42 protein-coding genes and 2 pseudogenes are annotated in these 57,671 nt (G+C 41.8%); 18 read left to right on the forward strand and 26 right to left on the reverse strand.

Features of this window, described 5'->3' with window-relative positions; translation table 11 throughout:
* Positions 1-319: 319 nt before the first annotated feature.
* The 3 genes and pseudogenes from V7K15_RS21855 to V7K15_RS21865 form a co-directional block, all read left to right on the forward strand.
* Positions 320-436 (forward strand): annotated as a pseudogene (locus V7K15_RS21855) (peptidase C15); the annotation flags it as partial.
* Positions 437-476: 40 nt separating this feature from the next.
* On the forward strand, positions 477-1,865 hold the full coding sequence (locus tag V7K15_RS21860; protein WP_334908699.1) for a DUF3370 domain-containing protein: 1,389 nt from the start codon (positions 477-479) through the stop codon (positions 1,863-1,865).
* Positions 1,866-2,036: 171 nt separating this feature from the next.
* On the forward strand, positions 2,037-2,474 hold the full coding sequence (locus tag V7K15_RS21865; protein ID WP_334908701.1) for a response regulator: 438 nt from the start codon (positions 2,037-2,039) through the stop codon (positions 2,472-2,474).
* A 157-nt stretch (positions 2,475-2,631) separates the two neighbouring features.
* On the opposite strand, the gene V7K15_RS21870 is transcribed toward V7K15_RS21865, so the two are convergent.
* Complete coding sequence (locus tag V7K15_RS21870; protein WP_334908703.1) at positions 2,632-3,960, reverse strand: hypothetical protein; 1,329 nt, start codon at positions 3,958-3,960, stop codon at positions 2,632-2,634.
* A gap of 153 nt (positions 3,961-4,113) precedes the next feature.
* Here V7K15_RS21870 and V7K15_RS21875 point away from each other — a divergent pair, with 153 nt between their 5' ends.
* Entirely contained in the window at positions 4,114-4,686 is a 573-nt protein-coding gene (locus V7K15_RS21875; protein WP_334908705.1) for a Uma2 family endonuclease, read from the forward strand.
* Between the two features lie 163 nt (positions 4,687-4,849).
* Here V7K15_RS21875 and V7K15_RS21880 read toward each other — a convergent pair whose 3' ends face one another.
* From V7K15_RS21880 to rpoB, 3 genes are all read right to left on the reverse strand, one after another.
* Positions 4,850-8,923 (reverse strand): DNA-directed RNA polymerase subunit beta'', encoded by a 4,074-nt coding sequence (locus tag V7K15_RS21880; RefSeq protein WP_334908707.1) that lies wholly within the window; start codon positions 8,921-8,923, stop codon positions 4,850-4,852.
* Positions 8,924-9,021: 98 nt separating this feature from the next.
* Entirely contained in the window at positions 9,022-10,899 is a 1,878-nt protein-coding gene (locus tag V7K15_RS21885; protein WP_334908709.1) for a DNA-directed RNA polymerase subunit gamma, read from the reverse strand.
* 149 nt (positions 10,900-11,048) lie between these two features.
* On the reverse strand, positions 11,049-14,348 hold the full coding sequence (gene rpoB, locus V7K15_RS21890) for a DNA-directed RNA polymerase subunit beta (RefSeq protein WP_334908711.1): 3,300 nt from the start codon (positions 14,346-14,348) through the stop codon (positions 11,049-11,051).
* A gap of 473 nt (positions 14,349-14,821) precedes the next feature.
* On the opposite strand from rpoB, the gene V7K15_RS21895 reads away from it, so the two are divergent.
* A complete protein-coding gene (locus V7K15_RS21895) occupies positions 14,822-14,977 on the forward strand; it encodes a hypothetical protein (RefSeq protein ID WP_334908713.1) in 156 nt (51 codons plus the stop codon).
* 110 nt (positions 14,978-15,087) lie between these two features.
* Here the strand turns inward: V7K15_RS21895 and V7K15_RS21900 are convergent, their stop codons facing one another.
* Both V7K15_RS21900 and rpsT read right to left on the reverse strand, forming a co-directional pair.
* Positions 15,088-15,885 (reverse strand): TatD family hydrolase, encoded by a 798-nt coding sequence (locus V7K15_RS21900; protein ID WP_334908715.1) that lies wholly within the window; start codon positions 15,883-15,885, stop codon positions 15,088-15,090.
* A gap of 235 nt (positions 15,886-16,120) precedes the next feature.
* Complete coding sequence (gene rpsT, locus V7K15_RS21905) at positions 16,121-16,420, reverse strand: 30S ribosomal protein S20 (RefSeq protein ID WP_334908717.1); 300 nt, start codon at positions 16,418-16,420, stop codon at positions 16,121-16,123.
* A gap of 723 nt (positions 16,421-17,143) precedes the next feature.
* Here rpsT and hisD point away from each other — a divergent pair.
* Positions 17,144-18,445, forward strand: a complete 1,302-nt coding sequence (gene hisD / locus V7K15_RS21910; protein WP_334908719.1) for a histidinol dehydrogenase — start codon at positions 17,144-17,146, stop codon at positions 18,443-18,445.
* A gap of 536 nt (positions 18,446-18,981) precedes the next feature.
* Positions 18,982-19,407 (forward strand): universal stress protein, encoded by a 426-nt coding sequence (locus tag V7K15_RS21915; RefSeq protein WP_334908721.1) that lies wholly within the window; start codon positions 18,982-18,984, stop codon positions 19,405-19,407.
* Between the two features lie 361 nt (positions 19,408-19,768).
* Here V7K15_RS21915 and V7K15_RS21920 read toward each other — a convergent pair whose 3' ends face one another.
* The 5 genes from V7K15_RS21920 to V7K15_RS21940 all read right to left on the reverse strand — a co-directional run bounded on the left by V7K15_RS21920 (position 19,769) and on the right by V7K15_RS21940 (position 25,342).
* Positions 19,769-20,032: a hypothetical protein gene (locus V7K15_RS21920; protein WP_334908723.1), complete on the reverse strand. Its 264-nt coding sequence runs from the start codon at positions 20,030-20,032 to the stop codon at positions 19,769-19,771.
* 821 nt (positions 20,033-20,853) lie between these two features.
* Positions 20,854-21,114: a cysteine peptidase family C39 domain-containing protein gene (locus tag V7K15_RS21925; RefSeq protein WP_334908780.1), complete on the reverse strand. Its 261-nt coding sequence runs from the start codon at positions 21,112-21,114 to the stop codon at positions 20,854-20,856.
* A gap of 960 nt (positions 21,115-22,074) precedes the next feature.
* Positions 22,075-22,365 (reverse strand): hypothetical protein, encoded by a 291-nt coding sequence (locus V7K15_RS21930; RefSeq protein WP_334908725.1) that lies wholly within the window; start codon positions 22,363-22,365, stop codon positions 22,075-22,077.
* A 1,484-nt stretch (positions 22,366-23,849) separates the two neighbouring features.
* Positions 23,850-24,086, reverse strand: a complete 237-nt coding sequence (locus V7K15_RS21935) for a hypothetical protein (protein ID WP_334908727.1) — start codon at positions 24,084-24,086, stop codon at positions 23,850-23,852.
* 1,034 nt (positions 24,087-25,120) lie between these two features.
* Complete coding sequence (locus tag V7K15_RS21940) at positions 25,121-25,342, reverse strand: hypothetical protein (protein WP_334908729.1); 222 nt, start codon at positions 25,340-25,342, stop codon at positions 25,121-25,123.
* Positions 25,343-26,353: 1,011 nt separating this feature from the next.
* On the opposite strand from V7K15_RS21940, the gene V7K15_RS21945 reads away from it, so the two are divergent.
* Positions 26,354-26,968 (forward strand): hypothetical protein, encoded by a 615-nt coding sequence (locus tag V7K15_RS21945; RefSeq protein WP_334908731.1) that lies wholly within the window; start codon positions 26,354-26,356, stop codon positions 26,966-26,968.
* A gap of 328 nt (positions 26,969-27,296) precedes the next feature.
* On the opposite strand, the gene V7K15_RS21950 is transcribed toward V7K15_RS21945, so the two are convergent.
* Positions 27,297-27,683: a hypothetical protein gene (locus tag V7K15_RS21950; RefSeq protein WP_334908733.1), complete on the reverse strand. Its 387-nt coding sequence runs from the start codon at positions 27,681-27,683 to the stop codon at positions 27,297-27,299.
* 140 nt (positions 27,684-27,823) lie between these two features.
* On the opposite strand from V7K15_RS21950, the gene hslO reads away from it, so the two are divergent.
* Positions 27,824-28,729, forward strand: coding sequence for an Hsp33 family molecular chaperone HslO (gene hslO / locus V7K15_RS21955; RefSeq protein WP_334908735.1), 906 nt, complete (start codon positions 27,824-27,826; stop codon positions 28,727-28,729).
* Between the two features lie 154 nt (positions 28,730-28,883).
* Positions 28,884-30,974: a chromosome segregation ATPase gene (locus tag V7K15_RS21960; protein WP_334908737.1), complete on the forward strand. Its 2,091-nt coding sequence runs from the start codon at positions 28,884-28,886 to the stop codon at positions 30,972-30,974.
* A 150-nt stretch (positions 30,975-31,124) separates the two neighbouring features.
* Here V7K15_RS21960 and V7K15_RS21965 read toward each other — a convergent pair whose 3' ends face one another.
* Positions 31,125-32,003, reverse strand: coding sequence for an NAD(P)-dependent oxidoreductase (locus tag V7K15_RS21965; RefSeq protein ID WP_334908739.1), 879 nt, complete (start codon positions 32,001-32,003; stop codon positions 31,125-31,127).
* Positions 32,004-32,376: 373 nt separating this feature from the next.
* Positions 32,377-33,609 (reverse strand): class I SAM-dependent methyltransferase, encoded by a 1,233-nt coding sequence (locus V7K15_RS21970; RefSeq protein WP_334908741.1) that lies wholly within the window; start codon positions 33,607-33,609, stop codon positions 32,377-32,379.
* 12 nt (positions 33,610-33,621) lie between these two features.
* Here V7K15_RS21970 and V7K15_RS21975 point away from each other — a divergent pair, with 12 nt between their 5' ends.
* Positions 33,622-33,807, forward strand: coding sequence for a hypothetical protein (locus tag V7K15_RS21975; protein ID WP_334908743.1), 186 nt, complete (start codon positions 33,622-33,624; stop codon positions 33,805-33,807).
* A gap of 406 nt (positions 33,808-34,213) precedes the next feature.
* On the opposite strand, the gene V7K15_RS21980 is transcribed toward V7K15_RS21975, so the two are convergent.
* The 6 genes from V7K15_RS21980 to V7K15_RS22005 all read right to left on the reverse strand — a co-directional run bounded on the left by V7K15_RS21980 (position 34,214) and on the right by V7K15_RS22005 (position 44,656).
* On the reverse strand, positions 34,214-34,603 hold the full coding sequence (locus tag V7K15_RS21980) for a VOC family protein (RefSeq protein ID WP_334908745.1): 390 nt from the start codon (positions 34,601-34,603) through the stop codon (positions 34,214-34,216).
* A gap of 141 nt (positions 34,604-34,744) precedes the next feature.
* On the reverse strand, positions 34,745-35,287 hold the full coding sequence (locus V7K15_RS21985; protein ID WP_442949709.1) for a GAF domain-containing protein: 543 nt from the start codon (positions 35,285-35,287) through the stop codon (positions 34,745-34,747).
* A gap of 204 nt (positions 35,288-35,491) precedes the next feature.
* Positions 35,492-39,082, reverse strand: coding sequence for an Eco57I restriction-modification methylase domain-containing protein (locus V7K15_RS21990; protein WP_334908747.1), 3,591 nt, complete (start codon positions 39,080-39,082; stop codon positions 35,492-35,494).
* A gap of 269 nt (positions 39,083-39,351) precedes the next feature.
* Positions 39,352-39,573 carry a hypothetical protein gene (locus V7K15_RS21995; RefSeq protein WP_334908749.1) on the reverse strand — a complete coding sequence of 74 codons (222 nt, stop codon included), beginning with the start codon at positions 39,571-39,573 and terminating at the stop codon, positions 39,352-39,354.
* Between the two features lie 219 nt (positions 39,574-39,792).
* Positions 39,793-43,248, reverse strand: coding sequence for a helicase-related protein (locus V7K15_RS22000; protein ID WP_334908751.1), 3,456 nt, complete (start codon positions 43,246-43,248; stop codon positions 39,793-39,795).
* Between the two features lie 223 nt (positions 43,249-43,471).
* On the reverse strand, positions 43,472-44,656 hold the full coding sequence (locus V7K15_RS22005; RefSeq protein WP_334908753.1) for an NAD(P)H-quinone oxidoreductase subunit H: 1,185 nt from the start codon (positions 44,654-44,656) through the stop codon (positions 43,472-43,474).
* Between the two features lie 232 nt (positions 44,657-44,888).
* Between V7K15_RS22005 and rsmH the strand changes: the two genes are divergently transcribed.
* The 5 genes from rsmH to V7K15_RS22030 all read left to right on the forward strand — a co-directional run bounded on the left by rsmH (position 44,889) and on the right by V7K15_RS22030 (position 47,759).
* Positions 44,889-45,776: a 16S rRNA (cytosine(1402)-N(4))-methyltransferase RsmH gene (gene rsmH / locus V7K15_RS22010; RefSeq protein WP_334908756.1), complete on the forward strand. Its 888-nt coding sequence runs from the start codon at positions 44,889-44,891 to the stop codon at positions 45,774-45,776.
* Between the two features lie 119 nt (positions 45,777-45,895).
* The gene (locus V7K15_RS22015) at positions 45,896-46,549 is read left to right on the forward strand and encodes a MotA/TolQ/ExbB proton channel family protein (protein ID WP_334908758.1); all 654 of its coding nucleotides are present in this window, start codon (positions 45,896-45,898) and stop codon (positions 46,547-46,549) included.
* Positions 46,550-46,695: 146 nt separating this feature from the next.
* Positions 46,696-46,902 (forward strand): glycogen debranching protein, encoded by a 207-nt coding sequence (locus tag V7K15_RS22020; RefSeq protein ID WP_334908760.1) that lies wholly within the window; start codon positions 46,696-46,698, stop codon positions 46,900-46,902.
* A gap of 72 nt (positions 46,903-46,974) precedes the next feature.
* On the forward strand, positions 46,975-47,169 hold the full coding sequence (locus tag V7K15_RS22025; protein WP_334908762.1) for a hypothetical protein: 195 nt from the start codon (positions 46,975-46,977) through the stop codon (positions 47,167-47,169).
* Positions 47,170-47,201: 32 nt separating this feature from the next.
* Positions 47,202-47,759: a methylmalonic aciduria and homocystinuria type D protein gene (locus V7K15_RS22030; protein ID WP_334908764.1), complete on the forward strand. Its 558-nt coding sequence runs from the start codon at positions 47,202-47,204 to the stop codon at positions 47,757-47,759.
* A gap of 112 nt (positions 47,760-47,871) precedes the next feature.
* Here the strand turns inward: V7K15_RS22030 and V7K15_RS22035 are convergent.
* From V7K15_RS22035 to V7K15_RS22060, 6 genes and pseudogenes are all read right to left on the reverse strand, one after another.
* Positions 47,872-48,150 (reverse strand): annotated as a pseudogene (locus tag V7K15_RS22035) (LysR family substrate-binding domain-containing protein); the annotation flags it as partial.
* Positions 48,151-48,200: 50 nt separating this feature from the next.
* Positions 48,201-49,160, reverse strand: coding sequence for a leucine-rich repeat domain-containing protein (locus V7K15_RS22040; RefSeq protein ID WP_334908767.1), 960 nt, complete (start codon positions 49,158-49,160; stop codon positions 48,201-48,203).
* 170 nt (positions 49,161-49,330) lie between these two features.
* A complete protein-coding gene (locus V7K15_RS22045; RefSeq protein ID WP_334908769.1) occupies positions 49,331-50,377 on the reverse strand; it encodes a D-alanine--D-alanine ligase family protein in 1,047 nt (348 codons plus the stop codon).
* A gap of 53 nt (positions 50,378-50,430) precedes the next feature.
* Positions 50,431-51,822, reverse strand: a complete 1,392-nt coding sequence (locus V7K15_RS22050) for an ATP-grasp domain-containing protein (RefSeq protein ID WP_334908771.1) — start codon at positions 51,820-51,822, stop codon at positions 50,431-50,433.
* Between the two features lie 254 nt (positions 51,823-52,076).
* Positions 52,077-52,913 carry an O-methyltransferase gene (locus tag V7K15_RS22055; RefSeq protein ID WP_334908772.1) on the reverse strand — a complete coding sequence of 279 codons (837 nt, stop codon included), beginning with the start codon at positions 52,911-52,913 and terminating at the stop codon, positions 52,077-52,079.
* On the reverse strand, positions 52,913-54,145 hold the full coding sequence (locus tag V7K15_RS22060; RefSeq protein WP_334908773.1) for a sedoheptulose 7-phosphate cyclase: 1,233 nt from the start codon (positions 54,143-54,145) through the stop codon (positions 52,913-52,915). The genes V7K15_RS22055 and V7K15_RS22060 overlap by 1 nt, the downstream gene beginning before the upstream one ends.
* 924 nt (positions 54,146-55,069) lie before the next feature.
* Between V7K15_RS22060 and V7K15_RS22065 the strand changes: the two genes are divergently transcribed.
* Positions 55,070-56,515, forward strand: a complete 1,446-nt coding sequence (locus tag V7K15_RS22065) for an MFS transporter (RefSeq protein ID WP_334908775.1) — start codon at positions 55,070-55,072, stop codon at positions 56,513-56,515.
* Between the two features lie 291 nt (positions 56,516-56,806).
* Positions 56,807-57,598: a phytanoyl-CoA dioxygenase family protein gene (locus V7K15_RS22070; RefSeq protein ID WP_334908777.1), complete on the forward strand. Its 792-nt coding sequence runs from the start codon at positions 56,807-56,809 to the stop codon at positions 57,596-57,598.
* Positions 57,599-57,671: the final 73 nt, after the last annotated feature.

The following is a 57,671-nucleotide window of genomic DNA, read 5'->3' on the forward strand; positions in this document are numbered from 1 at the left end:
AAATGTTTTTAACCTGCGGAGGCAGGTAAAGTCTCGTGTAGCCAAGCCAGTGCGTTGGGCGGCTTTGCCGACTTGAAGCACCTGGCGTGCGACTGAAAGTCGCCCGGTGAGTAATAAATTAGACTTTTCAAACAACCTCTCAGCTCGACTTTATCCAAAATTAATAACTTGGATCTCTTGTATCGGCAAAACCCTAGCTTTTTGGCAAAAACTTTTTCCATATCACTGATTTTAGGTGAAAACTAAAAAGTAAAACTACGGTCATACAAAGCTTTCAGCGTCAGCTTAAGCGTTGCCAAAAAATGGATAAAGTCGAGCTCAGAGCCAACTCACGGCGCGTTATATCTTTGTTCACGTTCCGGTTCTTAATCAAGAAAATTTGAGCGGAATACTTGCATATTTCGTATTAATTATTAACAAACTGGCACTTTCATAAATTTGTCGGCGTCTGTATGGTAAAGAAAATATTTAAATTTATGTTGCCATTGTTACTAAATTTTCTGCTTGGCCAAACAACTCCTGCCACACTACCACCTGAAGAAGTGGTGCAACCACAAGAAGTGCGTCCTTTACCAGGCCAATTGGATACAGTGCCAACATTTAACAGTAATAGTCCAGAGTTGGTATTGAAAGAAGGGATTTTACTCTCCACTTTTCCACCAGATGGTAAAAAAGTGCCAAGGGCACATTTGAATTTTCCCTTTCGGGGACGATTTGATATTTTTGCCCACCACATTACTAAGGCGGAACCACCAGAAAATTTGCGTAGGCGTAGCCCGTCGGAGACATCGCTCTATCTGGGGATAATTTTGCATAACCCTGGTTCTGAAGCAGTGAAAGTAAATATTTGGCAGGCGGCGAGTTATTTGAGTCAACCGGATGCACCATTTATTCAGTTACCATCTTTTAGTCAAAATCTTTTAGGTACAGTTTTTGCAGGTCCTGGCGATCGCGTCATGTCTGATGTGCTTAGGGGAGTGCGACAAAAGATTTTCCCTGCCCAAATTGAGATTCCACCAGGGCAAAGTCGGATGTTATTAAATTTGCCGATTCCTGTCCAGGGATTGACACCACCCTTAAATGGTCGGTCTACGTTAATGCGACTGTGGAGTAATGGCACTGTTTATGCAGCTAGCCTAGCCATGTTTGCACGGGTAAATCCCGATGGCAGTGAGCGATCGCCTACTTTAGAAGAGTGGCAGAATTTACTAGATAATGGTGATTTGGCTGGGCCACGGGATAAAGCGCCCACTCCCCTAGAGCAAACTGGCAAACCTATAACTTATGGGCGTGTTGCTGGAGTGGCTGGTGGTTCACTATGGAGAGCCTTATTAGTAGATAATCCTCAAGTAAGGTATCTAACTATTCCCCAGCCTGGTCAAGTGTTTTCCTACGCTCTGAGTACCCTGCATGGCGGTACATTAGGAACTGGTCAAATTCAAAGTGCGCCTATGCTGGTGCGCTATCCTGACACGGCATATCGCGCTCATGGCAATTATGGAATTCAATATAATCTGAAGTTGCCGCTATACAACAATACTCAAAGTCCTCAAAGTATTACTGTATCCATACAAACGCCACTCAAAGAGGAGCAGTTGGGAAAACCGGGGTTACGCTTTTTGAGTACACCAGCCCCTCAAGTATTCTTCCGAGGAACGGTGCGGGTACGTTACAAAGATGACCAAGGTCAGCCAAAAACAGAGTTTGTGCATTTAGTGCAAAGGAGAGGTCAACCAGGGGAACCGTTAGTTTTATTAAAGATGAAACCAGGCGATCGCTCCTTAGTAGAAGTAGACTTTCTCTATCCCCCAGATGCTACACCACCGCAAGTATTAACAGTGTCAACTCAAGCTGAATCTCGGTAATGAGTCATGGGTAATGGGTAATAGCTTTTCTCCAATTACCTGTTAGTAAAAAATAATTAAAGCCTGTTCTAAAGCTTTTCACCCCAAGTTTGTGTATTTAGGGTGAATACTTATTCCGCTCCATGCGTTGCAATAAAAATAGCAGATTTTAGCAGACAATAAAAGGACGGCATGGCAACCGATCAAAAAATCAATCAAGAAACTGAGTTAAATTCGCTTCAGCAGCTTGTTGGAACCCTGATCTTACTGGTAGAGGATGAGCCAGATATAGCAGATTTGCTCATCTTTATTTTAGAAACAGCAGGTGCAGAGGTGATGGCTTTAACCGATGCAGAAGCAGCCCTTGCTTTGGTAGAATCGCTTCATCCCGATATTCTGGTCTCTAATATAAAGTTGCCCCATCATGATGGAAATTGGTTAATTGAGCAAATTCGAGTGCATTCTACCCCATCTATAAGAGAGTTGCCCGCGATCGCTATCACTTCTTATACACGGGAGGTATCAAGTCATAAGGCTTTGAATGCTGGCTTTAATCGATTTCTAGTCAAGCTTGAGAGTCCAGAGGAAATCGTAGATGAGATTGTTCACCTGCTATCTACCGATCTTTAGATATAAATACCCGGTCTTCATCTGGTTTTTAACGTTGATTTTACCCCATGCGTTTGTAGGAGTACATAGCTTGGTGTGTACTCCTACAAACGACTCTACCTTGGAAACCATATAACCCTAAGTGGGTAGGGTGAGATGTTGGATATATTTGTTAATTTTATTGAAAACCTTTTCCTGGCTTTTTTTGCTCCTTACCCTTGGGCTTAGATTTGTTAACTTCTCCTAAAGCTTCTTGAAATAAGTTATGCAAATGTATCGGTACACTGGCAATGTCTGGTAATTCTGGCTCAATAGGTTTGTGGAATTCTTCCAAAAGTGCATCCAAGTCACTTTCAAGGTGAAACTGTGGACGTTGCAAAAGTGTTTGCAACACATTTTCTAATTGAGTTGGATACTGTTGTGCTAATCGATGCCAGATAAAAGCATTAATACTTTTATCTTCCAAGTAGTAGCGAACTAGTTTTTCAGCCCCTTGAACACTTTGCCAGTCCTCTGCCGATAAAATTGCTTGTACCTTACTATATGTTGGTAAAAACATTTGTCCCCAACGGGCATGAGAAAGAGCCGTTACCTGTTCTGCTTTCCTGAGTTCGGCAGGTAAATCAACCTTTGGCATAACCATTTTGCTATTGCCGCTTTTGCTGTTAAACATCTGAGAAACTACGTTTGAATCAGCACCAAATTCTTCTGCTGCTGCTTTGATTTCCTCATCTGTGATGCCAGCTGCTTCTGCTACTTCAGCCAAGGATTTGGAAGTATCAATTCCTGCTGCTGCAAAGTTTTTTTCAGTAATTACTTCTTGAAATTCCGCGATTTTTTTATTAAGCTGGTATCCAGGTAATGTGATTTCATCAGTGCCAAAAAAGTCCACAAACTGATGATGATATTGTCCTACTGACTGCCAAGCTTCTTCTAGCAAGTCGGGAGCATCGCTGTAAAGATTACTTTTATAGTTTTCTTTGAAATTACCAATTGCTACAGCAAGTTTTGGTTTACCTAATTTACCCATTATTGTGTAGGGGCCAGAAAACATCCAGTAGCTATCGGTAACAGGAGAAATGCGAGTTAGCAAGATTTCTCCTACTTTCAACCGAGATATTGCCTGTAATGTTTGAGTATTGTTTGGCTTGACGATGTAGGGTTTATCTGTCAACCAGTTCGTCAATTCAAAGGCATCATGTAGAATATTAGTTATGGCAAATAAGCCAATAAAACTATGATGCCAACTCTTGATCAGACTGCGATCGCTCTCTTCCAAATCTGGATGGCTGGCGATAAATAACTCTAATGGTGACTTATCACCGACTTTCCCTGCTGTCAAAAAGGTATCGATGATTAAGTTCTGCTGTGTACTATCCCCACTTCCCCGGCGCAACTGTGTTGCTGCATAAGTTTCCAGTGCTTGTGCAAGTTCGCCTTCAGCATCAAGGACAAAATCAACTAAAGCTTGTTTCAATTCGTGCGATCGTTCTAATATGACATCCACAAGTTAATCTCTCGGTGCAACAGATGTAGATTATAGCTTTTGATAGAATTGCAGCATATAGCAATAGCTAGATTTATGGAGATACACCCTAGCGGATTTAGCCGTGAAGCTTCTCTTAAACTAGATACAAGGCATTACACAAGGTCATTACAGATGGTTGCAATTCCAAATTCTAGCTATATTTCTCCAGAAGACTATCTCAAAGGAGAAGAAAGCAGTCCTATCAAGCATGAATATAGACAAGGACAGGTTTACGCAATGGCAGGAGCAAGTAATACCCATGTAATTATTAGCGGAAATCTGTTTGCTATGCTGAGAAATCATTTGCGCGGGAGTGATTGTCAGGCTTATATCTCAGACACCAAAGCACATATTGAGTCGATTAATATCTATTACTACCCCGATGTGATCGTAAGTTGTGACCAACGAGATAAAGCTTTTGATAACTTTCTGCGTTATCCTTGCTTAATTGTAGAAGTGCTATCTCCGACAACAGAAGCCTTTGACAGAGGTGATAAATTTGCTGACTACCGAAAGATGGAGTCACTTCAGGAATATGTACTTGTGAGTCAAACTCGGTTAAATGTTGAGTGTTTTCGCCGCAACCCAGAGAGACAATGGGTACTTTATCCATATAAACAAGAAGATATCATTCATCTGGCAAGTGTAGATTTTCGGTGTGCTGTTGCAGATTTCTATGAGGATGTTACTTTTGAATCGCCCTAATGACTGACTACTAGCTCGACAGCCAGAAACCAAAATGTTGAGGATTTAAAAATGTGTTTTTAACAAAATAAAAAGGCAAAAGAAGATTTTCTTTTGCCTTTTTACTTTTTACCTTTTAATAGAGACGCGTTAGCGTAGCGGGACGAAGTCCAATTTCAACTCTCTACTCCTCGTCGAAATCATCTTCCTCGTCTTCCTCTTCTTCCTCAAAATCCTCCTCGTCTGGTACTTCATCGGCGATTAATTCATCTTCTTCCTCTAAAATTGACCTTTCTGCACGTCTGCTACCAAAACCAGATTCTCCAAGAGTAGGAGAATCTAAATTATAGGTGCGAGCTGTGCGGTCATCTAAGACCATATCCAGGGGGTCATCAACTTCATCTAAGACACTAGTGCTAATCTCAGCAGCATAATCATCGATCGCACCGGGTTCATCATAGGTATTGTACCCAGTACCAGCCGGAATCAATCGCCCGATAATCACGTTTTCCTTTAATCCGCGCAGCCAGTCGGATTTGCCTTCGATAGCTGCTTCGGTAAGTACCCGTGTTGTCTCTTGGAAGGATGCGGCGGAAATAAAGCTGTCGGTGTTCAACGATGCTTTAGTGATCCCCAACAATACTGGGGTATACTGTGCCCTAGCACCGCCTGTAATTGCCATAGCTTCGTTCACCTGCTCAACTTGGCGCAGTTCTACCAATTCACCGGGAAGCATAGTGGTGTCACCACCATCATCAATCCTGACTTTGTTGGTCATCTGGCGAACAATTACTTCAATGTGCTTATCGGAAATATCAATCCCCTGAGATTGATACACCATTTGCACTTCATTCACCAAGAATGTCTGTACCTTCTGCAAAGCATGGCTAGCACAAGCATAGATTCCGTCTTCGGAACCCAGGCTAAAGAAGATTTCCAAAATTTCGTGGGGGTTGGATGGACCATCGGTCAACGGTTGTCCGGCTAATACAGTTGATCCATCTGGCACAATCAAATTTTGTCCTGGGCCTAGAGGATAATCTGTGACTACGCCATTTGATTCTACGACCTTGATGGCGATCGCTTCATCACCACCTTCTGCGTAAACTACCTTGATTTCGCCCGCCCGCCGACATAAAATGCACGCTTCTTTTGGTTTACGAGCTTCAAGCAGTTCCTCAATCCGGGGCAAACCTTGAATAATATCTCCGGTTTTGGCGCGTTCAAACACCAACAACACTAAGTTATCACCCCGTTGTACCAAATCGCTGTCTTCTATCTGCAACACAGCACCAGGGCTGACTCGATAAGGGCGACCGATGCGGGTAGTAATAGCATAGTTCTGAGTTTGAAGTGAGGAATTAGGAGCTTCGGAATTAACTCCTAACTCCTCACTCTTAACTCCTAACTTTTTAACATCCACAACTTTCCCTGATTCTGGGGCAAAAACTCCCGGAGCAATTTCTGTACCTTCTACTAGCAAGTCACCCACTTTCACCTTAGGCTGAGTACTAGTATTCATAATCAGCCTGTCAATGTCGCGCAACACCAAGCAGCGACGCACGTTTTCGGTTCCTTTTTGGACACCCCGCACTTCCCCCCCTTCTTTACACAAGATTTGAGTACGTGCGACCACAGAACCAGGGGAGATGGTTAACCCATCTTCTACCTCAAGTGTAGTCTCAGTGCTACCTTGGGTGGCATCGGCGGTAATGTCTCGACGAATTACCAAGGACTCCAAAATTACCAGTTGCAAACGTTGAACTTCTGGGTTTTCAACATCCTGTACTAATTCAATATCTGCTGCTAGAGGCGAAGCATTGTGGTCTTGTTCCCCTTCTTGCTCAATTTCCAGAACTAGCTGGGTTCGCAGCAGTTCCACACCTTCAACAGACTTAACACGTTCCGAATCTTTGTAAGGTAGTCGCTGCACAGCCCGCAATTGAATCGACCGCCCGGTTTGTTGACTTATCGATGTAGTTGATGGCACATCTGGATTATCCGGTACGGCAAACTCGACTACCGGACGACTCAACAGGGCGTGACCTTCTGGTGTCTCCACATACTGGATATAGCGTAATTCCGTGGCGACGCTGCCTTGGAATTCTTCACCTGGTTGGATGAAGGTGTTATCTCGCCCGATAACTGATTCTCGATCATCCACCATCAGCAGTTCCCCTGGCTTCACCACAACTTCCCGCAGGATGTCGTTTTTCTGGGTCACTTCTACCACACCGCTGTTTTGGCAGAAAATATCTTTTACTACCTCGGTGCCAGCTTCGACAAACTGACCATCTTCTACCAACAGCAAGGAGATATCTTTATTGACTTCGTGACTTTCTTCGGGAATCCACAAAAGTGTACCGCCCTGCACAACTTCATAACCCAGCTTGGCTTTGCCTTTTTTCTGAACTTCTACACCCGCGAATTTCAAAAATCCACCAGTGGTTGTGCGATAGCGGTCATCAATCAACTCAGCTACTACTTGACCATTTTGCACTTTTGTGCCTGGTGTCGCCCGGAGGTTAAATTCCTGGTTGTTGCCAGTAGAGACTAAGTAATTATTGCGACCTTGGGAACTTTGGACTGTTACTGTTGCCTGGTCTAAGACTACAGAAGCGGTGATAATCTCAATTTCTCTGGTACTCTTACCAGGGGTAGCTTCGGGTAAACGCACCACACCGCCGTGCAAAGTGGTTAACTTGGTTTCTGCTAAAACTCCATTAGAGGCGATCGCATCACCATTTTTGACAATCAATTCTGCCCCAGGCGGCAAGTTGTAAACTTCCCCAGACAAAATCCAAATCAAGCCACCGCGTGCGGCTGTGGTTGTGGTATTACCCTGACGGTCGGTTTTTTGTTCTGGAACTACATCGGCAAATTGCACTTCCCCTGCCAAGTCAGAGGCTACATCTTTAACTGCTTTTTCTGTATTAGTCCGAGTTGTCCGTCCACCGAGGGCAACCTCTGCCAACAACTGACCTTGTTTTACCTTATTTCCATCAAATACATATAGTGTTGAACCTTGAGTCAGATGAACCTCTTGGTTGTCTGGGGTAACATCACCTACTTTTGTTGGTTCCAAAAGCAGGATGCCATTAGCCTCAACATACAGGGCATCTTCCCCGTGGCGGGTACGATATGTTCTGGTCTTCAGTTTGCGGGGAAGCTTAACAGTTCCATCGATTTTAGAACGAACTTGTTGCGCCACTTCTCCAGTAAACACACCACCCGTGTGGAAAGTCCGCATGGTTAACTGCGTACCAGGTTCACCGATACTTTGAGCAGCAATAATCCCCACAGCTTCGCCCAAGTCCACCATTTTGGCGTGTGCCAAACTCCAGCCGTAGCAATGTTGACAGACAGAACGTGCAGCTTCACAAGTTAGGGGACTGCGCAGCACAACTTCTGCCACCCCAGATTTTTCAATTTTCTTCGCCAAGTCCTCAGAAACTGGGGAATTGCGTGGTGCAATTAGTTCTTTTGTCACCGGATGCACTACATCTTCGCCAATTACCCGTCCCATCAAGCGGGTTGCTAGAGGAATTAAGGTTTTCGCACCTTCTGTCATGGGTCCGACGGTAAGACCTCTGGTGGTACCGCAGTCAAATTCTCGAATAATCACATCCTGGGATACATCCACCAACCGGCGGGTGAGATAACCAGAGTCAGCCGTCCGCAAGGCAGTATCCACCAATCCTTTTCTGGCACCGTAAGACGAAATAATGTATTCGGTTACAGTTAGTCCTTCCCGGAAGTTAGTTTTGATGGGCAAATCAATAATTTCCCCTTGGGGATCTGCCATCAGTCCCCGCATCCCCACCAATTGCCGGACTTGGGAGATATTACCCCGTGCCCCGGAGAATGCCATCATGTATACGGAGTTCAGGGGATTAGTCTTCTTGAAGTGGACGACTACTTCATCTTTCAATGCTTCACTAGTACCGTTCCAGGTATCGATTACCTTTTGGAAGCGTTCTACTTCAGTGATTTCTCCGCGTTGGTAACGGATTTCAGTGGCGCGAATTTCTTCTTCGGCTGCTTCTAAGAGCAATCGTTTAGTTGGTGGCACCATCAAGTCATCTACACTGATGGAAACCCCTGCTTTGGTAGCGTAGCGAAATCCCAAATCTTTCAATTTGTCCGCCATCACTGCGGTTCGCGCCGTACCATAATTCGTAAAAGCCCAAGAAATTAAATTTCTCAGTTGACCTTTGTCAACCACGCGATTGCGAAAAATCATTTTTTCGTTAGTCATTAGTCATTAGTCCTGAGTCATTGGGAGTAGGGAATAGGGAATAGGGAGTAGGGAGTAGGGAATTCATCACCACTCCCCACTCACCACTCACCAACCCCTTAACTTGCTAGTGCTTCCTGAATGGCATTGTTGTAAATAACGCGACCAGGAGTTGTGTATATATACTGAGAAATTACATTGCCCTTAGCGTCTTGTCTGACTCGGCGGAACTTATAGAGTAATGTCCGGCTACCATCGTCGTTTTTTGTCACTTCCAGGGGTTCCGTATCCGGTTGGTCTGATTCTATTTCACCGTCAAACCGCACGTAAATATAGGCGTGCAAGTCAACTTGCTCTTGCTGGTAAGCCATAATTACGTCATCGAGCGAATAGAAGTACTTTCCTGCGCCTTTTGTCGCACCGGGATTTTCTGCTGTTAAGTAATAAGCCCCCAATACCATGTCTTGGCTGGGCGTAATGATGGGTTTCCCTGTGGCTGGCGACAAAATATTGTTAGAAGCCAACATCAACAACCGCGCTTCAGCCTGACTTTCTAACGACAGAGGGACGTGTACCGCCATTTGGTCGCCATCAAAGTCGGCGTTAAACGCTGGACACACCAGAGGATGCAGTTGAATCGCTCTACCTTCTACTAAAATCGGTTCAAAAGACTGAATACCCAAGCGGTGCAGTGTCGGTGCCCGATTTAGCATCACCGGGTGTCCTTCAATCACCTCTTCCAACACATCCCATACACTGGGGTCATTACGCGATATCAGCTTTTTCGCAGCTTTGATGTTATTCACCATACCGCTACGAATGAGACGGTTAATCACAAATGGTTGAAATAGCTCAATCGCCATTTCTCTAGGCAAACCACACTGGTGAATTTTCAGCTTTGGCCCGACGACAATTACAGAACGTCCAGAGTAATCAACCCGTTTACCTAACAAGTTTTGTCGAAAACGTCCTTGCTTACCCTCAATAATGTCGGACAAAGATTTTAGGGGTCGATTATTTGCCCCTACCACAGTGCGTCCCCGACGACCATTGTCAATCAAAGCATCCACTGCTTCTTGCAGCATCCGCTTTTCGTTCCGCACAATAATCTCTGGTGCCAAAATTTCTTGCAAGCGTGCTAAACGATTATTGCGGTTAATTACCCGTCGATACAAATCATTTAAATCGCTGGTGGCAAAGCGTCCGCCATCTAGTTGCACCATTGGGCGCAAGTCGGGGGGAATCACCGGAATAACTGCCATTACCATCCACTCTGGTTTGGAACCAGTAGCGATGAAGTTGTCAATCACCCGCAGCCGCTTAATTAGCTTGGCTCTCTTTTGTCCCTTGGCGTTGCCAATTTCTTCGCGTAGGCTTTCGGCTTCTTGCTCTAAATTAATATCGGCAAGCAAGCGCAACAGTGCTTCGGCACCAATACCTACCTCTACACCTTGCAGTTGAGAATCTTCGCTATAAATTTGGTCTTCTATTTCCAACCACTGGTCTTCACTCAGTAGCTGTTTGTAGCTTAAACTTTCGGCATTACCTGCACTCAAGACAACATAAGAGTTGAAATAGACAATCTGTTCGACATCCCGCAAGGGCATATCCAACAGGATGGAAATATAGCTAGGAATGCCTTTGAGATACCAGACGTGAGCTACTGGTGCAGCGAGTTTAATATAGCCCATGCGGTGGCGACGCACCCGTGACTCGGTAACTTCTACCCCACAGCGTTCACAGACAATACCTCTGTGACGAACTCTTTTATACTTCCCACAATGGCATTCCCAATCTTTCGCGGGGCCAAAGATGCGCTCACAAAATAAGCCATCCATCTCTGGCTTGAGAGTTCGGTAATTAATCGTTTCTGGCTTGGTAACTTCACCGACTACCTGACCATTGGGCAATGTTCTCTCGCCCCACTGTCGAATGCGTTCAGGGGAAGCCAAGCCGATTTTTACGTAGTCAAACTGATTAGTTTGGGCAGGTCTCATACTTAAATTCTGAGTTATGAGTTTTGAGTTTTGAGTATATTTAGTTTTAAGTTAGGAGTTAGGAGTTAGGAGTTATGAATTCTTAACTCCTAACTCTTAACTTAACTTCTCACTCCTCACCGGAGGCGGAGCGTCTCCGGCTCCGCTCTTTATTCGTCTTCTTCCAACGATTCGCGGGAAAGAGATTCATAGGTGGGTCGAGGAGGTGTGCGACGGGCTGATTGGTCTGCCATCAAATCGACTTCCACATCTAGAGAACTGCCGTCAGCTTGGGTTTCTACTTTGTGTACGGCAATATCTAACCCTAATGATTGCAACTCGCGCATTAGCACCTTAAAGGACTCTGGGGTTCCAGGTCGAGGAATTGCCTTACCTTTAACGATCGCATTTAACGCTTCATTCCTTCCTTGCATATCGTCAGATTTAACTGTGAGCAATTCCTGTAAGGTGTAAGCTGCACCAAAGGCTTCCAATGCCCACACTTCCATTTCCCCGAACCTCTGACCACCTTGTTGAGCTTTACCACCCAAGGGTTGCTGAGTCACCAGTGAGTATGGCCCTGTGGAACGGGCGTGTATCTTATCATCTACCAAATGCACCAGTTTCAGCATATAAGCCACACCGATAGTGATTGGTCGGTCAAAGGGTTCGCCTGTACGACCGTCATACACCATGATTTTGCCAGGGTCATCTGGGTTATACACCCAGTCTTTCCCTGTTTCATCTCGTGCTTCTTGCAATTTGCCATGTACGATTCGCCGGGATGACTCTTCACCGTACATTTCATCAAAGGGAGTAATCTTAAATCGCACTCCCAAGGTCTGACCAGCCCAACCCAAGAGGCACTCAAATACTTGTCCGACGTTCATCCGACTGGGTACGCCCAAGGGGTTGAGTACAATGTCCACTGGTGAACCATCGGGCAAATAAGGCATATCTTCTGCTGGCAATATCCGAGAAATAATCCCTTTATTACCGTGGCGTCCTGCCATTTTGTCACCAACTTGGATTTTGCGCTTTTGGGCAACATACACCCGGACTACCATATTGGCTCCTGGTGGTAGTTCATCGCCTTGTTCACGAGTAAACAAGCGCACATCAACTACACGACCTTTTTCACCATTTGGTACTCGCAGGGAATTGTCCCGCACATCCCGCGCTTTTTCACCGAAAATGGCACGCAACAGTTTTTCTTCTGGAGGTTGGTCAGATTCACCTTTCGGGGTGACTTTTCCTACCAAAATATCTCCAGCTTCTACCCATGCCCCAATGCGAATGATTCCCTGTTCATCCAACTGACGCAAAGCATCTTCCCCGACGTTGGGAATTTCTCTGGTGATTTCTTCTGGCCCCAGTTTCGTCTGTCTAGCTTCAATTTCATATTTTTCAATGTGAATTGAGGTGTAGACATCATCCTGCACCAATCTTTCAGAAATTAAAATTGCGTCTTCGTAGTTGTAGCCTTCCCAAGGCATATAAGCAACTACAATATTTTGCCCCAGCGCCAATTCACCGCCTTCGGTGGAGGAGCCATCAGCTAACACCTGACCAGCAACAACACGCTCACCAATGCGGACGAGGGGTTTCTGATTTAAACAGGTGTCTTGGTTTGAGCGTTGGTACTTGGAAAGGGTGTATTTAATTTCTGAAGTGTTAGCTTTTGGACGGACACGAATTTCTGTAGCATCCACATAAGTGACATCGCCATCGGTACGCGATACAACGACCATCCCAGAGTCTCTTGCTCCTTGCGCTTCCAAACCTGTACCCACCAGAGGGCGTTCTGGCTTGAGCAGGGGTACTGCTTGCCGTTGCATATTCGACCCCATCAGCGCTCGGTTAGCGTCATCATGCTCCAAGAAGGGAATCATGCTAGTCGCTACTGACACAATCTGTACGGGAGATACTGCTACGTAGTCAACTTGCTCTGGCGTTGTAGTAGCCCAATCTTGGCGATAGCGCACTGGCACTTGTGGGCCTTTAATATAGCCATTATCATCTAAGGGAATATCACCAGTAGCAGTACGCAGGTCGTCTTCTTCGTCGGCGGTCATATACACCGGATCTGCGTCAAATCGCACTCGTCCATTTTCTACCGGTCTAAATGGCGTTTCTAAGAAGCCATACTGGTTGACGCGGGCATGGGTTGCCAAGGAGCCAATCAAACCGGCGTTAGGCCCTTCTGGTGTCTCAATGGGGCAAATACGTCCGTAATGAGAAGGATGAATATCCCGGACAGCGAACCCGGCGCGTTCACGGGTTAAACCACCAGGGCCTAGGGCGCTCAGGCGGCGTTTGTGGGTCAGTTCTGCTAGGGGATTGGTTTGATCCATGAACTGACTTAACTGGCTGGAACCAAAGAATTCTTTGATTGCTGCTACCAGTGGTTTGGGGTTCACTAAGGAAGCAGGAGTCAGCACTTCGGCATCGGATACGGTCATCCGTTCCCGAATAATTCTTTCTAGGCGATTTAAGCCCACTCGCACTTGGTTTTGCAGCAATTCACCGACGCTTCTCACCCGACGGTTGCCTAAGTGGTCAATGTCATCGATATTACCAATATCATATTCTAGGTTGATCAGGTAATCCACGGCTGCCAAAATATCGCCAGCAGTCAGCACACGCATTGTGTCGGGGACAGAAAGGCGCAATTTCTTGTTGAGCTTGTACCGTCCAACGCGACCAAGGTCATAACGTTTGGGATCAAAGAAACGAGAGTCTAAAAGCTGTTGTCCGCCTAACACCGTGGGTGGTTCACCAGGACGCAGTTTGCGATATAACTCCATCAGGGCTTCTTCTTCAGAGAATTGCCCTTCTTTTTCGATGGTTTTTTGGAAATATTCTGGATGACGTAAGGCGTCAAAGATTTCGTTGTCTGATAAGCCTAAAGCTTTTAAGAGTACCTGCGCTGAGAGTTTGCGGGTTTTGTCGATGCGTACCCACACCAAATCGTTACGGTCTGTTTCAAATTTCAGCCATGCTCCCCGGTTGGGAATTAAGCTAGCTGAATAAGTACGTCGCCCGTTTTTGTCTATTTCTGATTTGTAGTAAACCCCTGGCGATCGCACTATTTGGTTGACAATTACCCGCTCGGCTCCGTTAATAATAAATGTGCCGCGATCGGTCATCAAAGGCAAATCCCCAATAAATACCTCTTGCTCTTTGATTTCCCCTGTTTCTTTGTTAATCAGGCGTGTGGGAACATACATTTGCACGGCATAAGTACTATCCCGGCGTTTGGCTTCTTCGACGTTGTACTTTGGCTCCTTAAGTTTGTAGTTATGACCCAAAAAGTGCAGTTCTAGTTTGCCCGTATAATCTGTGATCGGACTAAAGGAGTTAAGTTCTTCTATCAGCCCTTCTTCCAAAAACCAGCGAAAGCTTGATCGCTGGATTTCAATCAAGTCGGGCAACAGAAAGGCGGGTTCCATATATGTTTCTTTAGTCATGCCTCTACCTTTGTCAACTTGGTTAAATTTTCCTTTGGACACTGCTGTTTAACGCTTCCCACTCCTAGCCAGTGTCCTTAGCTATTTGGGAACTTTTTCTTACACACTTGCTATTTACAGGTGTGGTCAAACGCAGCGATTAAAGCTGGCTGGAATGAGCAATTTTGACAAGGAGTTAATTGCCCCTAATCGGTGACTCAGAAGCTAAAAACCTACTATAGTCTTGATTCAAGAAGAATATACAGTTGAGATATTCCTGAGTTTGATCTACTTTCCTCACTTCCCCTCCAAAAAGCGCGTTAATTTGCTGACGCCGCTCTACGGGTGTGTCTTAAATCCACCCCGCTGTTTATACTCTCAGTGATATCCTAGATATCCTCAGACTGAGGGAATGCTCCGTACCTTGTCGGATTGGAATCAGAATCACTTCATTTTGTTGAATTGTACTCACAAGGCAATTTTGTTTAACGATTTTGAATAGGTTCAATACACACCAAGCTGATGTTGTGCAAAAGTCTAGCTCAATTTGGATTGCCACGGTTAGTGATATGTGGGGAGCATCCGCTTGTAGAGATTTGGAGGATGGCCAAGCCGATAACAGCACGGAAAATTCGGATGAGAAGTTTTAGGTTCCTTCCTTTATTATTATGGCGCAAGCAAAATGTTTTTGAGGGAATAATATTAGCATATTTTTGTCCCCTGAGAGTTTTATTTTTTTAACAGAACTTAACAAAACACACTACAGCACAGTTGATATTGACAGACCGAATAATTCACACGCATTTTGGGTGGTTTGATGGGCGATCGCCTCTACCGTTTCCTGACGCAGTTTAGCTACTTGCTCGGCGACATAAAGCACGTAGGCCGGCTCGTTGCGCCTCTCACCCCGTTTCGGAACTGGAGCCAAGAAAGGACAGTCTGTTTCAATTAGGAGGCGATCGCTACTCACCATCGCAGCTGAGGATTGGATCGCTTTGGCGTTTTTGAACGTTACCGTCCCGCTAAAACTGATGTAGAAGCCTAAATCCAGAAACCATTGAGTTTCTTCTGGCGTTCCTCCCCAGCAATGCATCACACCGCGTACTCTTTCTCCTTTGAGTTCCCGCCATTTTTGCAACATTTCTCTGGTTGCCACAGCCGCATCGCGGCAGTGAATAATCACTGGTAAGTTGAGTTCAGATGCGATCGCTAACTGTGACTCGAACACCATGTACTGTTGCTCATAGTTATTAGCTTTGTAAAAATCCAGCCCCATTTCCCCAATTGCTACCACATTCGAGTCAGAACTCGCTAAAGTTTTGATTTTCTCGGCTGTCTCGCTATTCCATTTCTCAGCATCTAAAGGATGTAATCCCACAGCAAAGCTGATTTCGGTAAATTCTTGGGCTAGGGATTGAATACTAGAAAACTCCTCCGGGTGAACACAGGAATGTACTAAACGCACTACACCTGCTTCTTGCCACCGCGATCGCACTGCTGCTAAATCCGGCTGGAAACTATCAAAGTTGAGATGAACGTGCGTGTCTATCAGTTGCATTCTTTGTCCTTTGTTGTTTGTCCTTCGTCATTTGTCCCCGAAGTTCTGTACCCTCCGGGATGGCGTACCCTTTCTTTTAAGTAAGCTAAACGCAGCGTTTGGTAGAGAAGGCAGATACTTGCGAAATCGTTAGCGCAGCATCTCATAGAGAAGAAACTGCGCTATCGCCGGAAACTGGCGCTCAGACTTCTCTCTTTAGTTTTGTGACCAATGACTAAGGACAAATGACCAATGACTATTCAGCAGCTGTTTGAGTTAGGGGTTTTAGTTTATGAGCCAATCTCGACTTTTTCCTTGCCCCATTGTTGGGATGAAGGACACCACGTTTGATGGCTTTATCGATTTTGCCGTAAGCCTCAGATAACCGAGCCTGCGCTTCTTCTTTTAATTCTGGGGTAGGATTAGCTGCATAGACAGCTACAGCATTAACGTATTTTTTCATCAGCGTCTTGACTGCTGATTTGTAAGCTTTATTACGCAGTCGGTTACGTTCTGCGATTTCGGCACGCTTGAGAGAAGACTTTGTATTCGCCACAGTCAATTCCAAAAATACTACTATTAATATGTACACACACTACTAGACTTACTAATATAGCATCCAAATTGCCAATGTTATAATTTCCTCAAAAAAATTCTTTCATCGGAGATTGGGGAAGAATTTAGTCCCTAGTCCCCGCTCCTCAATCCCCAGTCCTTAATTTTGTGTGTCGTCAATTTAGGAAATGCGTTAAAATAAGGTACATCAAATAAAATAGTAGCCCTAACTCACCACCTGGTTAAGGAATGTGATTGCCAATATAATGTGTCCCTAAAACGGATGTATTGTCAAAGGCAAGGAACTGTAAACAACTAAATTTCAGGTGTTTCAAAGTCCAGAACCGATATTATATCGTGTCTGTACAGATGTTAACTACTAAAAGTTAGGAAAATAAGTAAAAATTATACTCAGACCCTACCCTATATAAATCCGGGGGACTGGATGTGCAAAGACACTACCTGCACCAGAGCAAGGAGTGAGGGTAAGGGCATAAGTGGTAAATGGCACGCCCACTTCCTGCGGCTAGCCTGCCCAGGCTTGTCGGACTGAGCAATTAAGTCGCCTTCTTAAGCAAACAATGTGGTGGCAACCTTGAGAGTATCAAAAAAATCCAGGTTAAGCTAGAGAAGAGAATTAGAGTCAGCTTCCACACCCAAGTTGGTCAAGAGCAATACTAAATCTCAGGTGTGAATATTATAATTTTGGCATTGTCCTTACTCCATGCTGCGAATCATTACTCAGCAGGCAGACGTCAGAGCAGAACTACAACGGATCTGCGATCGCACCCATGACGAACAGGTGCTTCACAAAGAAGCAACGGTGCGGGAAGTTTTGCAAGCAGTGAAGCGCCAAGGCGATAAAGCTGTATTGCATTACACAGCCGAATTTGACAAACAAACCCTGAAAGCAGAAGAACTCCGAGTTACAGGCTCAGAACTAGATGCAGCCTATCAGCAGGTGTCAAAGGAGTTGTTGGACGCAATTCGGCTAGCTTGTCGCCAAATTGAAGCGTTTCATCGTCAGCGAGTACCGAAAAGCTGGGTACACTTTGGCGAGGATGAAATAGTGCTGGGCAAACGCTACACCCCCGTAGACCGAGCGGGATTGTATGTGCCTGGTGGCCGTGCTGCCTATCCCAGTACAGTGCTGATGAATGCAATTCCGGCTCATGTTGCTGCTGTACCCCATGTGGTGATGGTGACACCACCAGGACTAGGGGGTGCAATTAATCCAGCAGTGTTGGTAGCTGCCCAAGAAGCAGGAGTACAAGAAATTTATCGCATTGGGGGCGCACAAGCGATCGCGGCTTTAGCTTATGGTACACAAACGATTCCGAAAGTAAATGTGATTACTGGACCTGGTAACATTTATGTCACCCTAGCCAAAAAACTTGTCTATGGCACCGTCGGTATTGATTCTTTAGCAGGCCCCAGCGAAGTGCTGGTGATTGCCGATGAAACTGCAAATCCGGTGCATATAGCTGCTGACTTGCTAGCCCAAGCCGAACACGATCCAATGGCGGCAGCGATTTTGCTGACGACAGATGCTGCTTTGGCGAAAAACGTACAATTAGCTTTGGAAAGACAGCTAGTGGATCACCCACGGCGAATAGACACAGAAAAAGCGATCGCTCACTACGGCTTGATTGTCGTTGTGGAATCCCTCCAAGCAGCAGCGGAATTTTCAAATGAATTTGCCCCTGAACATCTGGAATTACAAATCAAAGACCCTTGGGCACTATTACCACAGATTCGCCATGCTGGGGCAATATTTTTGGGTTACTCCACACCAGAAGCTGTGGGAGACTATTTGGCAGGCCCTAACCATACCTTGCCAACTTCTGGTGCGGCCCGTTATGCTTCGGCATTAGGGGTTGAAACTTTCCTGAAACACTCCAGTATTATTCAATACTCCCAAACTGCACTGCAAAATGTGGCTGGTGCCATTGATGTGTTAGCAACAGCAGAAGGCTTACATTCCCATGCTGATTCAGTACGACGCCGAATTCAGCAAGAAGAGTGATTTGGAATGCTTAATTTTTTCCTCTATTGTTGGCAAAACTCACTCTATAGGTTAAGATTAAAAGTTTGGATGGCCATATCTAGGGTAAGCTACGCTAACGCGTGCCAGTTGCTAGCCTGTCTTCAGCCGCGCTTTAGGCATCCACAAGTCGGGCATTGCCGACGGCAGTTGCTCCAAAAGTCGGCATTCCCTAACGCCAGTTCTTTGGAGAGGGAAAGCCTGCTGAAGGAACTGGCAAAAAGTCTTCGACGCGAGTTGCTACAATGCACTAGCGTCAAAGTGGGGTGAAACCAACCTATAGCACAGGCTCGAATATATAAACTAATAGGACTTATGCAAAACTACACGCACTTAGGGGCAATTTATGTAGCTTTAGCTGACCGCAGGGTATTGCGCCTATCTAAAAATCATTCTTTTGGGCTATTGTTTGCGTAAGTCCTGACTAAGTAGGCAGATGGAAAATTAATTTAGTGTAGCTGCCAACAAATTTTGCTAGATACTTATGTAAGGAGTCTACTCTTGAGGAGAGGAGAGCGGTGCTAAACAATATTTTGGTAGCTCTAGACGGTTCGGAAATTTCAGAACGAGTAATTCAGACTTTAGATAATTTGGCGTTGTCAAAAGACTCCAAGGTGATTCTCTGCCATGTATTTCCCACACCAGAGTCAGAGATGGAACTACCCGCTGATACTCCTCAGCCAGAGTCCCCAATATTTTCTTATTTTCATATTGAAAAACAGCTGCAATTATATCAGGAAAACTTATCAGTGACAAGTGAGTTAGAACTGGTAACTGGTAATCCTGCCGAAGAGATTATTCGCCTTGCCAATATTTACAAAACCGACTTAATTATAATTGGGAGTCGGGGGTTGATTGGGATGAAGCGAATTGTCGAGGGTTCTGTTAGCAGTCAAGTTGTGGAAGAGGCTAATTGTTCAGTGTTAGTCGTCAAACCAAGGTAAAAATTTCCAACCGAAGCAATGACTATAAGCACCCCAAAACTAACACTTGAGTTTATCAACAGTTGCCTACTAGCAACCGTTGATAGACTTTGTTAAGTTTATTGAAGAAAAGTATGTGGGTAACAATAAACGTATGCTAAAATAACTGCTATCAAAGAAATAGCTAATAGCTATGCCAGGGTTAAGTAGATTAGCAGTTAAGATAGGCGCAAAAATAACTTAACCTGCTCGAACAGGGTAGTTTATTTAAGAGCCTTTAGCCCAGTAAAGATGCGGTTAATGGTCCTGTACTTACGTTTGTTGTTTCCCTTTACTAAACCTCATAAATTTGCCTATTGCCCTAATAGGATAGTTAAACGGCTTACGCAATAGCTGCACTAGCAGATCCACCAGATCCACCAGATCCACCACTAATAGTGCTTCCACTAATATTAACAGTCCCAGAACCGCTATTTATAATGCCAGCGCCACCAGCGCCGCCAGCGCCACCAGTAAGTTTAAGTATTAAGCTAATTAGAGACTTAATTAGAGAGAGTTTAATTCCTCCCTTCTCTGAGCTTTTTTTGCCGCCAGAGAAATTTACTTCTTCGTTGGCGGTTAATGTAGTGAAGAATGTGCTTTCCATAATCTGAGTTCGGGCTTGATTGTGGTAATTTAAGTCACGTCACTCCCAATCAATAGATATAAACGTAAAAGAGTATATTTAGTAACTTGTTTGTGCCGTTAGAAGTATTATACGGCTCTTGCTAAATAGGTCAAGAGATTATTCTTTTAAAAAATAAAAATATATTACTCCTCTTCCTGTTCAGCAAACATATTACATAGTTAGTATTTATACAAATTTCATTAAATATAAGTTTTTAGTTATCAAAAAATCGCAGGCATCAATATATATTGATATAAGCATGGCGATCTAAAAGCTAATTTTGTTTATTAAAAAATGCCTAAATTTAGCTTATTGCGTATTAATACTGATAAACTCAGGAAAATCCCTATAATTAATGATATAATCAAGGAAACTGAGCAAAGTTTTTTATACCAGCTTTACGTAAATAAACTTCTAAAATTCAAAACTGGAATTCTGCATTTTTGAATAAGTATTTTTATGTAAAAAATGCTTTTTGAAAATTATTTTATACAACATTAAGTAGACTGAAGTATAAGTTATTTTAATATAAAAAGGTTTAATTCTACTTAATTATTTATTAATTTAAACAAAGCCCTACTATCTTGATTATACAAATTTTTTGCAAATAAATGAAGAAAGTGTAAAAGTTTAGAGGAAAATTATAAAAATTTGGTATTTATGTATTTATATTAAAATGCGCGATGCGGGTTTATCTGACCAACCCTCGATTAACTCTTTTCTAGAGATATAACGGATGTCAACAGCTGGGTTGGGTCAGCAACTATATATTTCTTACCTTTTTGACTATACAAAACAAATCAGTGAGTACCTCTCCAGTGAATAGTTGCTGGGAGTCGCGCTTGGTTCATCTGGTCTAATATTTCATTAGATGCTCTGACCGAGGGTAGATTAAAACCAAGCACTTCGGCTACCTGCTTCAGTCCTAATAATGTTGTTTCTAATTGCCGAATACTTACCGCTTCCCCGATGCGATTTAGTGTAAAGTTACGCCGCCAGTGTTTGGCAATGGAAGCAAAACAAGCATATCCACGATTTTCTTCGCAATGTTGTGCAAGAATTTGGTTATTTCATTTCACACTCCAGTAGCCAATAACATCGTGACAAAAGCTAAAAAAATAACAGGGTTTTATCCCTGCATAGTTAAAAATTTGACCAACAGCCTAGTTGTATTATCATTCTCATGGACTTTATAGTCCGAAGAATAGACTTCCCAAAATCGATCTAAGCAGATTTTGTACACGTCTTCGCCCAGATGCTCCCTTTATTGTTACTGCGGGTGATCCGTTTCCTCCAGGTGCTCCCTTTCCTCCAGATGCTCCCTTTCCTCCAGATCCTCCGGTTAGTCCAGGAGCTCCGTTTTTTCCAGGTGCTCCGTTTTTTCCAGGTGCCCCGTTTTTTATAACTGTAGTAGTAATGTTAACCTCACCACCAGACAAGTTTGCTTCTTCGGTTTCATTTAGTGAGATAAACATTGGGGATGTTTGAGTGCTTTCCATACTTAACCTAAGTTGCGAATTATCAGTTTTGAAATTTTGAAAAAGCTGTTGTCAGTTAAGATAACGAGAGCAAACACGCACCAAAATGGTTATATTCCATTTCTCAACAGAGAAAATATCGGGAATTTTGGTATGTTTACCTTATTTATCAAGTAGCAGCGCTTGTTTTCCTACTGGATTACTCAAAGGTGAGCACTATGTTTAGGGAAAAGCGCTGCTGAACCTTACCGACGGTTGCTGGTGAGAACACCAATGTTAACTTTGTTGAAGAAAAGTAGATGGGTAGTAATAAACCTATGTTAGCTATGTTAAGATTACTGCGATAAAGAAACAGCTAATAGCTAAGTAAGATTAAATCGATTAGCAATTGAGGCACGTACAAAAGTAGGTTAACCTGCGGCAACAGGGTAAATTATTTCAAACGTGACGCTTTATTTCTTTAAAGGTGCAGTTAATCGTGCTAATCATGTCTTGACGTTTATTGTTTCCCTTCTACTAAACCTCAAAGGTTTAGGTATTGCCCTATACAACAAATCCAATGGCTGGCGCGCCATCTCCACCAGCTCCACCAGCTCCACCAGCTCCACCAGTAACAGTGCCTTTGTCTTTAACAGTAACATTGCCCTTGCCGGTATTTTGGATGCCAGGACCGCCAGCGCCGCCAGTGCCGCCATTGCCGCCATTGCCGCCAGTCAACTTAATAGTTGTAGTTGTAACCTTCTTGTCGTATTTTTTGTGAGGCTTGGGGGAATTACCGCCAGATAGGTTTGCTTCTTCGGTGGGGCTTAAGGCAGTAAATAATGTGCTTTCCATGATTTTAGTTCTCAGTTGATTATTGGGATTTCAAGTCGCGTCACTCCAAAGTATCTTTGGTAACTTTTTTGTGCCGCTAAATGTATTATAAGGCCTTGGCTTAATATATCAAGCAAGGAAGTGTTTAAGAAATATGTATTACACGCCGGAATGAACCATATTACATAGTTCTTCTTTATACAAATTTAATTAGAAATAAGTTTTTATTTATCAAAAAATCGCAGGTGGAAATATATATTGATATAAATATAGCCAGCTAAAAACTTAATTTTGTTAAAAATGTATAGATTAGGCTTATCACGTATTAATACTGGTAAATTAACGAAAATACATAGGATTAAAGATATAGTTAAGGTAACCAAAGAACATTTTTTATACGAGTTCTACTTAAATAAAGTTACCAAACTCAAAAGAGGGATTCTGTCTTTTTGAATAAAAGTAGTACGTAATAATCTGTTGCTGGTAATTATTTTATACGACATTAATTTTAATAAATATAATTTCTTTTAATATAAAATGGTTTAACTTCGCTGAAAGATTTATTAATTGGAAAAAAGTTTTATATTCTACAAATTTTATGGAAATAAATGAAGAAAGGATAAAATTAATTTTAAAGAAAAATTTTAAAGATTTGGTGTTACTACTAAAATCCGCTGATTATATTAGACTTAGCTGTATATAACCTTGACATTAACATATTAACTAATCTAACGCAATATGCGGCTTTCTCTCAAACCCAACCCCCAACCCCTTCCCTACTAGCGTGGGAGAGAGAAATAAAAGTGAGGTGAGAATAATAAGTCTGACATCGCCAGTAGGCAGGAATTAACTTAACTATGTAACAAAATGTAAACCCATCAAAGTCCTTGCGATTGCTTTGTTGCACTCTATTTCACTCGCAATGACATACTTATAAATTTTCTCACCCACCTACTTACAGGCAAGGTACTTATCAGTAATAAAAGCTAAAGCGATCGCTTTCGTGCCGGACGGCGAAAACGCTAAATTATGGGAGTTTTGCAAAAAAGCTTATTTAAAGAGAAGACGGCAATACCCGGCAGAATCAGTTATGACGATCGCAAATCAATGCACAACTCAAAGCGCTAAAAATTCAAATGGTTACTGAGTCCAATGCAATGTGACAGGCGATCGCATTCAATCTCAAATTTTTTCGGAGTTAGAATTAACAGTTAAACAAGTGTTGACAGCCGACAATTAAAAATAATTTAAGGATTTCAAAAATCTAATCCAATACATTGTGAAAAAACCCAAAAAAATAGCAGGGTTTTATACCTGCATAGATTAGCGCTTATTGCCTACTTGACTACTCAAAGATAAGCAGTCTTTTCAGAAAAAAGCTCTAAAAAAGCCTATTAACTGTGGCTATGAAACAACAGTCAATCATAATTTGTTAAGTTTGAAAACCCTGATAAAACAAGAAACATTGCTAATTCATATCAGGCATGATTTGGAAATTTTAATTATCAACCGAATACAAATTGGTTACCTGAACCGCCAGTCGCAGATCCAGAGTTGCCACCAATGGAACCACCGGTAGCAGCACCACCGCCTGCGCCATTAATATCTCCAAAGAAAAAGATATAATATACAGTTTTCGGCTGCTTATTAGGCTTTTCACCCTTGTCAGCTTTTTTCCCTCCAGACATACTTGCTTCTTCGTTGGAAGTCAGTTCTGTAAAAAACGTTTTGCTCTCGTTCATTAAGTTCATTAAGCTTTAGATTGTGATTAATATGGTCGATTTCTGAAGATAGCAACTTTGTGCTGCCAGAAGTATTATACGGCTCTTGCTAGATAGGTCAAGTAATTATTTGTTTAAAAATAAAAATATATATTAGACCTCTTCCTCTTTAGCAAAGACATTACATAGTTAGTATTTATACAAATTTAATTAAAAATAAGTTGTTATTTCTCAAAAAATTGCAGGCATCAATATGTATTGATATAAATACGGCAATCTAAAAGCTTAATTTTGTCAAAAAATGTATAATTTAAGCAATACCTTTGCCAAAAAAAGAGGTAGTATAGCTTTTGCCGAAACAGCCCTACACAAGAGCGTGCTTGATTCTTAGGCAAAACGTAAAACTCCAGTTCCTACGGACAGGACAGTATAAATTCCTGACACGGAAACTACACAGGATTTTATTGGCTCAGTTTTTTGTCTTATGGCAAAAATAAGCGTGTAAAATCTTAGGTTTGCTCTATGTCAATATTCGTAAATTGGCGAAGGTATTGTTAAGCTTATTACATATTAATACTGGTAATTTAACGAAAATGTCCAGAATTAAAGATATAGTCAAGCAAACCAAACAACATTTTTATACGAGTTCTACTTAAATAAATTTCTAAAACTCAAAACTGGTGGGATTCTGCATTTTTGAATAAGTATTTTTATGTAAAAATAGTTTTTTGTAGTTATTTTATACAACCAAAAGTTGAATTGATATAATTTCTTTTAATAAAAAAACGTTTAACTTGCTGAAATATTTATTAATTGGAAAAAAGCTTTATATCGTAATAGGATTTTGTTAAGTTTGTTAAACAAAGTCAGTGGGCGACAATAAAGGTATGTTAATCTAGCAGGAAACAGCTAATGACTAAGCGTAGAACCATGCCATTAGCTGTTTAAGACTCGCTCAAAAGTAACTTAGCCTACATAATCAAGAGGTTAAATAATTTTAGAGGCGAGACTTTATCGCTGTAGAGACGTGATTAATCGCGTCTTTACATTTATTATCAAGAATGGTAGTAATAGTTACCAGCGCCGCCAGTATTAGAGGAACCCCTGCCACCACCATTATTTATTTGACCGCCGGAAGCAGCAGGACCGCCTGCGCCCTGAATAATCGGAACAATAATCACCACTGGTTTTGGTGGTGGTGTAGGTGTAGTACCAGTACCACCAGACAGAGTTGCTTCTTCGTTGCTGCTTAATGCAGTAAACAATGTGCTTTCCATGATTTTAGCTCTCACTTGATTGTTGGGATTAAACTCACGTCACTGGAAAGTAAGAAATATAAACGTAAAGTGTATATTTAGTAACTATTTTGTGCCGTTAAAAGTATCATACGACTCTTGCTTAAAAAGTCAAGCAACTAAGTGTTTAAGAAATATGTATTAGACGTCTTCAACAAAGGTATTACCTTGTTACTATTTATACAAAATTAATTAAAAATAAGTTTTTAATTATCAAAAAATCGCAGGCATCAATATATATTGATATAAGTATGCCGATCTAAAAGCTTGATTTAGTCGAAAAATGTATAATTTAAGCTTATTAAGTATTAATACTGATAAATTAGACAATATACCCAAAGTTAAACATATCATCAAACAAATCAAACAAATCAAACAAATTTTTTATAGTAGTTGTATTTAAATGCATTTATAAAAATTTAAACTGTAATTGTGATTTTTGAATAAGTATTTTTTAGATAAAAATTTCGCTGATTGAATATTTTTATACAGCACTAATTTTAAGATATATAATTTATTTTAATAGATAAACTCATAATTTTGCTTAATTATTGATTAGGTTGAAAAAGTTTTATTCTAGACACCACAATTTTTTTGAAATTAAATAAATAAAAGATAAAATTATAGATAAAATTATAAAGATTTGATGTTCCTACTAAAACACGTTAATTCCTATATTAAATGTAGCTGTATATAAGCTTGATATTTATATACTCAGATCAAAGGACAAGGCACTTATAGCGCTTCTCATGTGGATGCAATACAAAACATCGTAAGATCCCTCTAAATCCACCTTAAGCAGATGGGAAATACGGGGGCGGGATCGCTATTCTGCAAATTAAGGAAACACGACAAGCTTTTAAAGCTGCTGTTGCTAGACTAGAACAGGCTAAAGCGGGACTGAATCACAGTGATGCTAATGTGGCGATCGTCCAGGAACGGATTGCCCAAGGTTTATATAAAATAGGATGATAAATTTGGCTTAGGTCTTTTATGAGTTTCCGCCGCATTCTCCAAGTTGGTGAATCTTATACTTTCAGCCGATATTTTGAATTGCCTTTCACGATTGATGATATTTTAGCCGAATTAAATTGCACTATTGAAAGGAAAAATCTCACATTACCTGAATCATCAGAAATTTTAGACATCCAATTTTTACAGCAGCAACTTCGGCGTAATTTCTCTCATATTGATTTAGTTAATGAAACTACTAGACGCGAAGCTTTAATTGGTCCAATTTTATTTGAAGTATGCGATTTAACTAATCAGAAGCTCAATATAGAATATTCCATTGCTGTCAACGACTATCTGAAAGGGACTCTCGACTACTATATTGCAGCACCTCAAAATTTATTAGTCATCGAAGCCAAACAATCAGATTTAGTTAGAGGCTTTACTCAACTCGCTGTTGAATTAATAGCACTTGACCAATGGACTAAATCCACATCTGAACTTCTATATGGAGCAGTTACGACTGGTGAAGACTGGCGTTTTGGAGTTTACCATCGGGCGAATCGTCAGGTGACTCAAGACCAGAAACGTTATCAAGTTCCAGGAGATTTATCTGTGCTGGTAAAAATTATTGTAGGTATTCTTTCTGGTTCATAAACTGGGGACTGGGGACGCAAAGAATAACCAATAGACCTCTTGCATAAATCAAAAAATTTGAACCCCACCCCGCCAAAGCTACGCTTGTCTCCCCTCCCGAAGAGCGGGGCTACAGTGTACATACAAGTCTTTCTGAACGGCAATTTCCGGGTTAAGTCTCATAGCCCCTGAGATACCTCACCCTGGTTTTACTACGTAAAATCTCTCCCTCTCCTTATTAAGGAGAGGGATTAAAGATAGGACTCTTTGAGGTTTTAGAGGACTTTTGGGTAATCGGATAACTGGCTGGGGGTGGGGTGTTAGGGACTTTTGCAAGAGGTCAGTCGATTCAACGCTCTTGAGTTGCCAAAAACTGACGCAAGCTCAACAAACTCAAAGTTTGACCCAAATTCAAGGGCAAAAGTGAAACTCCTTCCAAGCGGGATTGTACCCAACCTTCTCCCCAGTACCATTCGTGGAACCCGTCAATGCCTCCGCTGAGTACCAAGCGGAGGCAGTTGGATTTCACAACGTCTACTTGATGATGAATCGCAACTGGCCCAGTCCAGGTAGTAAACTGGAATCCGGGAAGCAGTTCTTCTGGCATTCCTGGCGCAAAGCGTTGCCCTAAGAGCCATTTTTCTAGTTGCACCGGATGCAGCAGACTGTCACGAATTGCATCTATTGGTGCTTCAATTTCGATTCGCAGTTGACTTTGTTGAAAATTACCCAGCATTTTTCTAGGATTACCTAAAGGTGAGACATCGCTATTTCTAATATTGCAAATACAATCACTGATTATTACCGCGTCACTTTTCTACCAGCAGAGAACTTAGAATAGAAAAAGTGAACTTGTTAAGAAATGTAAGGTTATTCATGGCGGATCAGTTAATTCGTGCAACAGCAGCCGAAGGTGGAATTCGTGCCATAGGTGTGATCACCACACGTTTAACAGAAGAAGCACGGGGACGCCATAAGCTTTCCTATGTGGCAACGGCAGCACTAGGTCGGACTATGGCAGCAGGTTTGTTAATGGCTTCTAGTATGAAGCGAACTGGGTCGAGGGTGAATGTGCGAGTCAAGGGCGATGGGCCTTTAGGTGGGATATTGGTAGATGCAGGCTTAGATGGCACGGTACGCGGATATGTCGGGAATCCATCTGTGGAATTGCCTCCCAATGCCAAAGGTAAGCTTGACGTTGGTGGTGCAGTGGGTAACGGCTACCTCTACGTTGTCCGGGATATCGGTTATGGTTATCCCTACTCTAGTACTGTTGAACTAGTTTCTGGGGAAATTGGCGATGATGTGGCTCATTATCTGCTGAATTCCGAACAAACACCTTCAGCTTTAGTTTTAGGTGTCTTCGTGGGAGCAGGTGGAGTAACTGCGGCTGGCGGATTACTGCTACAAATATTACCTAAAGCTGCCAGAGACGAAGCTTTAGTAGAAAAGTTGGAATCACGGGTTGCTGGTCTAGCAGGATTTACGCCATTGCTGCAAGCTGGGAAGAGTTTGACTGAAATCTTAGGCGACTTGCTGGGAGATATGGGGCTGACAATCTTTCCCGAACGGCAAATGCTGCGCTTCAAATGTGGTTGTTCTTTCGATCGCGTTTTGGGGGCACTGAAGATGTTGGGAGAAGCCGAACTGCAAGATATGATTATCAAAGATGATGGCGCTGAAGCAACTTGCGACTTTTGCGGCAACGTCTACCAGGCAAGTAGCGATCAGTTAGCTCAACTAATTGCCGATTTGCAAGCTGAATCTATCGTTTGCGAATAAAGTATAAAATGGCACTGATTTTTGAGATTGTTAATGGTATTTTGGGCAGAGAGATAATCAAAAAAGTAGCTTTTTAATCACGAGAAAGTTACTATGGCAGCAATGGAATTATCAAGCTAAAACAGAGCGCTATTCAATTATTTTGGTGTGAGAGATGACAGAGCGGGATATTCCAGAGAGTTGGTCTTCAGCCAGTGGAAGAGAGCCAGATCAAAACACAAGATTATCCAGAACAGAAGAATTCGGTGAAACTCAACCATTTGGTGTTCCAGCTACTGGTTCTACCTCTAAGTCAGTGAAGCGGCGAAAAAAAAACGATCGGAATCGCAAAGCGTCTCGTAGAGAAGGATTACATATAAATAGTCATTCAGAAGAAACTGCCCAACTCAGTAAAAGTTCTGGGAAATGGCCACGCTGGATGAAAAGCTGGACGTTGTGGCTAGTACTACTAATGTTGATTCCCGGCAGTGTAGGATTCTTGGCAGTGGCAATGCTGTTGAAGTTGCCAACTGCCCCGAATTGCCCATCGATTTTCTGGCCTCTAGCTAGTGCTTCTGTGCGGCTACACTGCGCTCAGTTAGCGGCTTCTAAAGAGACAGTGAACGACCTATTGCAAGCGATCGCTCTAGTGAAGGAACTACCACAAAATCACCCCTTGCATGGAGAAATTGACCGTTTCATCGAAGAATGGTCACGGGATATTTTGAAGCTAGCTGATCAAAGTTTCCAAACTGGGAATTTAGACGAAGCGATCGCAACTGCCCAGAAAATCCCCCAAGATGTGGTTGCTTATAAATTAGTTGATGAACAAATTGGCAAATGGCAGTCAATTTGGTCAAAAGCAGAAGCTACATACAACGGTGCGATCGCCGAAGTGCGAGAACGGCACTGGCAATCGGCATTCATGTTATCCGCGAAAATGCTGCGCGTAGACAATCAATACTGGGCGGGTACTAAATACGACCAATTGAATCGTCTAATTGCCACAGCGCGTGAAGATGGCGATAAGTTAGGCAAAGCTGAAAACTTAGCAAGTAGTAAAGTAGTTGATAATTTACTAGAAGCGATCAAGATAGCCGAGTCGATTGGGCAGGAAAGTTATATTTACCAAAAAGCTCAGTCAGCGATTCCCGGATTTGGACGCAAAATGCTGGAATTGGCACAAGCAAAACTAGACAAGCGGGATGCTGATGAGGCGCTGAATATTGCCAGACAAATACCGGAAAGTACGAAACTCCAAGCCGAAACAGATGACTTTATCGCCATAGCTGACGCGAAAAGGAGTGCTTGGATCGGTAATGTTTCTGGTTTAGAGGCTGCGATCGCCCAAGCACAACAAATTGACCCTTCCAGACCAGTGTATAACGAAGCACAGCAACTGATTGCTCGTTGGCAGTTGGAAATTGAAGATGTTGCCAATTTAGAAAAAGCGAGAATATTGGCTAGTCAGGGAACAGTCCCCAATTTAACAGCAGCGATCGCCCAAGTAGAACTCATCCCTGCTAGTAACCCTAGAGCCACAGAAGCTAGGCAAGAGATGGGTCGCTGGCGTGCCCAAGTGGAGACAATTGAAGACCAACCTTACTTAGACCGCGCCGACCAGATGGCGGTATTCGAGGATATTAACTCCTTGCAAGCTGCGATCGCACAGGCCAGCGAAATCCGTAGAGGTCGTGCATTATATCCAGAAGCACGGAAAAAAATTCGGACTTGGGTAGGAAAGATTCAGCGAATTCAAGACCAGCCCTACTTGGATCAGGCACAAGAACTGGCTCAGAGTGGAAATCTCACCGCCGCCATTGGCGCAGCTCAACAAATTGCCTCGTCGGGAAGGGCGCTTTCTGGGGAAGCACAAGCTGCTATAGATGAGTGGGAAGGGCAAATCCGCACCAAAGAAAACTGGAAAAAAGCCCAGGAAGTGGGGGCGGCTGGCACGCCAGAAGCGTTGGTTGAGGCAATACGACTGGCAGATCGGGTTTCAAACAAAAGCATCTTACGTATGGATGCAAATCAGGCTATTGACCAGTGGAGTCAGCAATTGTTAGAAATAGCCCGCTCTCAAGGTCAGTCTGATATTGCCAGAGGGATTGACATTGCCAAATCGATTCCACGCGGTAGTGGTGCTTACAGTGGGGCGCAAGAGCAAATTAAGGCATGGCAGCAATTTCTCAATCCTCAACCCTCGCCTCAGCCTCAGCTTGAGTCTCCACAATTGCCACCATCAACGACTATTAATGGTCAGTAATATCCTTATTAACGATTAAAACCTTTTGATTCGGCATTTTCAAAGTGTATTAGGACTTCGCAAAACTACACGGTGTAGGGGCAATACCCTGCGTGTTCGCGTAGCGTTCTGTAGGAAAGCTAAAGCTACATGAATTGCCCCTACAAAAATTTATTCTCCGATCCCTTCTCCCCATTCCTTAATTACAGAAAATAGTGATGAGTAATCATCATCAGCAAATGACATTTTCACGGCTGTTTGCAAGATTTGCCGCACACCTTTAATACTGCTGAGATCCAAACTCCGAGATTTCGCTTCCGAGATAAATAATTCTGTATCTTTAAGCAAGTGTTTTGTGGGAAAATTGGGATCAGCATAATTGCCATCCAACATCCGTTGTAGCTTTTTGTCAAAGGTAGGTGCGTAGAGTGAACTGTCGCGCAATATTTGCATAAATACATCCACATCCACACCCTGACGCTGGATAAAAGCTAGACTCAGAGCAAAACTAGTTGTTAGGGAAGCTATTAGTTGATTTAGTGCCAATTTCAGCGCCGCAGCAGATCCCACTGGACCTATAAGTAAAGGTTCTGTGCCAAAATTTTGGAGTAACTTGAAGTGGCGTTCATATTGTTCTGGTTCGGCGCCTACCATAACACTCAACTTCCCAGCTTTTGCTTCCGGGATACTCCCTAATACGGGTGCTTCTAAATACTCACCACCACCTGCAACAACTGCATCTCTAATTTCCTGGCTTTCTGTGGGGGTAATTGTTCCCATTTGGATAATCGTGCGCCCTTCCAGAGTTTGCCAAGCCGTATCTGAAAGCAACACATTATAAATAGCCGAGGCATTAGTAAGCATGAGGATGACGCACTCAGCAGCACGAATGGCGTGGCGCGGATGTGTGACAATTTCAGCCCCAGATGCTTGTAGTGGTGCTAATTTTTCTGGGGTGCGATTGTAGGCAACTAGCTGTATATCTGCGGCTAATAACCTTTGAGCCATTGGTAGTCCCATCAGTCCAGTTCCCAGAAATGCCACCTTCATGTTTCATGTTCCTTTGGTACAGCGTCAAACAATTTTAGATTTTAGATTTTGGATTCACCCCAGGGCTATTTCATTCTCATCTAGTCCGCCTCAGAATGAATTCTGAGTCTAATAGCACTCATTCGTCTAAAGACGACTAAGAAAAGGTTTATAGTCCGTTTTAAGTTTCCCTATTCCCCACTCCCTACTCCCTAACTTTTGGCAATCAACCACCAGCAGCAAAAGTCGCCATAATTATCACTGAAAGTAAAATACCTGGAGTAAGTAAGGTTACTAGCATTAGCAGGTCATGAGTAGTCATAATTATTACTTTTGTAGGGTGTTTCAGTTTACAGTAATCACTGTATGCTATTTTAACTTTTAAAATTTACCTTTACTCTGGCAGAGTCAATCCTTTTAGTGGTTGAGAAATTTCTGTCTTGTCCAAACCTTTGCTCTGAACTAGGACTCCAAAACCACCTAGTCCTGTGGGATCTATAAGTTGGTGTAGTGCGTCCCGCCGTTGTAGAAACTCTGAGAGGGGTTGCTGTTGATTAGAAAGTGTAGCAATACGATCGCCTAATCCCAACGCCATCAAAAATAATCCCTGCTGGATAAAACCGACTTTCTCTAAACTACACCGCTCACCCCAGCGTGACAAAGCCGTAAAGTCAACATGGGCAGTGATATCTTGTCTTCCAATATTGATATAGGGGTTGTCATGGAAACGATGATGATAATAACACTGTAGCGTTCCTTGCGATCGCCTGGGATTATAGTAACGACTGGCGGGGTAGCCATAATCAATTGTTAACACATAGCCGCGCTGCAAGCGGTCTGCTACTATACTCAACCAGTCTAGAACAGCTAAATTAATTTCACTGCGATAGCCATCTGGATATGCACTTTGGGCAAAGTTGATTTGCAATAAATCCAAATATTCAGCTAGTTGGGGCGTTGAAGGTTGCCCTGTGACTTCCACAAATACAAAATTTGACCTCTCCCCCAACCCCTCCCCTCCCCTGGTAGGGGAGAAAGATTCTTCCTTAGCTTCTAGGGAAGGGGGTTGGATTGTCACATAAATTTCTCGGAGTTCTCCCGTTTCTAGAATGAATTGATGTACGGGAAATGCGTCTACTAATTCATTAGAAAAAAAGCAGCCTGCGATCGCATTCGGTGGTATATCCTCTAGATTGCACCAACGCACAGGCAAATCTTGCAAGCGTTCCTGCTGTTCTTCTCTTAAAGTTGGAGACTTTTCAACAATGATGTACTCCAGCGCCGTAAAAAAATCTGGGTAGCGTAGCTGATGATATTTGAGGATATGCAATGCTAGCAGTCCTTGACCTGCTCCCATTTCTACCAGAGAAAAGGGTACAGGTTTTCCTAAAATCTCCCACATTTGAAAAAATTGTTCTGCTAGTAACTCGCCAAAGTCAGCACAGAGGTTTGGCGAGGTGAAAAAATCACCACCTTGAAAGCCAATTTTGACTGCATCGCTGGAATAATAGCCGTGTTCAGGGTGGTATAATACCATATCCATGAATTGGGCAAAAGTAATTCGTTGTTGAGGATTGGTCGTAATGTGATTTGCGATCGCTGCACACAGCAAAGCATTTGAATCCATAAAGGTTAAAAGATGATGGAAGAACTCAAAGCCAAAATCAAGGAATTGGGTAAACGAGCAGCCGAGTTAAGCCGTCAATCCGTAGAAGTTTCAAAAGCAAACCGGAAACAAGGACTTGATTTAATGCGACAAGCCAGAGATGTTAGTAAGCAATGTCAAGCATTGATACAAGAATTGAAAAAACAACAAGCCGCTTAAATTATTGGGTAACTTTTAGTAGTAGCCTGTTAATTGCAACAACGCGGTTGACAGGCTATGAAAGTTAATAGGCACGGTCGAGCCAAGATTCTTACGCAGTCACAAATACAGCAAATTTTTGCTATTGGATTAACTAACGACCGAGATCAGCTGTTCCACATTTAAATTGCATATACTGGGCGGGCAAGATGCCCACCCCACAAGAGTTATGTTTAATTCGGTTATTCCAGCTTTCCTCTCCAATATATCGGAGAGGGATTGAGGGTGAGGTAAGCCAGGGACATAAATTGTATGTTATTTAATTCTTATTCCTTAGCAAGTGTTTGACGTTCTAGAAGGTAGACATCAATCTCGGCTTGGTGTTGTAAGTAATAACCGATCACGAAATCGATATCCCAAATGCTAATTAGGCACTCACCAACGACACCAGCACACCATTATGATCGCGGACACGAGCAATTGTTTGTCCTCCAGGATGGGTTTTAGGGGCATCTAATGCTTTTGCGCCTGCCCCTATTGCTCTCATATAAGCGCTGCCAACATCAGGAGTGATAAATGATATCTGGATTAATGCTGGTAGTTGTGTAGCATCGTTAGCATGGAAGCCGCCAGGAAATAACTTCTGTGCTTCGTTACTAGAGGAGAAAGCTAGTGTGGTATTTCCGGTTTCGATTTCAGCCCAGACAGATTGCCCCCTATCCTCGATAGTGCGACGAACTAGACCAAAAGCTTTTTCATAAAACTCAACCGTCTTAACTACATCCTCTACCCAAATGATCGTGTAACCAAATTTCACAGTTTTTTCTCCTTATCTATAAAAATTAGTGTTGGCAAGAGCCAGGGCGAATAGAATTAGCGGCTATACAAACTCTCGTCCGCCTCCGGCTTCCCTCTCCTTACTAAGGAGAGGGATTGAGGGTGAGGTTTGTCTTATTATTTAACTTTCTAGTATGTAAGGGGCTGTTGCGAGAGTTTGCGCCCCTGTTTGCATCATTTCTATATCTGATGGCGACCAATAATGAGGACTTTCGCAGTGATGTGCTGCTAGCAATCCCCATAATCCTCTGGGAATCAAAATTGGTACAACTAAGTTGGCGCGAACCTGCATATTGCTGAGAAAATCTCGGTGACAAGGCTGAATTGGCTCTAATTGAATATCAGCGATCGCTCTTGTCCGTCCTGCTAAGTATAAAGCAGCATACTGATCATTAAAACAATCATCTGGGCCAGTGGAACCAAGTATTGAGAATTCTTTAGAACTCAAAGATTCAAAAGTCACCTGTCCTTGCCACCGTCCATAAAAATAATATAACAGCACCCGATCAACCTGAAGCGATTCTCTGAGTTGATTAGTTGTTTGCCGGACTAACTCATCGCGCTGCATTGTTCTGACAAGGCGATCGAGCAAATTTTGCAAACCCTGTTCACCGCGATCGCAGTTCGGGTTAAAATCTGAGTGATAATTAATTTGCACAGTCATATAATTACGACTAAGTAAATACTGCTGAATTTATATAATAATTTATTAGACCTTACATAAACACATTCTTGCATTTATACCAGCAATTCCATTTTTTCTAACATAACATTAAAACCTCATCCCCTCCTAACAAACATCCCTCTCCTTAATAAGGAGAGGGACAGGTTTTGCGTAGCATAACCAGGGTGAGGTTTTCTTCTGCTATTAGATAGATGCTAATATTTTTAAGTCTCCAAACATTGGGGCAAAACTACGGTAAGCTGACAAAGCTGCGTCCTTAACGATCGCATTAACAATCGGAAATGTAGTGAGGATGTAGCTAAATTCATCTTCAGTTAAACCGTAAAGGTGTGCTATCATCCCATCGAGTTCGGCGCGTAACTTGGCGCGTTCTGTTTCATCGGTAACGCCTTGTTGATGAGAAACTAGACCGACTTCTTGTGCGAGTTCGTCAAATTCTGGTGTGGTGCAGATGAGTTTGGCAGCGCGTTGTACAATATCGTTGAAGTTGCGATCGTTTTTTGTTAAACGTGGAACGGGTAATTGGTAAATATAAAAGTAATTTAACGTTGTAGTCACTTTTGTTCGTAAAAGCCAGTCTAGAACAAAGCTGTTCCATACTGCACAAGTAAATAATTGGTCGGTATTGTCTATTAACTGTTTCTCTTCATCATCAAAGATTTTTGCGGTTGGAATTTTGTTACCGTGAAAGTTAGGAGGGATGATAGTTGAAATCATTGTCCTTTCATCAGTATTACGAGCAATATCACGAAAGCCTAACCGAAAATATTGATAATCCAAATATTGACCGTTATCACTTTCATTCCGTCCTAATAAAGCTTTCCTCCCTTCTTGTTCATCTACCCAATATCTTGGTTCAGCATATAGGTGAGTGAACTGATGAATCATTTTACCTTCATATAATGGTAATTTTCCTTTACCTGACTGTTGCTTAAATAAATTACTGTCGCTAGTCATGTGAAATTCAGCAGTTAAGCGCAAATTCCACTTACCTTTAATCTTTTCACCCAGCAAAGGGAACTTAAGCATTTTCTCAGCTATGCGGATATCTATCTCATTCTTAAACTCCATCACCGATAAAGAATCTGGCGATAGTTGACGAACCATATCAATATTAATCTGCAAGCTATCATCACTAGGAAACCTTTGAAGCTCCTGCACATTATGACGCATAAACGCAGATGGAAATTCTATTGTTGTACTACCTTTAACAAAAGTAAGGACAACTATTTTAAAACTGCGATGAACACCTTCAAAGATTTCCTTGCGATTTTCAAGACAAAATAAACCAGTAACTTTAGTTTGACTAAACAACATCTCCCGCAATTGCTTAGTCCCCAAATCAGTGTAAATCCCGCTAGGAATTACAATTCCACACTCACCGCCTAAACGCAAAAGATTAAAACATTGTTCTGTAAACAGCTTATATAGATTAATATCCGTACCAGCTTTTTTACCATTTACTACAGAAATCTGATTTTTATACTGTTCAGATGAACGATAATAAGCGCTGACATAAGGATATTGACTTTGATATTCTAACCAAGTACTTGCAATTATGGGATTTTGTAAAAGTTTACTCTGTTCTTTCTCAAAATCCTTGATATCCATCTTGTTCTTCGTCACCAATTCATTATGCTGTGCAAAGAACTCCTTAGCTTGAGGCTTAAATATTTCCCACGGCGGATTAGTAATAATCGCATCAAAACCGCCGCGTTCTAAAACCTTGTCAAAATGATAACCCCAGTGAAACGGCTTCAAAGCTGCAATATCCTCAACTTCCAATCTACGTTTCTGTGGTTTTCCTGTTAACTTAACTTCTTCATATTGAATCCTCAGCTTTTGCCTAAACTCATCCAACAATAAAACATTTAACTTTTCTTGTGATTCGTTGTTGAGTTGTTCAATATTTTTGCGGATGTGTATCAATCGAGTCTCTTGAGGTGTATCTGTATCTGGTAATTCCTTAGATGAAAAAGCGTGTTTTTTGTACAAATCAACAGATTTATTCTTTTCTTCCAGAATTTTCTGATAATTATCTGCGACTAAAGACTGTAATAGATTTCCTTGTAGTGAATTTCCCACAGCATCAAAAGCTGTTTGATCAACCCGAATTAAACCAATTAACGAATTACCCGCCATAATATTAAAATCAATATTAGGTAAAGGCTCTAACTCTTCCACATCGTGAGCCGAAGAAACCAAAGCTAAGAAAAGACGTAGTTTAGCAATTTCCGTTGCTTCCTCCATGATATCTATACCATAGAGGTTATCAGAAACAATCCGCTTCTTGATAAAATAAAGTACTGACGGATGGGAACTTTGGATATCTTCAAGCGTCTTTTTCAGAGAGCAATTACCCATCAATTCAATAGTCCCAATTACCGCACTATAAACTTGAATAAGCGTCTTCATCGCCGCCACCAGAAAAGCACCAGAACCACAAGCTGGGTCAAGGATTGATAAATTAGGAAGAATATCTTCCATTAATAGACGACAAATATTTGCATCCAACTTGATCAGAAGTTCATTGATATCTTCAAATGTCTTATAGCGTTTACTAATCACATGAGGTACATCATAGCCCTCTCCTCGCTTGCGGGGAGGGGGTTGGGGGTGGGGTTCTTGTACCTCACAAAGGCCGAGAAGCGCTATATACTTATCAGATAGCGCATCATTTACGCGGTCTACAATTAACTTGTGAATAGTTCTGTCACAAAGATATTCTGTAATCTGCGGTCTAGTATAATACGCTCCAAAAGCTTTTTGATTAATGTACTTTTCAAAAATGTACCCTAAGACATCAGGATTTATCTCATCGTCTTTTCCTTCCGGCGTATCATCTAGATTCCAAGAATAACGCCCAAATAAATCTAGAACTTGCTCAAACGCCTCATCAACTATAGAAATATCATATTTATCTTCAATCTGATGCTTGAGAAATAGTCCACCATTCAGATATTTAACCTTTCCTACCAATTCTTGTACAGATAAATCTCTGTCTGTCTCTGGTTTAGCAAAGCTTTCAAAAAACAAAGCCTTGAGAAATTCACTATAAAAATAATTATCAGCTTTTTGCTTACTTAATTCCAGCTTATTTTGAAGATAATTTAAATCCTCATTATCAATAAAACCCTTACGTTGGAGAAAATAAACAAACATCAGGCGATTGAGAATTACCGATGTATACCAACGCCTATCTGTTTCATTGTCAATACCTTTAACAAACAGCAAAAACTTCTGGTGTTGCTCTTGAAATTCCTTGTAAAACTTCTTAGTTACTGGCTCAACATCAAACCCACGTTGTAGCTTATAGGCAATTTCTAGAACAGTCGGTTCCCCATGTTCTAATTCAGTGATATCAATAACTAAAGAACCAAGCTTGCTTAAAAATAAATCTCCTGGTTGACCTTTGACATATAAATGGTCACGAACAAAGCTTTTACTTCCTTCTCGTTTCACCCAATACCAAAGACTACGCGTGCGTTTATCAGTAATAAAAATTAGAAGATTTTCAGCTATTAGTTTAGTAATTTCCTGATGAATAGCAACTATAACTTTAGCCTCTGGTATTTTCCCATCGGCTGCGGTGATTTCAAAGATTGCAACCCCTGAAAGTTCAGCAATTTTCTGGTATTGATACGGCTTGTTATCAATCTTTAAGGTTATAGGTTTTTGTCTGGAAGGTTTAGACCAACCTAATTCCTCTATAAACAAATCACTAAATTGGAAATTATAAAGTAAATCGCGTGTTCGTTGAAAATTGAGTGACATAATTTACCCTAGATTTTTCGGATAAGAAAAAGCAAGTATGGTAAACTAGCCACTCAGAAAAGAAATCAGTGACTATAAAAATTAAGTCCGCCAGCGCGGACTTTAAGAAACCCTATTTATACGAGTTAAATTTTTACCATGCTTTTTATACTTTATAAATCCTTTATCTTTCTTGCGCTTGAGAGATATTACTGAAACATTACCGATTTTTTTAAGCGGCGGCTTTATTTGTACAACCATCATTTTTAATTGTCAGGTATATTTGCTGATTACTTTATCAAAATGCCTAATTGCTTTATAAAAATGCCCGTTTTGTGTCTCAAAATACTGAAATGCTTTCTCAAAAGAAGCTCTGGCTTATTCAAAAGAAGCTTTTGCTTTCTCATTTCGGTGTTTTCTGCAAGTAAAAGCAGCTTTGACTTACTCAAAAGAAGCTTTTGCTTTCTCATTTTGGTGTTTTCCGCAAGCAAAATAAGCTTTTGCTTTCTCATTTTGGTGTTTTCCGCAAGCAAAATAAGCTTTTACTTTCTCATTTCAGTATTTTCCGCAAGCAAAATGAGCTTTTACTTTCTCAAACCCCAGTTTGCTTTCTAATTTCGGTATTTTACGTAAAGTGTAGGTTGGGTTGAGGCAATGCGTTACCCAACATTTAGCGTGGTTTGTTGGGTTTCACTTCGTTCAACCAAACCTACAATTCTACAAACTTTAATTTACGAATTACAAAATAATCCCAAAGAACAAATAATCTGAGGTTCTCGCTTCTCCATTTCTTCAGTCACAACACACAAACGGTCATCTATCCGTAACGACACCACTAACTCAGCCAACTGCTGGTTATTAATACCGCTTCTCAGTTGACGATTAAGAGTATCAATAGCTGACTGTCGCAAAGGATAACGGTAAATTTCATCAATTGCTTTTAAAAGTTCTTCGCTGACAAATAGTGTTCCCTTCATATCTTGAACATAACCCTTGAGTCGTTCATAAGTCCGAAACCTTGCCCCTGATGGTCGTCCCAATTGACCGCCGGCATTTTTCTCTTCTTCAGCAATCAATTCACCACCCTTTTTCACTAACTCATGATGCTGTTCGTCTCTGGGTATCGCTGGGGTAGATTCTTCACACGCCGCCACCCGCAGCACCGCTAATTGTGATTGAGTAACGCTATTTCCATCGCGGTCAACATAAATCAAAGAATCATTTCCTTCAGTGGTTTTCATATAAAGCAATACGCCCTCTGGTTGCCCAGGTTGCGGAGTATGGGCGCGGGTAGAATAAACCACATTTTGCATTTCTTCAATCGTTTTTTTCAAACCTGGATTACCATCGGTGGCTTTTTTCCAGATTTGAAATGCTTCTGATGTCAAATCAACTTCTGTATCTTCTTCACCATCTAAAACTCCAGATTTCTCATTGTAGAGGTCAAGAATTACCCGTGCATCATCATCTTCAAAAAAAGCTTCATCAGTTCCTACCACTTCTGCATTTTCTTGCAGTCGTTTGCGGAGTCGTCCCCGCAAATTAATAATGCGTTCTACTCCCTCGGCTGGTAAAAAAGAATAACAAAGAATTTGGTCAGCATTTTGTCCAATGCGGTCTACTCTTCCAGCACGTTGAATTAAGCGAATAATCGCCCAAGGTAAATCCCAATTGACGATAATTGCACAGTCTTGCAAATTATGACCTTCACTCAAAACATCCGTAGCTATCAAAACCCGCAACTCATCTGATGATGAAATTTGCTGCCGTTTTCCATTACTCACAGGGCTAAATCTTCCCGTAATTACCGTCGGGTCTTTAGATTGACCTGTTACCCCTGCTAAATTAGTAATATGACTCGACTGCAAATTGTCTGCAAGGTAGCGGACTGTATCAGCAAATTGTGTGAAAATTAGTACTTTATCTTTGGGGTGAGTTTTTGTTAGCAGTTTGATTAAAGCAGCAAGTTTTTCATCTTTTTGAGAATTCCACTCGCCACAGTCTTGCAGCACATTAATCAGTGCTTTGGCATCCTCTAGCAAATCCCGTTTCAGTTTTTTAATGTCAAAAAGTCTAGAAGGCAACCACTTAAATCGTCGTTGATATCGGGTTGTATATTCTTGGTAAATTGATTCTGCTCTTTGACGAAAAACTTTTTCTTGACTTTTCACAGAATCTGGAAAGCCTCTCTCCTGTAGGGAGAGAGGCTTTGAATTCTCCCCATTCCCTACTAGGGAAGGGGGCTGGGGGGTTAAGTCAGAATCATCATCATCCATTTCTGTATCAAACAAAGCTGCTGCCACAGAATCAGTATCTTCATCATTATTACTTGTATCTAATAACTCAGCATCCTGAGTTCCGATTGGAATATTAAGCCCTTGCTCTAAGGCATATAAATAAATGAAGTTTCGTAAAATGTGGCGTTCAATTGATTGGATAAAAACAACGCCACTACTTTCTAAACGTTTAAACAAATTCGTGCGAGAAAAACCCATCAACCTTCTACCACCACGAAACAAACTACTAATCAAACGTTGTTCGGTGTCTGTAGGCGGTTGTTTAGGTTGAGCAATAACGTAATTTCCTAGCCCATAACGAGGTAAATTAAGTTTATTAATTACTTCTACTACTAACTCTGAGTAAAGACGAGAATAAGAGTCAGTGTTAGAAACTTGTAAAGGAAACTTCAGACTTCGAGGTATGCGCTGGGGAAAATAAGAATGTCTGCCATCAGAAAATTCTAAATATTTCCGCCCTGTTTCATCTGTGTGGGCATAATTATCTTTAATAAATGAACGAGTCCGTCGCACCATGTAGCGCTTCATCAATTCTCGCCAGTCATCAGGATGTTCACTTTTCTCAAAGGCGGCTAAAGAACGCACAGAACATTGATGCTTTCTAATAAATTCTAATTCTCCGATAGAACTACCACCAAGTTGATTAATTAAAGCTTCTGGTCTTAACCCTAAATCTTGGTCTTCTGGAACAAATAGCCGCAGTTGCGCTGAAAGGTCAAGATAACTTTTATTGTAAGGAGTAGCAGATAATAAAATACATTTGCTTTCGTTAGCAGCAATATATTCTGTAATTGCTCGATAACGTTTACCTTCGCGGTTACGTAAGTTGTGACTTTCATCAATTAACACAACTCGGTAACGGCGGAGTTTTGGTAACTTATATTGTACTTGACTAATTGACATAACTTCGGCAAGTAGCCGATAGTTATTTACATATTCTTGCCACATTGGGACTAAGTTTTTCGGGCAAAGAATTAATGTTTCTAAATAACAATCTTCTTGTAATATCTTAGCAAGAGCGGTTCCAACTAAAGTTTTACCCAAACCAACCACATCGCCCACCAATACGCCACCACGCCTAGTTACATGACGCGCTGCTAGCTGCACTGCGGCTTTTTGGAAGTCAAATAAATTGTTAAATTCGCGGGGTATACGAAATTCTGAAAGTCCGGCGATCGCTTCATGGGATAAGTGGTAAGCTATCTTCAGGTAGATGTAGTAAGGTGAGATTGACTCAACTCTTGCCCAACTCCGATCAATAATCTCTGCCAATTCTTGAGATATATCTACACAACCGTAATCTTGCCAGCGATCGCTAAACCACTTTTGCAGTTTATTGCAAGCATCATGATCTAAAATATCAACATTTAACTCCCCTTGTTTCGCCAATCCGGGAAGGGTTAAATTACTACTACCCAAGAATCCCACAGTTGGAGTATTGGGATCATTACGATGCACAAGATATAACTTAGCGTGAAGGGGATGTCCCAGAAACAGTTTAATAATTAGTTTCTGAGTTTTTAGCTGATGACTTAACCGCCGCAACCCCGCTTCATCCTGATTAGTCGGCGCACCAATAGTTAATTGCTGGCGAAATTCCGAAGCCATGCGTTTTTTCAACCGCACGATGGCACTATTATCAATCCCTCCATCACCACTACCAAGGGTAAATGCCGCATGAACTTCATCACTGGGTAAACTTTGCATCCCAATTAGTAAACGGCAACAAGCCTTTTCACTACCAAGATACTGTTCAATCAAATCATCAATTTTTCGCCAACCTCTGAGGTTAAAGTAGCCAACGCAAAAATCTGCCCGATAAGAGACTTTAAGAGTCTCTCGTAAAATCGGTAGCAGTTGTAAATCAATGTTGTCAAAAATCCGGGGCATTATTTAAAATTCTATAAATATTTCATACCTATGTTATATGAGTAAAAAATTTTTCCAGCTAGATTATTGAAGGCTGCAAGACAAGAGACGCGATAAATCGCCGTCTGTACAATAATCAGTCCTTCATCCTGACGGCGATTTATCGCGTCTTCAAAAATTATAAAAAATAGAGCAGTTGCACTCTAATACAACTGCTCTAAAAAAGTACTTAGATAGATATTATCTACCTATCCACAGACCCCATGATTATGTCAACACTGCCGAGGATGACCACAATATCTGCAACTTTCATCCCACGCAGTAAATGTGGCACAATTTGAAGGTTGTTGAAGTCGGCGGCGCGAATTTTCCACCGTAAGGGGAAGACATTATCATCGCCAACCAAATAAATTCCCAATTCACCTTTGCCACTTTCTACACGAGAGTAGATTTCACCTTTGGGAATCTTGAAGGTAGGGGAAACTTTTTTGCCAATATATTGATAATCAAATGCGTCCCACTCTGATTTTTTACCTGCGGCTAAACGTTTAGCTTCCAGATTTTCGTAAGGGCCGCCAGGAAGTCCTTTAATTGCTTGGCGAATAATCTTCACAGATTCGCGCATTTCCCGCATCCGCACCACGTAACGGGCAAAGCAATCACCGGCGGTTTCCCACTGCACGTCCCAGTCGAAATCGTCATAGCATTCGTAATGGTCAACCTTCCGCAAATCCCATTGCACGCCAGATGCGCGTAACATTGGCCCAGAAAGTCCCCAGTTAATTGCTTCTTCACGGGTGATAGTACCAATACCCTCAACACGTCGCCGGAAGATGGGGTTATCGGTTACTAAGCGTTCGTACTCATCAACTTTTGGTATTAAGTGGTCACAGAATTCCAGACACTTATCTACCCAACCGTAAGGCAAATCGACTGCTACCCCACCAACCCGGAAGTAGTTGTGATTCACCATTCGATAGCCTGTGGCGGCTTCCCACAAATCATAAATCATCTCCCGTTCCCGGAACTGATAGAAGAAGGGAGTTTGAGCGCCCACGTCAGCGAGGAAGGGGCCAAACCACAGCAAATGGTTAGCGATGCGGTTCAACTCCAGCATGATGACGCGGATGTAGCTAGCGCGTTTGGGGATAGCGACACCTGCAAGCTGTTCTGGGGCGTTGACGGTGACGGCTTCGTTGAACATTCCCGCCGCGTAGTCCCACCGACTGACGTAGGGGACGTACATTACATTAGTGCGGTTCTCAGCAATTTTTTCCATTCCCCGGTGCAGGTAGCCGATAACCGGTTCACAGTCAACCACATCCTCGCCATCCAGGGTGACAATTAGCCGCAGAACCCCATGCATTGAGGGGTGTTGTGGCCCCATGTTTAGCAGCATTGGTTCAGTGCGGGTTTCTAGTCTGGTCATAGATTTCGTGTTCTCCGTTCGTGAAAATATTGAATTCTACCGCGCAGATGCCAACTAGACCCAATTTATCTTGTCTGCCAAGCCAAAATTAAGCTTGCAGGAGCAATACTTTTAGGAAAACTGCCTTGAGAGCGTCTACATGTATTGCCCATACAGGGGTATGTTGGAGAGGGGGTGACAGAGGAGGGACTTTACTTGATGTTTCATTTTGTTGCACTTCTTCAATTATTATATGGAAGCTGGATATCAGGGACTTGAAGCGCAGAATTTTTCCCATATTCCCGTTTTGGGTCGGGAACTAATTGAGGGTTTGGCAGTGCGTCCGGGCGGGCATTATTTAGATGTGACGGTAGGCGGTGGTGGTCACAGTCGCCTAATCTTAGAAGCGGCGGCGGATGTGCGGGTAACGGCTGTTGACCAAGATGAAGATGCTTTGGCAGCAGCGCAGAAAAATTTAGCTGAATATAGCGATCGCATACAATTTATTTATAGCAATTTTGCTGACTACGAGTTTACCCATAATACTTTTGACGGTATTTTAGCCGATTTGGGGGTCAGCTCTTACCATTTAGATCAGCCGGAACGGGGTTTCAGCTTTCGCCAAGCTGCAAATTTGGATATGCGAATGGATCGAGGGCGATCGCTAACTGCTGCTGATGTGATTAATAATTGGAATGAAGCAGATTTAGCAGACATTTTCTTTAAGTACGGTGAAGAGAGATTATCACGGCGCATTGCTCGTCGTATTGTAGAACGGCGTCCTTTGCACACAACTGTTGAATTGGCTGAAGCGATCGCTTCTTCAGTTCCCCCCAAATACCGTTATGGTAGAATTCATCCCGCTACCCGTGTTTTTCAAGCTCTACGAATTGTCGTCAACGATGAGTTAAAATCCCTCGAAACCTTTCTAGATAAAGCCCCAAATGCCCTTGTCCCTGGTGGCAGAATTGCGATTATCAGTTTTCACAGTTTGGAAGACCGCCCGGTGAAACATGGTTTAAGAAATTTACCTTTATTAAAGGTCTTGACAAAAAAGCCGATTATTGCACAAGAGGAGGAAATTAGTAATAATCCGCGATCGCGCTCGGCCAAACTCAGGATAGCCCAAAGAGTATTCTAAGCCACAGATCCCCGACTTCTTTAAAGAAGTCGGGGATCTTGTTTTTCACGAATGATTCAGGATTGCTATAAAACAACGATCTGTTAATCTAGCGTTGTTGGAGAGTTAAAAAAGATTAGATGGAAATTAGTAATATATTTAGAGCAGGTGGCGTGGTTATATGGCCTCTGCTGGGGTTGTCCTTGTTAGCGCTGGCGCTGATTATCGAACGTATAATTTTTTGGGCAAGGATAAATAATCGCCAAAACAAGGTGGTGCGAGAGGTGCTACAGCTTTATCGCCTTGATAATGTAGTTAGTGCTTTAGATAAATTGCAGAAAAATACTGATTTACCCATCGCTCGAATTTTTTTAGCCGCTTTAGAATTGGAGGAGCCGACACCAGAGGAATTTCGTTTGGCATTAGAAAGTCAAGCACAAGGCGAAATCCCCTTGCTCAAGCGATCGCAAAATATATTTGAGACAATTATTGGTCTTGCGCCCCTGTTGGGACTTTTAGGCACCGTCTTGGGATTAATTAACTCCTTTGCCTCCTTGAATATCGGAGATGTGGGAGGTAGTAAAGTAACAGGTGTGACATCTGGAATTAGTGAAGCTTTGGTAGCTACAGCATCAGGATTGGTAGTCGCAATCTTTACACTTGTATTTGCCAATACCTTCCGGGGACTTTACCAGCGCCAGATTGCCTGGATTCAGGAATATGGTGGACAGTTAGAATTACTCTATCGTCGTCGCTATGAAAGAGGAGGTAAATCTTATGTGCCTACCAGATGAAGCGGAACTGGATAATTGGAAATTAGTAATCGGTAATGGGGATTAGTTCACTATTTGTTACCGATTTTGCTCTCCAATTTTTGACTCTAATAGTATTCTAAAATAACGAATATCCTTTTTCGCTACAGTTTTCGAGGAAATATTCCATGACTATTTGGGTAAATGAGCAAATTGATCCGTCGGGGATGATTCATGCCTGTATTGCCTGTTGTAATGAATCTCAAGCTAAAGATTGTCATGATTCCTTTGAGAATAATTTGACCGAGACGCAAAAGGCAGCAGGTTGGCTAGCGCGATTGCGGACAGTCGAATCTTGGGATGAAGTGCCAGTGAATTCTTTAAAACTTAATTAATTCGGGTTATTTTTTGGGGATTTTGAACGACCACATTTCAGGAGATCCGGCGTAGCCCGCCATAGGCATCGCTTGTCTACCACACGCTCTATATATGCCAACGCCTACAGCGATCGCCACAAATCCCATTACAGCAGGTTAATAAAGGATAAAATTCGGATTAAAATTATCAACTTATTAACAACTGCTGCCAAAAAAAGCAACATATTAGAGAAGATTGATGATTTTTTGGAACTTTTAAGAGCTATCATCTATACCGGAGATTAAATTAAAAAACTTGCATAAACCGAATCAATTTAGTGAACTATCCCAAGGTTTACACTTCGGAGCAAGCTTGTCCCATTAACTTAGTTGCCGAAACGGGACAAGCAGTTCAAATTTCAATTCATCCTCCCAGTCAATATATCTGTGCCAACTGCGAACGGATATTACCAGATTGGAAACGGCAGCCATTTTTACGAGTAGTGATTGTCTTACAGCAATCGCGTTATCAACTAGTCAAAAGGACGGCAGAAGTAGAGACAGAGAAAGAATGCTTGCGAGAAAAGTTTATGAGATTTGGCTGCGATTTGGCATTTAATCTGCGCGATCGCGGCTATTTAACAGACCTAATCGACCCTCGTACAGGCTATCCTTTAATGTCCCATCCCGGAGCAATTCCCCACGATGACACAGCAGTTGTCAAAGCTTTGCTCAACTATCCAGTGATTAAAAATCAATGCCGTGTATTAATTCATCCCGACTGGGGTGCAGCAGTTTATCCTAGCATTTTGATATCAGAAGCTCCCCCAATTGTGATCGAATGGGTTACTAAAAGCATAGCAGCCATGCATGGGTGGAAAGAAATTGATTATTAATTGAGTATTGGGCATTGGGCATTGGGTATTGGTTATTTCTCTCTCATCTCGTTCATCCCCTCATTTATATTGAAAATGAGGAGAATAAAAAACCATCATTTGCTAACCACTGTTAGGCAGATTGTCTGACTATCTCCAGAAATCTCTGTATCGTTGGAGATGTCTCACTGCTGCGCCAAATCATTGCGATGGCTACGCCAACGTCTGCAACGAACGCAACTTTTGGGCTGGCTGGTTCGATATTTTTATAAACTACCCCGGTTCATTCCAGATTTTGTAAAGATGTCGGCACAATTGCAACACCTATTTTGGCTGCTACTAGGCTAATAATTGTTTGCATCTGGATGGCTTGTTGACTTACAGAGGGACTAAAGCCTGATTGCTGGCAGAGAATTTTGGATTATTCTTTCAGAGTCAATCTGACGGCTGTCAATTCTGAAGCTAATCAAATTGACAAATAGATTCTGGTTTTACAGGACAGATTTTGGGTGCGATCGGGTCATTCTTAACAATAAGAAAATTCAATTTTGTCAAAGCGGACAAAAGCTTGATATTGTTGATTTTATTTGATTCCAGGTCGAGATAAGTCAAATTAATCAGAGTAGACAAAGGCTTGATATCACTGATTTCATTTGAGTCGAGGTTGAGAAAAGTCAAATTAACCAGAGTGGACAAAGGCTTAATATCGCTGATTTTATTGAAGTTGAGGGAGAGATAAGTCAATTTTGTCAGAGTAGACAAAGGCTTGATATCGCTGATTTCATTTAAGCCGAGGAGGAGATGAGTCAATTTTGTCAGAGCAGACAAAGGGTTGATATCGCTGACTTTATTTAAGCTGAGGAAGAGATAAGTCAATTTTGTCAGATCAGACAAAGGCTTGATATCGCTGACTTTATTGAAGTTGAGGGAGAGATAAGTCAATTTTGTCAGAGCAGACAAAGGCTTAATATCGCTGATTTTATTTGAGCCGAGGTCGAGTCCAGTCAAATTATTCAGAGTGGATAAAGGCTTGATATCGCTGATTTTATTTGAGTCGAGGGAGAGACAAGTCAAATTAGTTAGATTGGACAAAGGCTGGATATCACTGATTTTATTGAAGTTGAGGGTGAGAGAAGTCAAATTAGTCAGAGCGGATAAAGGCTTGATATCACTGATTTTATTTGAGTGGAGGTCGAGAATCATTAAATGAGTCAGCTTTTGGTTAGCCTGGTTGCAGTTTTGAGTCTGGGCTTTTTCTAAAAGAACCTCAACAGTATGTTTTGTCTGTGGAGGTAAAGTTGATTTCTGCTCACACCAATCTGTAAAGCTTCTGGTAGTTGCCAGAGGAGCAGCAATAGTCTGTGTGGTGTAAAATCCCAAAGTAAAAGTAAATATTGTGGCGATCGCTAAAGTAAGTTTCATTGCATGAGATTATACTATTCATTTATGCAATTAATTATACAAACATTACTTAAATTTGGTATAAAAAATTAATAAAGTAAAAATAAAATCAGCTATTTTTCGGTCGCCGCAGTTGTTTGGAATTAATAAACCACAAAACTGAATTACGAATTACTTTAACAAATTCACTATCAATTTTTTAACGCCTTTTGATTACTGCTTAACGTTTCATTGATAGCCGTCATTAATAACTCATTTAGAGGAATTCCTGCTGCTTTCGCCATACAGGAAATCACACTTTTGGGGGCAAAAGAACAATACAACCCGGCTTCTAAAAACCAAGGTTGTCCCTTGGGGTCGATCCGAAAGTCAAATAAACTGTAGTGGCGACAACCCAAAGCCTGATGACACTTCTTAGCCACTTGCTGAACCTTTTCGGTGATCGGATCGTTAGGGTCTACAATCCAAGACTTGATATTATCTTTAGCGCTAAAACGCAAGTTGCCATCGTCCGTTTGTTGGAGTTTATCAGCATAGCTGCGGATAGGTTTATCGTTGGGGTTTAACAGGTACTCCTCAAGGGGTAAACCCACTAGTTCCCCGTCTTTGACAATGATGCCACATCTGACTTCTCGACCGAGTTCAATAAATGCTTCTACGATCACTTCATCTGCATATTCAAATGCTTTCTTCAGGGCAGCGTCATAGTCAGTAACCTCTTTGACTAAAGACACCCCTAAAGAGTTGGCGGAACTGGCAGGTTTAACGACTGCTGGAGGTTTAATTGTCGGAACATCTCCTTGGCGGAGCAATTCTCCACGAGGCACTTTCACCCCTGCTGCTTCGACAATTGCTTTGACTCTAGCTTTGTGAGTTGCGATCGCCATTGTATCCGAACTATTGCCTATATAAGGGATCTTCAGCAGATCGAATAGGGCGCGGTAGTGAGTCATTCCCGGAATACAAAACATTTGTGGTAACACGAGGTCAATGTTTTGCGCTGTTATAAACTCTATGGCATCAAGCAAAGAAATCGGTTTGCTGATGGCGATATCTTCTTGACTCAGCGAGCGAGGAAATCGCCACTGGCTATCAGGTGTAATGTATGCAATCTGAAAGTCATAGTGCGATTCATCTACGATTGCAGACAGACAGTCTTGAGCGTAAAGGCGTGACAAATCACAGTAAAAATCATTGTATGCAGACCCAACTAAATGAAGGATACGAAGTACTGGCATGATTCATCTTCCTAACTTAATTACGAATTACGAATTACGAATTACGAATTATTTTAATCGCCACCTAATTCCACCAATTTGCCAATGTTGAAGTCTATTTTTACCCATCCTTTGAGTTTTTGTAGATTCTTCAGCAAAAGTAAGGGAATCTGCCAATGATGCAAAGTCAAAAATGGTATAGGGTCATTAAAGCTGTAAATGGCGTCAGTGCCTCGCACTAGGGTATTAACCGATGTTTGCAATTGTTTCCAGGAACGGATACCAGTTAGTCGCCAGATTTCGTGATAGATGAAGTAAGTAGGCTTACTACTCGCTAGGGGTTCGAGAGGTGCAGCTAGGGGAGTTTTTCCAAAATAGGCGTCTGCAACACCAGGATGATTGTAAAACATTGTGATTGCCGAATGAGTACGGGGATTGCATTCAATGGCGTAAACTGTACCGTCTTCAGCTTGGATAAAGTCGAAAGAAACTTGCCCAGTTAGTGCCAAACTCTTGACGAAGTGTTGCACCCATTCCCGAATTTGGGGATTTTCGACGTTTTCATAGTTGATTTGAAACGCAGAAGAGTTTGAACAGCAATGTAATCTTAATTCCCCGTCCCGCACTGTACTATGTGTGCATAACTCTTTACCAGGAATAAACTCTTGCATAATCCAAGGTTTTTCTGGACTGATGGGTAAACTGTTAACAAAGGCTTCTGTTTCTTCTGAGGTGTCGCAGGGAAGTTTGGTTAAATTTAACCGGCGAACGGAGTCGTAAGAAATACTTTTAAGAATATATTTGCGGGTTTCTTGACTAAAATCGAAATTGATAACTTGTTGAGGATCTGTGATTTTAAAAGACTTGGGGACAGATAAACCAAGCGATCGCGCCTGATCAGTGAAGGCAAATTTATCATCTAACATCTTGGTTATATCTGCATCAAAGTGGAAAACTTCGCAGTATTCTGATAATGCAGGCTTTGCTAAAGAGTCGTAGTAACTAGCTACAGGACTGCATACAGGTACATAAACGTCAACCTTTTCCTTTTTAACGATTTCTACTAGCGCCTGGATATAGCCTTCTGGGTCTTCTTCGGGTGCCGGAACTGTATAAAAACGACTTACAGCCTTTGAGAATCTATGCCCAGACAACCAATATTTGTGACCTTCAATCAGAATAACTCTGTGTCCTGCTGCATGAAAGCAGCGAGCAAGTTGCAATGCTTTGGTCATTTTGGCTCCACTCACCAAAATAGTCTGTTGATGAGCGCCTACAACAGCTTTTTTCGGAAACTGCACAATACCCCACAGCAAAGATATCAACACTATAAAAGCATTGAACGGCAAGGCTATTAGTAATAATGTCAGAGTACCTAGAGTCTTGAATAGAGCCACTACCTTTACCCTGACACCCGTTGATGAGGTTATAGATTCAGGTAGAGATAAAGAAATTGATTGCACCATAAGTCTTTGAAACTAAAGGGAGTAGCAATACGCTTGGGTTAAGAAAAATAGTAGCTTAGGTTGAGCAATAGCGAAACCCAATAAATGGTTGATAATGTTGGGTTAAGCAACGAAACCCAACCTACACCAGTTTTAGTTTTTAGCCTTAACCCAAGCGTATTGGGGGGAGTAATGGGAGTATGCAAAAATCAAGGGATGAGGGAGATTAGCAAGCAAGCGAAAAATTATTCCTTCTTATCTCCCTTATCCCTTGATTACACCACGCGTCTAATCAGCGTCATCCCATCTCGTATGGGTAACATAACTTGCTCTACACGCGGATCGGCAGCGACAACACGGTTGAATTGAGCGATCGCTTCACCGTTGGCGGTGCGTTGTTCTACAGGTAAATAAACCTCTCCTTGCAGGAGTGTATTATCTACACAAATAAAACCAGAAGCTGCTAGCAAATTAGTATCTAGCAATGTTTGAAAGTAGGTTATGTACTCCTTTTTATCGGCATCAATAAACACTAAGTCAAATGATTCTCCAGCTTCTACCAACTTATTTAAGGTTTGTAAAGCTGCACCTAATTGCACGCGGATTTTTTTACCGTGAACAGATTGATCAAAAGCCGCTTGTGCAACTTTTGCGGCAAAAGCGTCTACTTCGCAGGCTATTAGCACTCCGTCCGCAGGTAATGCTTCTGCCATTGCTAGTGCAGAATAACCTGTAAACATCCCTATTTCTAGTACTCTTTTGGCCTTAGCCATATGAACAAACATTTTGAGAGTTTGTCCTTCTACATGACCAGATAGCATCTCTTGCTCTAAAGGGCGCACTGTTGTTCCTTCTGTAAAGCGTTGTTGCCATGCTTCTGTAGATGTTTTATGGGCAAGTGCAGTTAAAGCGGCTGATTCCGGGGTAGTAAATTCTTCCAAGTAAGGGTCTAAACCTGCTGCCAAATGCCATGCTTGATTGAGGTTGGCGACTAACTCCACAGGTAAATCTGTGCGTTGGTTAATCTCTTTTACAACAGCTTCTAACTTCTTTGCTAATATTCCTAGCGGTGTCACAGGTCTAGCTGTGGGCGTGTCTATTGTAGTAGACATTATTTTGCACTCCCAACTAGTTCTGTCTGATAAACGGGGTACATATCTACGCCTTCACCACCACGAGGATAGGTGCTGCAAAGCTGCTTATGTTCTGCTAAAGCTAGTGCCAATTCTTCACGCGTCAAATCATTAGCATAGAAGCAAGTACCAATAGGTTTGGGCATCGCGGCTCTTAACAAACCATCTCGTGTGAGAGTGATAGACTCGGTAGCATCCCATAAAAGTTCTTCATCTAATAGAGGATGATCAAGAGTCAGTCCCAAACGACTAATTAATCCTAAAATGCGATCGCGTTCTTCATTAGTGATATAACCTCTATTTGCAGCGATCGTTGCAGATAAGGCCATGTCAATACTGACTGCATGTCCATGAAACAAAGGCACCCGTGGCGCAAGTTCCAAAGTAGGACTCCAAGTATGTCCGTAAGCAATTGCCCTATCCAAGTCTAGCTCTTGGAGGTTGGGTACTTCTAACTCCAGCATTTTTTTGATCGCTTCGTAAGTCAGACGGTGAGCTATTTCTTTGAGCTCTGGAGTTGCGTCAATATTAGCAAAATGGGTGTCAAGTAGTTCTTCCCCATACTTTTCCAACCACTCAAACACAGAAGAGTGAGCAACTACAGCGATTTTGACTAACTCTGCCATCCCATTACGCACTTGGTTTGTTGGTAAAGTACGGAGCAGAGAAAAGTCCAATAAGACTTTTTGGGAAGCGTGATAAGCACCTAAACGATTTTTCAACTTCTTATGGTTAACTGCTACCTTAATAGCCACACTTGCATCAATTAAACCAATCAGAGAAGTAGGAATTCGGATGTAATTACTACTACGGCGATAAGTAGAGCAAGCAAAACCTACAACGTCTGTAATTAAACCACCACCTACTACTAATACTGGCTCTTTACGCACTAATTTGAAGTCAGCAAACACATCGATAATTGTCTCAAATGTTTGGATAGATTTGTTTGGTTCGCTAACAGTAAGAGAAAAAATCTTCAAATCAATCCCGTAATAACGGAAATATTTTTCAATCTGAGTACCGTAAAAATGGTTGACGTTAGTATCTATAACAGCCAAGCATCTTCCAAAACTTCTATATATATCTGCAAGTTCTTGATTAGCAATATCGAAAACCCCATCTACGTAAACTAAGTCATACTCAATCTTTTCATAAGCTTCTATGTGAAATGTGGTTTCAGTCGCTTGAAGTTTTGTTTGAACAATAGTCACTATTTTTGCCCTTTATGTGAAATAAGTTTTAACTGGAATCTAGATGCAATTAGAAGTTTAAGCACTTCTAAAATATGATCATTTGCTAAAATCACCTCATGGGTAAACTGCCTCAAATTCGATAGGAAAAAGAAGTAGCTCTCAATTAAATTGGATTGTGATTATTGCAAATTTAGAAATATCAAAATAGAACACCACAGATTAGGCGCATCTACTTTTCATTTCAGAAGCATGGCAAAAGACTGTCAGTCTATGCTCAACCTGAGAAGTTATACAAACTTCTGCAACAAAAATTCATACATTTTCTCACAGTTTTAAAGTGTTAATGCTATATCTAGCCTCAGGGAATTACAGACTTATGCTAGCTGCATAAGAGTTTCCAAGCAAGCTAGAACAGTTATGTTACTTGCTCAAAAAGCTTAAGCGCTTGTTTACATTTTTTAACATACCACGATTTTTAAATTATTTTACCTAAACCATAGGTAGATTTCAAACAAAAAAAGTAGATTTTGCGGATTTTGCTATTTGAGAGACTATTTAGAAAGTCAATCTTTAGGTAGCCAGACCACAACACATAATCCGTGTAATAATGCAATATATAGCTGCTTAATTCATCTAGAAGTCACTCATAATCCTAAGTGAGATGACGATATTGGTTCAGCCATTCAAAAATTCACTCTCCAACTCAACGTTTAGGTAAGACCTCAAATTTATTCTTTAGGGGAAGGAAAAAAGCTTTAATTCCTTTCCCTTCAAGAGACCCCAACTACCCCTAAATATTTAGAGCAAGTGAATTTATTCATGGAAAAGAAAAAAACTTTTATTTTGAGTGTCCTGATTAGAAACCCTTGCTTTTAAACATGGAGTTCCCCTTGCTCTTTGAATTTAGGATGCTTCGCTATTATATTGTTAAATACTATACTTATGGATTCTGTTCCAGTTGAAACAGATGCGCCTCTTTCTTTAGAAATTGCTGAGATTGCCTCACCATCAACAACACTCTCTGGGACCTCAACACTCAGCCCTCGGATTTCTAAAGATGCTATTCGCACCAGTTTGAAGGCTTCCACTATCGATGGTGTTTTCGCAGCACTTTTCTCTATTGGCAACGGCGGAGTTTTGCTAGGTAATTTCTTAGTGGAGTTGGATGCCAGTCCGATAGTATTTGGGATGATAAGTTCTATCCCCATGTTGGTGAATCTCTTTCAGCCGATGGGTGCTTACTTATCTGAACGTAGCACTAGCCGCTTTCAGTATTCCCTTCGCACTCATGGGATTGCTCGATTACTGTGGCTAATTTTAGTAATTGGCATTGTTAGCTTTAGTTGGGGAGGGCTTAATTCAAACCAATTAGTGATATTGACGCTTTTGATTCTCCTATGCAGCCATCTTTTAGGAGGATTAGGAAGTGCATCGTGGTTCAGTTGGATAGCAATGTTAGTCCCACGGCGATTGCGAGGTAGATATTTCGGGCTACGCAATAGCGCTGCCAACTTCACCGAGTTGGTCAGCTTGCCTTTAGCAGGTTTAGCTGTATCACATTGGTACGGGGGGACTATCCAAGGTTATGGGGTGATTTTGCTCTTAGGCATTATCTTTGGAATTGTCAGCTTGGGGTGTCAGTATTTCCAGGTAGATATAAATCCCCAATTACAAAATAGTTACCATAGTGACTCATCTCAAACAAATGAGATTCAGTCAGACTCGGCATCAAATGAACCTGGTGAGATATCTGAAGCAATCTGTCTGCCGCAAATGCCAACTCCCCAAAACCAGATAGATAGTAGCATTTGGAAAAACTCTAATTTTTTGGTGTTTCTGCTTTATTTCGGCTCATGGACATTTGCTGTAAACCTGAGTGCCCCGTTTTTTAACCTCTACTTGCTAGATACGCTGAACCTGGATGTGAGTTGGGTAACTTTCTACAATAGCCTGCGAGCAGGAGCACATATGCTGATGCTCATCCTGTGGGGTAGATTAGCAGATAAAATAGGCAATCGTCCTATTCTAATTTCTAATGGAATTCTAATTGCCGTCATACCCTGGCTGTGGCTGAGGATTGGTTCTACTCCTCTAGACCTCTGGCTGTGGTTGCCGCTGTTACACATTTTCATTGGGGGTAATTGGGGAGGAGTTGATTTGTGTAACAACAATCTTCAGATAGAGATTGCACCACTAAAAAATCAGTCTATCTATTTTGCAACAGCAGCAGCTGTTGCTGGAGCAAGTGGTGCTTTAGGAGCAACTATAGGTGGCTTAATCGCTCAATTTGGTGGGTCTTTTGGCATAGTGGAAGTGTTCGTTGTGTCTGGTATATTACGACTAGCGTCACTTGTCCCACTGATTATTAAAAAGGATCTGGGTAGTTAGGGTGAAATTGGCTAAGTAGAGATGTTAACAAACGCTGTTGCGCTCAGATTGGAGATTTATCCACCTACAGGGAGAACTGTTAACTTAATCTCTACTCTATACTAAAAAAGTTTTATGACATAGTGACAACGTTGATGTCAGTAAAGCAGGTTCTAGAAATTGGTTGTTAGATCAAGCTGATATACATTTAGTTTACATTCTGGTTGTAACTTCTGTTTCAATATGCAATTTGAATGCCAATTAGCTTATCTGACCCAAATTAGTTAAATTTCAAAATCTGAAAAAGTTACGATGCTCAAGGTAGACACATCAAAAATCAGCCTCCAACAAGTTGAAGCTTTCGAGCGTGACGGCGTTATCTGCGTCAAAAATGTTTTGGATGACATCTGGGTAGAACGGATGCGAACAGCCGTTGACAAGAATGTATTAATTCCTGGTCCTCTAGAAATTAAGGGTATCCCCAGATCAGAAGGTCATGTGGAGCATGCTAGTAGCTTATGGCTCACTGACCCTGATTTCCGGGCTTTGGCTTTTGAATCTCCGCTAGCAACGATCGCTGCTCAAGTCTTAAAATCGAAAAAACTTAACTTTTTGGGTGACGGTTTCTTTGTTAAAAAGCCGAAAGCGGACAGCCGTGTTGGGTGGCATAACGACCTACCTTACTGGCCTATACAAGGTTGGCAGTGTTGTAAAATTTGGCTGGCTTTAGATAGCGCGAACCAAAAAAATGGTCGATTAGAGTACATCAAAGCTTCTCATCGATGGGGCAAAGAGTTACGTGAAGCATCAAACCCCTCCTGGTTTGTAGAGCCAGAGGCTTACGAAATTTTATCTTGGGATATGGAGCCTGGAGATTGCTTGGTTCATCATTTTCTAACAATTCATCATTCAGTAACCAATATATCTTCCACACAACGACGTGCAGTAGTGACGAATTGGACTGGCGATGATGTTACTTTCTATCACCGCCCGAAAGCATGGCCTTTTAGACCTGTTGATGAAATGGATATACCAGAATTTAATTCATTCAAAGCCAAAAAAACTGGTGAGCCGATAGACTGCGATATATTTCCTAGAGTTTAACTGCATCGCTAGTTGGCAATTTACAGGTCGTTGCTGTTATTTTCAAGGATGTGATTGTTTCGAGGCAGTGGCT

The sequence above is a fragment of the Nostoc sp. genome, assembly GCF_036919815.1.
Classification (GTDB): domain Bacteria; phylum Cyanobacteriota; class Cyanobacteriia; order Cyanobacteriales; family Nostocaceae; genus Nostoc.

What these genes read in the sequence shown, in the direction of transcription:
- rsmH (WP_334908756.1), top strand. Translation starts at nt 44,889, where the DNA reads ATGGAAGCTGGATATCAGGGACTTGAAGCGCAGAATTTTTCCCATATT.
- V7K15_RS21975 (WP_334908743.1), top strand. Translation starts at nt 33,622, where the DNA reads ATGATGGAAGAACTCAAAGCCAAAATCAAGGAATTGGGTAAACGAGCA.
- V7K15_RS21990 (WP_334908747.1), bottom strand. Translation starts at nt 39,082, where the DNA reads ATGTCACTCAATTTTCAACGAACACGCGATTTACTTTATAATTTCCAA.
- V7K15_RS21920 (WP_334908723.1), bottom strand. Translation starts at nt 20,032, where the DNA reads ATGGAAAGCACATTCTTCACTACATTAACCGCCAACGAAGAAGTAAAT.
- V7K15_RS21935 (WP_334908727.1), bottom strand. Translation starts at nt 24,086, where the DNA reads ATGAACGAGAGCAAAACGTTTTTTACAGAACTGACTTCCAACGAAGAA.
- hisD (WP_334908719.1), top strand. Translation starts at nt 17,144, where the DNA reads ATGCTGCGAATCATTACTCAGCAGGCAGACGTCAGAGCAGAACTACAA.
- rpoB (WP_334908711.1), bottom strand. Translation starts at nt 14,348, where the DNA reads ATGACTAAAGAAACATATATGGAACCCGCCTTTCTGTTGCCCGACTTG.
- V7K15_RS21940 (WP_334908729.1), bottom strand. Translation starts at nt 25,342, where the DNA reads ATGGAAAGCACATTGTTTACTGCATTAAGCAGCAACGAAGAAGCAACT.
- V7K15_RS22000 (WP_334908751.1), bottom strand. Translation starts at nt 43,248, where the DNA reads ATGCCCCGGATTTTTGACAACATTGATTTACAACTGCTACCGATTTTA.
- V7K15_RS21875 (WP_334908705.1), top strand. Translation starts at nt 4,114, where the DNA reads ATGGTTGCAATTCCAAATTCTAGCTATATTTCTCCAGAAGACTATCTC.
- V7K15_RS21970 (WP_334908741.1), bottom strand. Translation starts at nt 33,609, where the DNA reads ATGGATTCAAATGCTTTGCTGTGTGCAGCGATCGCAAATCACATTACG.
- V7K15_RS21900 (WP_334908715.1), bottom strand. Translation starts at nt 15,885, where the DNA reads ATGCAACTGATAGACACGCACGTTCATCTCAACTTTGATAGTTTCCAG.
- hslO (WP_334908735.1), top strand. Translation starts at nt 27,824, where the DNA reads ATGGCGGATCAGTTAATTCGTGCAACAGCAGCCGAAGGTGGAATTCGT.
- V7K15_RS22015 (WP_334908758.1), top strand. Translation starts at nt 45,896, where the DNA reads ATGGAAATTAGTAATATATTTAGAGCAGGTGGCGTGGTTATATGGCCT.
- V7K15_RS22045 (WP_334908769.1), bottom strand. Translation starts at nt 50,377, where the DNA reads ATGCCAGTACTTCGTATCCTTCATTTAGTTGGGTCTGCATACAATGAT.
- V7K15_RS22065 (WP_334908775.1), top strand. Translation starts at nt 55,070, where the DNA reads ATGGATTCTGTTCCAGTTGAAACAGATGCGCCTCTTTCTTTAGAAATT.
- V7K15_RS21950 (WP_334908733.1), bottom strand. Translation starts at nt 27,683, where the DNA reads ATGCTGGGTAATTTTCAACAAAGTCAACTGCGAATCGAAATTGAAGCA.
- V7K15_RS22070 (WP_334908777.1), top strand. Translation starts at nt 56,807, where the DNA reads ATGCTCAAGGTAGACACATCAAAAATCAGCCTCCAACAAGTTGAAGCT.
- V7K15_RS22005 (WP_334908753.1), bottom strand. Translation starts at nt 44,656, where the DNA reads ATGACCAGACTAGAAACCCGCACTGAACCAATGCTGCTAAACATGGGG.
- V7K15_RS22040 (WP_334908767.1), bottom strand. Translation starts at nt 49,160, where the DNA reads ATGAAACTTACTTTAGCGATCGCCACAATATTTACTTTTACTTTGGGA.
- V7K15_RS21965 (WP_334908739.1), bottom strand. Translation starts at nt 32,003, where the DNA reads ATGAAGGTGGCATTTCTGGGAACTGGACTGATGGGACTACCAATGGCT.
- V7K15_RS21885 (WP_334908709.1), bottom strand. Translation starts at nt 10,899, where the DNA reads ATGAGACCTGCCCAAACTAATCAGTTTGACTACGTAAAAATCGGCTTG.
- V7K15_RS21995 (WP_334908749.1), bottom strand. Translation starts at nt 39,573, where the DNA reads ATGAGAAAGCAAAAGCTTATTTTGCTTGCGGAAAACACCAAAATGAGA.
- V7K15_RS21930 (WP_334908725.1), bottom strand. Translation starts at nt 22,365, where the DNA reads ATGGAAAGCACATTATTTACTGCCTTAAGCCCCACCGAAGAAGCAAAC.
- V7K15_RS22020 (WP_334908760.1), top strand. Translation starts at nt 46,696, where the DNA reads ATGACTATTTGGGTAAATGAGCAAATTGATCCGTCGGGGATGATTCAT.
- V7K15_RS21860 (WP_334908699.1), top strand. Translation starts at nt 477, where the DNA reads ATGTTGCCATTGTTACTAAATTTTCTGCTTGGCCAAACAACTCCTGCC.
- V7K15_RS22055 (WP_334908772.1), bottom strand. Translation starts at nt 52,913, where the DNA reads ATGTCTACTACAATAGACACGCCCACAGCTAGACCTGTGACACCGCTA.
- V7K15_RS22050 (WP_334908771.1), bottom strand. Translation starts at nt 51,822, where the DNA reads ATGGTGCAATCAATTTCTTTATCTCTACCTGAATCTATAACCTCATCA.
- V7K15_RS21945 (WP_334908731.1), top strand. Translation starts at nt 26,354, where the DNA reads ATGAGTTTCCGCCGCATTCTCCAAGTTGGTGAATCTTATACTTTCAGC.
- V7K15_RS21865 (WP_334908701.1), top strand. Translation starts at nt 2,037, where the DNA reads ATGGCAACCGATCAAAAAATCAATCAAGAAACTGAGTTAAATTCGCTT.
- V7K15_RS21880 (WP_334908707.1), bottom strand. Translation starts at nt 8,923, where the DNA reads ATGACTAACGAAAAAATGATTTTTCGCAATCGCGTGGTTGACAAAGGT.
- V7K15_RS21985 (WP_442949709.1), bottom strand. Translation starts at nt 35,287, where the DNA reads ATGACTGTGCAAATTAATTATCACTCAGATTTTAACCCGAACTGCGAT.
- V7K15_RS21960 (WP_334908737.1), top strand. Translation starts at nt 28,884, where the DNA reads ATGACAGAGCGGGATATTCCAGAGAGTTGGTCTTCAGCCAGTGGAAGA.